The organism is Amycolatopsis sp. NPDC102522 (assembly GCF_055584485.1).
Genome location: NZ_JBVJLY010000034.1, coordinates 1 through 54,895, shown reverse-complemented (window position 1 = coordinate 54,895; position 54,895 = coordinate 1). Strand labels below are relative to the sequence as shown.

Here is a 54,895-nt window from a genome sequence, read left to right as displayed (position 1 = left end):
CACCGGCAGCAGCGCCGGGACCAGCCGGTCGTCCTCCCGGAAGGCCCGCGCGACCTCGCGCAGCGCGAGGGTGTCCGGATCGCGTCGTGAGGGATCGGTCACCCTGGCGCCGGAGACGTTGTGGAACGCCAGTATCCCGCCGGGCCGGAGCAGCGCGACGGCCTTCTCGTAGCAACTCGGGTACTCGACCGGCGCCGAATCGACGAACACCAGGTCGTAGCCGCCGGGGGTGAGCCGGGGGAGGACGTCGAGCGCGCGGCCCATGATCAGTCGGGTCCGCCCCGGCGGGTAGCCGGCCTCCCGGAACGCCGACCGGGCCGCCCGGTGGTACTCGGGCTCGATGTCGATCGAAGTGAGGATCCCGTCGTCGACCATGCCCCTGAGCAGGCACAATCCGCTCACGCCTGCCCCGGTCCCGACCTCGACGACGGCCTTCGCCCGCAGCGTCGTGGTGAGAAAACGCAGAGTCGCACCCGCGCCCGCGCTCAGCGGACCGCATCCCAGATCGGCCGACCGCGCCCGCGCGGTGGCCAGAACCTCGTCGTCGGGGAGGTACCCGTCGACGAGGTCGGCGTCGGCGGCCTCGGCAGGGGAGCCCGCATGCGTCCCGGAATTCACACGCGGAGGTTAGCGCTGCCTATCACCAAAAGAGCAGAAGACTCCCTGGTACCGACTTCTCAGCCTCTTCTCAGTCCAGTCTCACTAGAAACATAAGCAGGCCGGACAGACTGGGTCTCGACAACGGGAACACCGTGCACATCGCCCGCGTTGGGTGGAGTAGTTGGGAGAAGACGCTGATGGAGGTGCCTACTTCCCCGATGCAGGACACGATGCAAGACCAGCACGCGGACCAGGTCACACCGGTGACGGTGGACGAGGCCGCATGGACGCCACCCTCGTGGGACGAGGTCGTGCGTGAGCACGCCGACCGCGTCTACCGGCTGGCGTACCGCCTGACCGGTAACGCCCACGACGCCGAGGACCTGACGCAGGAGACCTTCATCCGGGTCTTCCGCTCCCTCGCGTCCTACAAGCCCGGCACGTTCGAGGGCTGGCTGCACCGCATCACCACGAACCTCTTCCTCGACATGGCCCGCCGCCGCTCGCGAGTGCGGATGGAAGGCCTCCCCGAGGACACCGACCGCATCGTCGGTGACGACCCGAGCCCCGAGCAGGTCTACACGGACACCCATCTCGACCCGGACCTGCAGGCCGCGCTCGACGAGTTGCCGCCCGAGTTCCGTGCCGCGGTCGTGCTGTGCGACGTCGAAGGCCTCTCGTACGAGGAGATCGGTGCCACTCTCGGTGTCAAGCTCGGCACCGTGCGCAGCCGGATCCACCGCGGTCGCCAGGCACTTCGTGCATCTTTGGAGCGTCGTCGCGCCGAGGCGCGGGAGTCTGCGAAGGTGGGGGTATGACCGCACCGCGAGGCTGGGGACTCCCCGAGTCGCATCTGCTTCCGGACGCCATCGTCGCCTTCGTGGACGGCGAGCTGTCCCTCGGCGCTCAGGACAGGGCCTCGGCGCATATCGCCCGTTGCCGGTCCTGCGCGGGCGACGTCGCCGCGCAGCGTCAGGCCGTCGCGGCCGTGAAGCAGGCCGGAGCCCCGTCGATGTCGGCGGGTTTCCTGGCCAGCCTGTGCTCCATCCCGCAGAACACCGAACTTCCCGGCACGCCGGACAACCTGGCGATGACGGCGGACGGCCAGCTGGTGGCCATCCAGCGGCCCGACAGGGTCGCCGGCCTTCGTGACACCGGAGTGCTGGGCGGCACGACGCCGTTGGGATCGGGGACAACGCCGTTGGGATCATCGGCGCCCCTGGGCCAGTCTCCGAACGTTCTCGGCGGCGGGCGGTTCGGCCTCGCCCGGCGGAAGTACGCGCAGGGCGCCGGAGTCGTCGTTTCGGGTCTGGTGCTGAGCGCCCTGGCCCTGGTGGCGACCTCGGGTGACGGCACCGAAGACCAGCCGAACACGGGTTTCGTGCCGCCGCAGGGCGTCAACGCCGGCCTGCTGCCCGCGCAGCTGGGTGGCGCCAAGCCGGAACCGTCGCCCAGCCCGAGCTTCAGCCCCACCCCGAGCCCGACGAGCACGTCGAGCTTGCCCGTACCCGTGTCGGCCCGCTGATCTGCTTCGTCAGGGTTTGCTTGATCAGGGTTTGACGAAGCAGATCGTCGCGCTCTTGAACTTCGAAGTCCCGTAGCTGGCGTACGAGATGACTTCGGCCGTGCCTTCCTTGCACGGACTGTTCACCACGCTCATCTGCGGAAAGACCTCGCTGATCCTCAGCCGCGCCGAGCCGCAGTCCTTCAGCGGCGGCGGGGTCTTGCTCCCGATGTCGTCGAAGCACAACCCGACCTTGGCGTTGATCGCCAGGCACAGGGCGACGCCCTCCCCGCGCATCGGCGTCGGGACGGCGTACCTGTAGAAGCCCTCTTTGCAGTCCCAATCGCCCTTGTCGATGCCGGTGAGGCTCACCGCGTACGGCGCTTGAGGCGAGTCGCACGGCGTCTTGACCGCGTCGGCCCCTTTGCCGGATCCGGTCAGCACGACGCAGTCGCCCTCGGTCAGCTTCCCGGCCTGCTTCTCCGGCCCCGCGACCGACTTCATCACGACGACCAGGCCGATCCCGCCGCCGACCACGACGAGCGCGGCGACGAGCAGCAGCACCTTCACCTTGGTGGACAGGCCCTTCTTCTTGGGCGGCTGCTGCGGCCAGCCCTGCTGCTGAGGCCACTGCTGTTGGGGTTGAGACCACTGTTGCTGGGGCCATTGCTGGTGAGGGGCGTTCTGGGGCGGGAAAGGGGCTCCCGGGTTCTCCGACATGCCCGTTAGACTGCCAGATGTGAGACATGGTTGCCGCAAGTGTCACATTTCTTGGCGTTCCGGGGAATCAACGCGCACTTCACCGTGGTCACGGCAGAATCCAGGTCAAGGCTTGGCGTACTCTCGCGTCCGGCCAACCTGATCTCAGCCCCGGGGAATGATGACCGAGCAGCCGAACGCGAATCCGCAGCAGCCTGGTGACCCGGCGGGGGATCGGCTGGCGCCGCGCCCGCTGGCCCGGCCCGCCGTCGATCCGGCGCAGGCGGCCACGTTCGGCAGGCCGCGCGGCGTCGACGGAGCCTTCGACAAGCTGTACCAGCCCGGGACGAACGGGCAGGCCGCGCCGGGCCTGAACCTGGCGCCGCCGACACCGGAATCGCTCGCCGAGGCCTTCCGCCGCCCGCCGGGCGCCGAAGGGGTCGTGCTGGAGCGGCCGCACGGGAGCAATGGCTCCGAACTTCCCGCGAACGACGCCGACGGTCCGCTCTGGACCACGACTTCGGACCCGTGGCGCGATCCCGGCTCCGGCGCGGTGCTCGCCGGGCCCGCCGTGCAGCAGGACTCGGACGAACAGAAGGACGCGAAGCGCCCGCAAGGTGCGCTGCTGAGCCTTCCCGAGGTCCTCTTCGGGCGGCGTGTGCAGACGAAGGCGCTGGCGATCCTCGCCGCCGTCGCGCTGGTCATCGGCGCCGCGGGCGGGCTGATCGGCTGGTGGTTCGCCGACACCGGCACCGAACTGACCGGTCAGGCCAGCATCTCCGAGGCCGACGCGGCCAAGGAACGGCCGGCGGGTTCGATCGCCGACATCGCCCACCGGGTGGCGCCCGCCGTGGTCTCGCTCGAGGTGTTCAAGCCCGGCGCCGACTCCGGCCAGCAGGGCTCCGGCGTCGTCATCGACACCCAGGGCTACGTGCTCACGAACGAACACGTGATCTCCGCCGCGGCGACCGACTCGGCCACCAAGGTCACCGCCGTGTTCTTCGACGGCAGGCGCGTCGAGGCGAAGGTCGTCGGCGCCGACGCCAAAACCGACCTGGCCGTGGTCAAGGTCGACGTCAAGAACCTGACCGCGCTGCAGGTCGGGAAGTCGTCCGACCTCGCCGTCGGCGACTCGGTGATCGCCGTCGGTTCGCCGCTGGCGCTGCAGAACTCGGTCACCGCGGGCATCGTGAGCGCGCTCAACCGCCCGGTGACCGCGGGCGGCGACGGCGGCAGTTCGCCGGTGATCTACGAGGCCATCCAGACCGACGCCGCGATCAACCACGGCAACTCGGGCGGCGCGCTCGTCGACGCGACCGGCGCGCTGGTCGGGATCAACTCGGCGATCCGCTCGTCCAGCGCCGAGGGCGGCAGCATCGGCATCGGGTTCGCCATCCCGAGCGACTACGCGGTGAAGATCGCGAAAACCCTGATCAAGGACGGCAAGGTCGTCCACCCCGACATCGGCATCAACGCTTCGTCGACCGTCGCGGGCTCCAGCACCATGGGCGCGCAGGTCCGCAACGTCGCCCCCGGCGGCCCGGCCGCGTCGGCGGGGATCAAGGAAGGCGACGTGATCACCGAGGTCGGCGGGCGGCTCGTGCGCGACTCGGCGGAACTGCTCGTCGCGGTCCGCGCGCGCGAAGTCGGCGAAGTGGTCCCTGTCCGCCTTGTCCGGGATGGGTCTTCACTTGTCGTGGACGTGAAACTGGCCTCGGACTAGCGAGTCCGTGCGGGTACCCTGAACGGGGAAGACGCCGAGGCGGAGGTTCACACAGGTGTTCGAGAGTGTCGGCTGGGGCGAGATCCTCATCATCGTCGTCGCGGGTCTTTTCATCCTCGGGCCGGAACGGCTGCCCGAAGCGGCGGCCTGGCTCGCGAAGAGTGTCCGCAAGGTCCGCGATTTCACGACCGGGGCCAAGACGCAACTGCGCGAAGAGATGGGCCCGGAGTTCGACCAGCTGCGCAAGCCGCTGGAGGATCTGCGCGGCCTGCGGAACTTCGACCCGAAGCGGGTCGTGACCCAGCACCTGTTCGACGGTGACTCCGACCCGCTGGGGCTCAAGGACGTCAACGGCACCAACGGGTCCAACGGCACGAACGGTTCCAACGGGGCCTCGAAGCCCAACGGCTACCCGGCGACGGCTTCGCAGCCCGAGCCGCTGAAGCCGGGCGAGCGCCCCCCGGTCGACCCCGACGCCACCTGACCCAGCTCAAGCCTCGTGAGTGGTAACAACGGTTCTAACCGTCCTTGCCACTCACGAGTCCCTGTACCGCCGCGTCATCGCCGCTCGGCCGTCGGCAGTACGTGAAGGACCCCTTCATTGCGCCTAGCGCAATGAAGGGGTCCTTCACGTACTTGGGGAAGGTGTGAAGGGGGCCTTAAGGTCAGCGGCCCGCGGGGGTGACGTTCAGCATCATCCCGGCCAGCCCGCGCGCCCGGACGGTCAGCTTCTTCGCCGCCTCCTTGAGCACCAGCGACGCCGGCGCGTCCGGCTCGGCCAGCACGATCGGCGTGCCCGCGTCGCCGTGGGAGACCAAGCGCGGGTCCATCGGGACCTGCCCGAGCAGCGGCACGGTCGAGCCGATCGACTTCGACAGCGAGTCGGCCACGGACTGCCCGCCGCCGGACCCGAAGATCTCCATCCGCCCGCCGTCGGGCGTTTCCAGCCACGACATGTTCTCGATGACCCCGGCGACCCGCTGCCGCGTCTGCAGCGCGATCGCGCCCGCGCGTTCGGCCACCTCGGCGGCCGCCTGCTGCGGGGTGGTGACGACCAGGATCTCCGCGTTCGGGATCAGCTGCGCCACCGAGATCGCGATGTCACCGGTGCCCGGCGGCAGGTCCAGCAGCAGGATGTCGAGGTCGCCCCAGAACACGTCGGCGAGGAACTGCTGCAGCGCGCGGTGCAGCATCGGCCCACGCCACACGACGGGCTCGTTGCCGGGGGTGAACATGCCGATCGAGATGACCTTCACGCCGTGCGCCTGCGGCGGCATGATCATGGTGTCGACCTTGGTCGGCTTCTCCCGCGCGCCGAGCATCCGCGGCACCGAGTGCCCGTAGATGTCCGCGTCGACCACGCCGACGGAAAGCCCGCGCTCGGCCATCGCGGCCGCGAGGTTCACCGTCACCGAGGACTTGCCGACGCCGCCCTTGCCGGACGCGACGCAGTAGACCCGCGTCAGCGAGCCCGGCTGCGCGAAGGGGATCACCGGTTCCGTGGCGTCGCCGCGCAGGGATTTTCGCAGTTCCGTGCGTTGCTCGTCGTTCATCACGTCGAGCTCGACCCGGACGTCGCTGACGCCGGGGAGCTTCTTGACGGCTTCGGTGGTGTCGTTGGTCAGTGTCGCCTTCAACGGACAGCCGGCGACCGTCAGGTAGATCCCGACGGTGACCACACCGTCCGAGCCCACCTCCACGCCCTTGACCATGCCGAGTTCGGTGATCGGTTTCTTGATCTCCGGGTCGTACACGGCCTTCAGCGCGGTGCGGACGTCGTCGACGCTGGGGAGTTGCTGCGTACTGGTCACACGTCCATGTTACGTACCGGTAGGCGTGCGGTCGGGTTTGCCCTTGCGCGGCTTGACGTCAAGATCTTCGCGGAGACGGTCGAGTTCGCTCCGCAGGAAGTCGCGTGTGGCGACCTCGCCGACCGCGATCCGCAGTGACGCGAGCTCCCTGGCGAGGTATTCGGTGTCCGCCTTGGTCTGTTCGGCCCGGTTCCGGTCTTCCTTCAGCGAGATGCTGTCGCGGTCGTCCTGCCGGTTCTGCGCCAGCAGGATGAGCGGCGCGGCGTAGGCGGCCTGCGTCGAGAACGCCAGGTTCAACAGGATGAACGGGTACGGGTCCCACCGCAGCGAGACCGCCACCAGGTTCAGCACGATCCAGATGATGACGATCAGCGTCTGCCAGAACAGGTACTTGCCGGTGCCGAGGAACCGCGCGACCCGTTCGGTGAGCCTGCCGAAGGCGTCCGGATCGATGTTCAGCCTGAACCGGCCTTGGCCGCGGGGCTGGTCGAGCCGCCGCCCGGAAGTCAGTTCAGGCACGCTCGGCCTCCTCGGTGTCGACAGTGCTATCGCCGGTGATGTCGTGCAGCCCGGTTTCGCGCCAGTCCTCCGGGAGCAGATGGTCGAGCACGTCGTCGACGGTGACCGCGCCGAGCAGGTGGTCCTCGGCGTCCACCACGGGCCCGCAGGTGAGGTTGTAGGCGGCGAAGTAGCGGGTGACCTCGGACAACGTGGCGTTCGGCCGCAGCGCGGGCAACTGCGTGTCGACGGCGCTCGCCACCATCTCCGCGGGTGGTTCGCGCAGCAGGCGCTGGAAGTGGACGACGCCGACGAAACGCCCCGTCGGCGTTTCCGTCGGCGGACGGCAGACGAACACCATGCTCGCCAGCGCCACCGGGAGATCGGCGTTGCGGATGTGCGCGAGTGCCTCCGCGACCGTCGCGTCCGGCGTCAGCACCACCGGTTCGGGCGTCATCAGCCCGCCCGCGGTGTCGGAGGAGTACTTCAGCAGCCGCTTCACCGGCGCCGACTCCTCGGGTTCCATCAGCTCCAGGAAGCGGCTCTGTTCGGCGGGCGCCAGTTCGGCCAGCAGGTCGGCGGCGTCGTCGGGGTCCATCGCTTCGAGGATGTCGGCGGCCCGTTCCTCGGCGAGGTAGGACAGCAGTTCCTTCTGGTCGTCTTCGGGAAGCTCCTCGATGACGTCGGCGAGGTGCTCGTCGTCCATCGCGTCGGCGACCTCGTGCCGCCGTTTCAGCGGCAGGTCGCGGATGGTGGCGGCGACGTCGGCCGCGCGCATGGTGTCGAACAGCATCAGCAGCTGCGCCGCGCCCTGGGTCTGGCCGGTCAGGTCGGTGAGCCCGAGCCCGGACACCTCCGACCACGGCAGGACCTGCATCGGCGCGCGCCGCCTGCCGAGCCCGAGCCTGCTCGACCGCTCGCGGATCGCGAGTTTCGCGAGGACCCAGTCCCGGGTCCTCGTCGGCTCCATGCCGGCGTCGACGACGGTGACGCGGGTGTCCGAGCCCGTGAGCGTGGCGTACGCGTCGAACAGCTGCCCGACCACCAGCACCTCGTTGGGCCGCTGGTGGAAACGCCGCATGTTCACCGATCCGGTGGCGAGCGTGACGGCGGTGGGCTCGATCGAGGTCACGCGCAACATCGGCACGAACACGCGGCGCCTCGTCGTCAGCTCGACCACGATGCCCAGGATCCGCGGCGGTTGCTGGTCCAGGCGCAGGCCCGCCACCAGGTCACGCACCTTGCCGATCGATTCACCATCGGGCCCGAATACCGGCAAACCGGCCAGCTGGGCTGCGAATACCCTGTTCACGGCTGCCATGCCCGAAGGCTATCGGCTCCCGGGGCCCGCGACGATTCGTGTGATCACCGCAATGCCCAGGCGGCGATTCCCGGGACGGCGGCGTAGGCCGGATCTTCGGCGAGGGTCTCGTACGAGGCGCCCTCGGCGAGGTCTTCGTACAGCCAGGTCCAGTTCTGCACGGCGCGCACGAGCGTCCACGCACGGGCTCGTTCGACATCGACTCCGGCCGCCGCGGCGAACCACGCGATCTTCTCGTCCATTGTGGACTCTTCCGCGCGGTTCCAGAGGATCGAGATCGCGCCGAACTCGAGGTCACCCGAAAGCGGCTTCGGATCGATCACCAGCCACGGTTCCCGTTCCCCGGCGAGGACGTTCTCGAAGTGCAGGTCCTCGTTCACCATCAGCTCGCCGGCTTCCGGCCCGAGGTTCACGCAGATCTCCACGGCCGCGTCGACGTACTTGCGATCGAACGGCTCGCCCAGTTCGCTCCAGGTCTCCGGCAGTTCGGTGACCAGCTCCGCGGCTTCCTCGCGAAGGGATCGCTGCAGTGCTTCGGGAGCGGGAACGGCCAGCCGTCGCGCCAACGCGCCGACCGTCTCGACGGCTAGCTGGATCGGCTCGGTTTCGAGCGAGCGGGTGGCGTCGAGCCGCTCCAGGAGCAGCACGCCGTCCTGGGGCACGTTGTCATACAGCAAGACCGCGCCCTGACCGGCCCAAGTGGACAGTGCGAGCGGTTCGTCGTCGGATTCCTCGTGCGGCCAGCCGAGTTTGAGGATCGCGGGGGAGCCGTCCGCGCGGCGGACGGGCTGGGCGACACCGACGAAGCCGTGCATGGCCTCGCCGTCGTACTCGAGCTGCCATTTGGCGGTGTACTTCTCGGCGAGGAACGGGAGGGAGTCGAGCCATTCGGCGGCTCCGGGGCCGAGTTCGGCGGCGCGGTCGAGGAACTTGGGCGGGATCTTGAAACCGGTCACGAACCCACCTTGGCAGGCCTGTCCACCGTGTTTCTCCCGTGACCCGCCGGGCGTACCGTGAACAGTGAGAACAACCCCGGGGAGCAGCCATGGTGGTCGAGATTCTCAGTGTGGTCGTCGTCGCGGGCGGAGCTTGGGTCGCGGCCAGCCTTCGCGTGGTGAAGCAGTACGAACGCGGTCTCGTGTTCCGGTTCGGGCGGGTGCGCCCGGCCATCCGGGAGCCAGGGCTCGCGATGCTGGTGCCGTTCGCGGACAGGCTGCAGAAGGTCAACATGCAGATCGTCACGATGCCGATCCCCGCGCAGGACGGCATCACCCGCGACAACGTCACCGTGCGGGTGGACGCGGTCGTGTACTTCAAGGTGATCGACCCGGTGCTGGCCGCGGTCAACGTGCAGGACTACCGCTCGGCCGTCGGCCAGGTCGCGCAGACCTCGCTGCGGTCCATCATCGGCAAGAGCGACCTGGACGATCTGCTGTCCAACCGCGAACGGCTCAACGAGGGCCTGGAGCTGATGATCGACAGCCCGGCGCTGGACTGGGGCATCCACATCGACCGGGTCGAGATCAAGGACGTCGCGCTGCCGGAGTCGATGAAACGCTCGATGTCACGCCAGGCCGAAGCCGAACGCGAACGGCGGGCGCGGGTCATCTCGGCCGACGGGGAACTGCAGGCGTCGTACAAGCTCTCGCAGGCGGCCGCGACCATGGCCGACACCCCGGCGGCGCTGCAGTTGCGGCTGCTGGAGACGGTCGTGCAGGTCTCGGCGGAGAAGAACTCGACGCTGGTCCTGCCGTTCCCGGTGGAGTTGCTGCGCTTCCTCGACGCGGCCACGCCGAAGGGTGAGCCGCCTTCAGCGGCCTCCGGTGCTTCGGAGAGCAACGGCCAGGTGGCCCCAGCACCCCGCGAACCGGACTCGTCCCCGGGTGCGAGCTGAGCAGTGTCCCCGTGACGTGAAGAAGCCCCAGGCGCTTGAATCAGAGGCGACACTGGGGCGTTCGTCACTGACGGTAGCAGCTTCGGGTGCCATCCGTCGAGACCGAAGAATCCATGGTCTGGAACCTGCTGTCCGAACCCCGGATGGCCCCCTGCCTCGAGGGCGCCTCGGGAGACAAGGTCGCGGCCCTGCGGCTGTACGAGTGGAGTGCTCGAACGTCCTCCGCCGCTTTCGAGGTCGTCGGCCATCTCGAGGTGCTGCTTCGTAACGCTCTGCGCCCCCAGAGGAAGGAAACTCGGCACCAGATCATCGCTGGATTGAGCTTCGGCTTCTGGTCTGGATTGCTTGGTCCTAAGTACGAGGAGCTCTGGCGCGACTGTCTTCATCGTGCAAGTTCCGGAACCGGCTCGCGCACCACGACTCGACGATCAACGTCGACATACCCTTCGAGCTACGTCAGATCTTCGACCTGGCCGCGTACATCGACACGGATGCCGTGCGATGGCTGAAGCGGTGCAGTGGATTGATGACTGTCTATGCGCAACGGCCGGTCACGATCGATGACACCGTCGTCGTGGCGGCGAAGCACGTTTGGCCGCTCTATGAGAGCTGCGCCGCTTACGTGTGCCAATCCGGGCGGGCGTTTCGGCCGATCGGTTCGATCGCAAGATCGCCAAGGTCATCGAAGCATCAGGAGCGACCTGGACGGATGGTCGCTATCAGGTCTTCTTGCTGACCGGTCCGGGACATCCCGACCACCGGCAGTTGCGTGCGGCGCTGCCTCATCAAGGCACCGGAAGAGGCTCGGCTTTCGTGCAGCGGCAGCGCTATGTCTCGCTGCACTCGTTGGAGAACGCAATGACCACGGCAGACCTTTAGGACCTGGTACCTGATTGCGGTACTTGCACGCTCACCTACCGCAATCAGGTGCCGAACTCCGCTAATCAAGCTCGCCGTTGACGCCCAAAACGATCAACGTCCCGAAGAACCCGACGTACAGCGCGAGCACGACATAGCCGATGATCACCGCCGCGAGCGCCATGCTGCGCCCGCCGGCCTCGCCCCGGTTCGCCTTCGCCAGCCCGATGTGCCCCAGGATCAGCCCGACGACCACGGTCACGCACGAGCAGATCCCGACGAGCGAACAGACCAGCCCGGCGACCGCCATCCCGTTGTCCTGTGAACGCGGCGCCGCCGTCGCCCCGTACGGGTTGTACGGCTGGCCGTACGGCTGCGCGGGGTACGCGACAGGCAGAGGCGCGGGCGCGTACATCGGAGGAGCCAATGGGTCCGGAGCCGCGAAGGACGGCTCGGGCGGCGGAACGGGCTCGGCGGTCAGCGGGTCGATGGCCTGCGCGAACGGCTCTGAAGGAGCAGGCGGGACCTCGGCCGAAGGCACCTCGAACGGAGCGGGCGGCGAGAACGGCGGAGGCGGCGAGAACGGCGCCGGCGGCTGGAACTGCTGCGGTTCCGCGGGCGACGGGCTCGACACAGTCTCGGACGACGCCGACGACGACGAAGTCGGGTCCGAGAAAGTGTTCGAGTCGGTGTAGGACGACGTCGACGGTGTGTCCTGCGGGTCGGAACTGCTCATCCGGTGGGCCCCCTGGTTCGTGCGGGACCCCACCGTATCTCCGAACGGGTCAAGAGACGCCCGCGGCACCGATCGCGAACACCACGAAAACGAACCACAGGATGACCGGGATCAGCCACAGCCCGGTGACCACGTAGCCGATGATCATCCCGGCCTGTGCCATGCCCTGGCCACCCGCTTCGCCGCGTTTGGCCTTCGAGAGCGCGATGTGCCCGAAGACGATCCCCAGGATCGCCGGGAAACACATGATCAGCCCGATCAGCGAGCACACCAGCGACGCCACCGCCATGCCCTGGTCCGGCGGCCGCACGTAGGGCTGCTGGACGTAGTACTGCTGCGGCGGTTGGTACGGCTGGAGACCGTAGGGCTGCTGGAACTGCCCGGAGGGCTGTTGCTGCCCGTACGGGTCGTGCGGATTCGTCATGTGGGGTCCCCTCGTCGGCCTTGGACCGTAGTCGTCAGCGGAAAGCCCCGTGTTTCGCGGCGACGTTCAGCAGGACCGGGATCGCGATGGCGTACAGGACGATCATCAGGTATCCGACGATGAAGGCGGCCAGCGCCATGCCCTTGCCGCCCGCCTCGCCGCGCCGGGCCTTCGCGAAGGCGACGTGGCCCAGGACGATCCCCGGGATCACGGACACCAGCCCGATCAGCCCGAAGAGTGAAAAGATCAGGGCGGCGATCGCCAGGCCTGAGTCCTTGTTCCGCGCCGGAGCCTGGTTCGGAAAGCCGTACTGCTGTTGCGGCGGGAATCCGCCAAAGGGCTGCTGAGCCATGTTCGTCCCCCTCGGACTGTGATCGGCCTGTCACTGTAGTGCCATGGTCTCGGATGGCGTACGCGTGACTGCGCTCATAGCGAGGTCCCCGGTCAGGCGTCATACTCACCGGTAACCCAGCGCCGGGAGCCCGGTGCGCGCGAATTTAGGGAGCAGCGATGGCTCGCCTCGCCCAGACCGCCGGCTTGACCGACGTGCAGTCCGAAATCCTGGCCACGGTCCGCCAGTTCGTGGACAAGGAGGTCATCCCGCGCGCGCAGGAGCTCGAGCACTCCGACAGCTATCCCACCGACATCGTCGAGGGGATGAAGGAGATGGGCCTGTTCGGGCTCACCATCCCGGAGGAGTACGGCGGCCTCGGCGAATCGCTGCTGACCTACGCGCTCGTGGTCGAGGAGATCGCGCGCGGCTGGATGAGCGTCTCCGGCGTGATCAACACGCACTTCATCGTGGCGCACATGATCTCCCGGCACGGGACGCCGGAGCAGAAGCAGCACTTCCTGCCCAGGATGGCGACCGGCGAGGTGCGCGGCTCCTTCTCGATGTCCGAGCCGGACCTCGGCTCCGACGTCGCCGCGATCAAGACCCGCGCCCGCAAGACCGACGACGGTTACGTCATCGACGGCTCGAAGATGTGGCTGACCAACGGCGGCAGCTCCAACCTGATCGCGCTGCTCGTCAAGACCGACGAAGGCGCCGAGAAGGCCCACCAGAACCTGACCACGTTCCTGGTCGAGAAGCCCGAGGGCTTCGGCGAGGTCGCGCCCGGCCTCACCATCCCCGGCAAGATCGACAAGATGGGCTACAAGGGCGTCGACACCACCGAAGCCGTTTTCGACGGCTACGAGATCGGTGCCGACAAGGTCCTCGGCGAGGCTCCGGGCAAGGGCTTCGCGTACATGATGGACGGTGTCGAGGTCGGCCGGGTCAACGTCGCCGCGCGCGCCTGCGGCATCGCGATCCGCGCTTTCGAGCTGGCGGTGGAGTACGCCCAGCAGCGCAAGACCTTCGGCAAGGCGATCGCCGAGCACCAGGCGGTGGCGTTCAAACTCGCCGAGATGGCCACCAAGGTCGAGGCCGCGCACCTGATGATGGTCAACGCCGCCCGCCTCAAGGACTCCGGCGAGCGCAACGACGTCGAGGCAGGCATGGCGAAGCTGATCGCGAGCGAGTACTGCGCCGAGGTCACCCAGGACTCGTTCCGCATCCACGGCGGCTACGGCTACTCCAAGGAGTACGAGATCGAGCGCCTGATGCGCGAGGCGCCGTTCCTGCTCATCGGCGAGGGCACCAGCGAGATCCAGAAGACCATCATCAGCCGCGGTCTGCTCCGCGAGTACAAGTCCCGCTCCTGAACGTTCGCGCCTTTCGCCCGTCCTTGAGAAGATGGACCGGGACGGGCGAGAGGTGATTACGTGAGTGCTCCCTTTGGTGGAGGCGGCCGGGCCGCGGGCGGGCTGCCCAGGCTGCCGACCCCGCCTTCCGGCTGGCCGATCGGCTCCTACGCGACGTACGGCGAAGCGCAGCACGCCGTCGATTTTCTCGCGGAGAAGGAATTCGGGGTCGCCGACGTGACCATCGTCGGCGTCGACCTGGTGCTCGTCGAGCGCATCCTCGGCAGGCTGAGCTGGGGCCGAGTGCTGGGCACCGGCGCGGTGTCGGGCGCGTGGTTCGGCCTGATCATCGGGTTGCTGCTGGGCATGTTCAACAACCAGGGTTTCGCCTGGCAGCCCATGATCGGCGGGCTCCTGCTCGGCATCCTGGCGTGGACGGTCTTCGCGGCGATCAGCTACAGCATGTCGCGCCGCGACTTCTCCTCCGCCAGCCAGCTGGTCGCCGGGCGTTACGACGTGCTCTGCCAGCCGCGTTCGGCCGAACAGGGCCGGGAGCTCCTCGCCCAGCTCGCGCTGGGCGGCCGTCCCGCAGGATGACGCGGTGACATTCGGCGGTACTCGTTCACCTGTTCGTCGTGCAGTCCGCTGAATCGTTACCGATACTGCTTGCGGGCGGTGATCGCCCGGAATAGGTTGCACAACACCAGTCGGGCGGTCATGTACTCCAGCGTGTCCGCCCGAGCACTAGCACGTCGGGGTGCTGGCGCGCGGGCTTCTTCAACGCGTCCTAGTGCTTGCGTATCCCAGCGTGCGCGGGTGAGGAGGCCTCATGGGGAAGAGGATGAGCGCGAGCCGGAGGGGCCGCTCACCAGGCCGCACCGGCTCGCTACTCGGCGCGACAGCGCTGACGGTCGGCCTGCTGGCGGGCTGCGGTTCGGATGCCGGCCTGAAGATCAACGTCTACTACGCGCCCGAAGACAACTTCCAGTCCGTTGTGGACGATTGCACCAAGGCCTCGGGCGGGCGGTACGAGGTCGTCTACAACAAGCTCCCGCGTCCGGCCGACGGCCAGCGGGAACAGATGGTGCGCCGCCTGGCCGCCGGGGACGATTCGCTCGACGTCCTGGGGCTGGACGTCACCTGGGTCGCCGAGTTCGCCGAGGCGGGCTGGGCCGACGAATGGACGGGTGAAGCGAAGGCCGAGGCGACCGCGGGCGTCCTGCCCGGGCCGCTCGAAACCGCCACGTGGAACGGAAAACTCTACGCGGCGACCAAGAACACCAACGTCCAGCTGCTCTGGTACGACGACAGGCTGACCCCGGCGCCGCCGAAGACCTGGGACGAGATGATCGACCAGGCCAAGGCGCTCAAGGCACAGGGCAAACCGGCGAACGTCGTGTTCACCGGCGCGCAGTACGAAGGTCTCGTCGTCATCTACAACACGCTCGTCGAATCGGCGGGCGGCAAGATCCTCTCCGACGACGGCAAGTCCGTGGTGATGGACGAGGGCGCGATCAAGGCGCTGGAGATGCTCAAGAAGGTCACCACGGCCGGGATCACCGACCCGTCGCTGACCAACTCCAAGGAGGACGAGGTCCGCCAGGCCTTCCAGCGTGGCAACGCCGCCTTCGAATTGAACTGGCCGTTCGTCTACGCCTCCTACGCCAAGGAGAAGAAGGCCGAACTGCAGCACTTCAAGTGGACCACCTATCCGCGGTTCGAAGCGGACAAGCCCGCCAAGACCACGATCGGTGGCTACAACCTGGCGGTCAGCTCGACTTCGAAGCACAAGGCCGAGGCCTACGAGGTCGCGCTGTGCCTGCGCAACGAGAAGAACCAGAAGTTCTCCGCGCTCAAGGACGGCGTCCCGCCGACGCTCGAATCGCTCTACACCGACACGGTCCCCCTCGACGCGACGGCGGGCGTGAGCGACGACAACCCGAGCATGGACACGAAGTACCCGATGCGGGAAACGATTCTGGACGCGCTCAAGGACGCCGCGGTGCGCCCGCTGACCCCGGCGTACCAGAACGCTTCGACCGTGTTGTCGAAGGTGCTTTCCCCGCCTTCCGAAATCGATCCGCGGAAAACAGCTGAGAAGCTGAAGAAAGAACTCGCCGACGCGCTCGAGTCGAAGGGGGTGATCCCGTGACCGTGCAGGAAACCGCCGGTTCGGCGACCGAAAGCAAGCCGGGCAAGAAGGCGAAACCCGTTCTCAGTGAAGGAAAGAAGGCCGAGCGCAGACTCGGGCTCTGGCTCTGTGCCCCGGCGGCGTTCGTGATGATCGCCGTCACCGGGTATCCGATCATCTACTCGATCTGGCTTTCGCTGCAGCGCTACGACCTCAGGTTCCCGGCGCAGCAGGAGTTCGTCGGTCTCGACAACTACGTTTCGGTGCTGACCAACGGCTATTGGTGGACGGCGTTCGGGACGACGATGGGGTTGACCATCGTTTCGGTGGTGATCGAGTTCGTCCTGGGCATGGGCCTGGCGCTGATCATGCACCGGACCCTTGTCGGACGGGGCCTCGTGCGGACGGTCGCCCTGATCCCGTACGGCATCGTGACGGTGGTCGCGGCGTTCTCCTGGTACTACGCCTGGACGCCGGACACGGGCTACCTGGCCAACCTGTTCTTCCCCGACAGCGCGCCGCTGACCCAGTACGGATCCTCGCTGGTGATCATCGTGCTGGCCGAGGTGTGGAAGACGACGCCGTTCATGGCGCTGCTGCTGATGGCGGGGCTGGCGCTGGTGCCGGACGACCTGCTGAAGGCCGCGGCGATGGACGGCGCGACGGCGTGGCAGCGGTTCACCAAGGTGATGCTGCCGGTGATGAAACCGGCGATCCTGGTGGCGTTGCTGTTCCGGACCTTGGACGCGTTCCGCATCTTCGACAACATCTTCGTGCTCACCAACGGCGCGCAGGACACGTCTTCGGTGTCGATGCAGACCTACAACAACCTGGTCAAGGGGTTGAACCTCGGGATCGGGTCGACGATGGCCGTGCTGATCTTCATCACGGTGGCGATCATCGCGTTCCTCTTCATCAAGGTGTTCGGCACGGCCGCACCCGGCAGTGACAATGGGGGTAAGCGCTGATGGCCATCGGTGGAGCGGTCACTACCGGCCGCAAAGTCAAATGGGGCCTCGTCGACATCCTGGTCCTGGTGTTCGCGCTGTTCCCGGTGCTCTGGGTGGTCTCGCTTTCGTTCAAGACCAAGGAAACCCTGAACGACGGCAACTTCATCCCGTCGGAATGGACGTGGCAGAACTACGCCGACATCTTCAAGACCACGGAGTTCATCCGGGCGCTGGTGAACTCGATCGGGATCGCGATCATCGCGACGGTGATCGCGGTCGTCCTCGGCACGATGGCGGCGTACGCGATCGCGCGGCTGGACTTCCCCGGCAAGCAGGTACTGGTCGGGATGTCGCTGCTGATCGCGATGTTCCCGCAGGTTTCGCTGGTGACGCCGTTGTTCAACATCGAACGTGAGCTGGGGTTGTTCGACACCTGGCCGGGGCTGATCCTGCCCTACATCACGTTCGCGCTGCCGCTGTCGATCTACACGCTTTCCGCGTTCTTCCGGGAAATCCCGTGGGAGCTGGAAAAAGCGGCGAAGATGGACGGCGCGACCCCGGCGCAGGCGTTCCGGAAGGTGATCGCGCCCCTGGCGGCACCGGGGGTGTTCACCACCGCGATCCTGGTGTTCATCTTCTGCTGGAACGACTTCCTGTTCGCGATCTCGCTGACCTCGACCGAGGCCTCGCGCACGGTCCCGGCGGCGCTGTCGTTCTTCACGGGGTCCTCGCAGTTCGAAGATCCCACCGGGACGATCTCCGCGGCCGCCGTGGTGATCACCGTCCCGATCATCTTGTTCGTGTTGTTCTTCCAGCGTCGCATCGTGGCGGGGCTGACGTCCGGTGCGGTGAAGGGCTGACCCATGGCTGAAATCGTTCTCGAAAAGGTGTCCAAGAAGTACCCCGACGGCGCCCTCGCGGTGTCCGAAGTGGACATCACGATCGCCGACGGCGAGTTCATCATCCTGGTCGGCCCGTCCGGCTGCGGTAAGTCCACGACCCTGAACATGGTCGCGGGACTGGAGGACATCTCCTCCGGCGAACTGCGCATCGACGGCAAGCGCGTCAACGAGAAGGCGCCAAAGGACCGTGATATCGCGATGGTGTTCCAGTCCTACGCGCTGTATCCGCACATGAGCGTGCGGGAGAACATGGCGTTCCCGTTGCGGCTGGCGAAGGTCGACGACCGTATCGTGCGGGCCAAGGTCGACGAGGCCGCGCAGATCCTCGATCTGACGGGGCATCTGGACCGCAAGCCGGCGAACCTCTCCGGCGGGCAGCGGCAGCGCGTCGCGATGGGGCGCGCGATCGTCCGCAACCCCAAGGCGTTCCTGATGGACGAACCACTGTCCAACCTGGACGCGAAGCTACGCGGCCAGATGCGGACCTCGGTGTCGAAGATCCAGAAACAGCTGGGCACGACGACGCTCTACGTCACGCACGACCAGACCGAGGCGATGACCCTCGGCGACAGGGTCGTCGTGCTCCGGGCGGGCTACGTGCAGCAGATCGGGTCGCCGCAGTTCCTTTACGACAACCCGGCGAACCTGTTCGTGGCCGGGTTCATCGGCAGCCCGTCGATGAACTTCGTGCCCGCCACGCTGGAGAACGGCACCGCCCGCAGCGCGCTGGGCGACATCCCGCTCACCGACCGGGTGCGGCAGCTGGCCGAGGCCGCCGACGCCCCGCGTGAGGTCATCGTCGGCATCCGGCCGGAGCACTTCGAGGACGCCGCACTGGTGGACGCGTCCGCGCGTCAGGGCGGGGCGACGTTCACCGCCCACGTGGACGTCCTCGAGTCGATGGGTTCGGAGAAGTTCGCGCACTTCACGGTCGAGGGGGAGGCCGCGTCGTCGTCCGACCTCGCGGATCTCGCCGCCGACAGCGGATCCTCCGACGTTCCGGGCGCCGAGTCGCAGATCGTTGCCAGGCTCTCGGCGGCGTCTTCGGCCGCGGAGAACCAGAACATCGACCTCTGGTTCGACGCGGACAAGATCAAGCTGTTCGACGGGGCCAGCGGCAAGAACCTGACCTACACCGCGTGAGGCGGGCTCGTCCTGCCCGGGATCAGTATTCGCTCTCGGGCAGGGCGAGCCACAGCACGAGATAGACGATGAACTGCGGGCCGGGCAGCAGGCAGGACAGCACGGCCAGCAGGCGGACCTTGCCCGGCGTGGTGCCGAAACGCTTGGCGATACCGGCGCAGACGCCGCCGATCATGCGGCCCTGGCGCGGTCGGGTCAGGCGGGCGGCGATGGGATGGCTCACGGGTTCGTCCCTCTCTCGTCTTCACGTTGTGTGAAACCCATTTTCGTCGGGTGACGGCCCGGCCGCATCCCACTGCGGAACGAAACACACCCCTAGTGGACGTGAAGCCGGGGTAAAGAACCCACCTGGGAAAACGTGGCGGACCCTGTGTTCTTCGCCCGTAGGGGGTGGTGTTCCGGGATCTTTTGACGATACTTCTCCGGTGCCCCCGAAGAGACTGATCGCAGGACTCTGTGGCCTGTTCCTCGCCGCGGCCTGCGGCACGCCGGAACCGGCGGCGACACCGTCACCGACCACGGCGGACGAGGCCCTGACTGCTTCCGAAGCGCTCGGCGAGTACCCGTCGCTCGACTACTGCAGCCTTGTCGACCAGCGAAAAGTGATCGCCGGCGGAAACGCGGTCAAACCGCCCTTGAGCTCTTTCGAGTTCTGCCGCCTGGAATTCGTCGAGGGCGCCACCCGCTACACCGTGACCACCGGCCCGATCACCTCCGGGCAGGACCCGAACAACCAGCCCTACGACTACGGCGGGCCGTTGCCGGAGGGGGTCAGCGTCCAGCAGTCGACGTTCAACGAGGACACCGCTTGCACGCGGCTGCTGACCTTCGCCGAGGGAATCAGGCTGTCCATCGTCGTCACCTCCGACAACACGGCGCCCGCCGACCAGACCGGCCGCTGCCGGATCGCCGACGCGGGCGTCGGCAGCGCGGCGGAGGCGATCACCGCGGGCAAGGTCGGGAGGTTGAACCTCGACCAGCGCTCGTGGGGCCGCGTCGCCCCGTGCGCACCCCTCGACCAGCACGAACTCGACACCGCCGCCGGTCCGGAGACCAAACCCGCCCCGGCGCTGTCCGGGCACAGCTGTATCCGCGGGAAGGTCAGCTTTTCGCTGTCGGTGGGGGCGGACACCTCGCCGGGCGCGACGGAGGCGCTGGGCGGGCGGCAGGTCCAGGTCGCCATGTCGGGCGCGTTCTGCCAGGTGACCACGCACCGGCCGATCCCGGGCACCCCGGAGCGGGTCGAGCAGGCGGTGCTCTCCGTGGTCGGCGTCGACGGGGCGCCGGAAGAGGCCACGTGCGCCTCGGCTCGGGAAGTCGCGGTGGCGGTGTTCCCGAAGCTCCCCTGAGCCCTCCACGCCCGGATCCCGCTTCACCTCACGTGACCGAAGGCGGAACTCGCGTGCTTGGACACGGAACTCGCGTGTCTGGGGGCGGGACTCGCGTGATTGAAGGCGGAACACGCCTGACGACGTGAGTCCCGTGTCTGATCACGTGAGTCCCGTGTCCAGACACGCGAGTTTCGTGTCTGGACACGTGGGTCAGCGGAGCTTGGGCAGCCGGAAGGAGCACATGACTTCCTCCAGCGCCTCGACGTCCAGCGGCGGATGCGGCAGCGGGGTGGCGCGGCCGGGTTCGGCGCGCAGGCCGTCCAGCAGCATCGCGAGGCACCGGCGCCACAGGTCGGGCTGGATACCGTGCGTGAACTCGATGACCGAGCCGACCATCTGGTGCAGCAGCGGCATGTCCGTCGGCACGATGTCCGCGCGGAGGGCCCCCGCCGCCTGAGCCCGCTCGACGAGCTGTGTGATCAACGGCACCATGCGTGCTTTCGCCTCGGCGACACGCTCGTGGCCGAAGACGTTCGACAGCATGACTTCTCGTAACCCGCGGTCACCGGCGTGGAGTTCGGCCGCGCGCCAGGTGAAACCGGTGAACCCCTCCCAGGGGTCTTCGGCGCGAAGCGCCTCTTCGGCGAACTCGCGGATCGTCTCGAACTGGTCGACGAACATGGCCTCGACCAGGTGTTCCTTACTCGGGAAACGCCGGTAGACGGTGCCGACGCCGACGCCGGCGTGATGCGCGACGTCGTCGAGAGTCGCTTCGAGCCCGCGCTCGCCGAAGACATCGCGTGCCGCCGCGATGATGCGCTGCCGATTGAGTTCAGCGTCGCGCCGCAGCGGCCGCGCCGGTGCGGCGGGAGCGAGGTCCCGAGCCATTCGTCCAGCTTAACAAATGAAGTAGAGGACAGTTCTCCACTTCTTGTGTACCTTGGGCGGCGAAAGGGGAGATACCTACTCCACATAGCTTCTTCGTCACTATCGGTGAGGAAACCGCCCGTATGCCTGACTCATCCACCGCTGTCGCCGTGCCGCCGGGGGACGCGGCCGCACAGCACACCAACCCGCACCACGCCAGGAGATGGCTGATCCTGGTGATGATCGGCCTCGCCCAGCTGATGGTGGTGCTCGACGCCACCGTCGTGAACATCGCGCTCCCGTCGGCGCAGCAGGACCTCGGCTTCTCGAACGACGCCCGCCAGTGGGTCGTCACCGCCTACGCGCTCGCGTTCGGCAGCCTGCTCCTGCTGGGCGGACGGCTCGCGGACCTCTTCGGCCGCAAACGTGCCTTCCTGGTCGGGCTCGCCGGCTTCGCCATCGTGTCCGCGATCGGCGGCGCCGCGAACAGCATCGAGATGCTGCTCATCGCCCGCGCCGCTCAAGGTGTCTTCGGCGCCCTTCTCGCTCCGGCGGCCCTTTCGCTGCTGACAACGACCTTCACCGACCCGAAGGAGCGCGGTAAGGCCTTCGGTGTCTTCGGCGCGATCGGTGGTGGCGGCGCGGCGATCGGCCTGCTGCTCGGCGGCGTGCTGACCGAATACCTCGACTGGCGCTGGTCGATGTACGTCAACATCGTCTTCGCGGTGATCGCGTTCGCCGGTTCGTTCGTGCTGCTGAAGAACTCCGAGACCGACGGCCCGCGCCCGAAGCTCGACATCCCGGGCACGATCACCGCGTCGGCCGGTCTGTTCGCGCTGGTCTACGGCTTCGCGAACGCCGAGCGCGATTCGTGGTCCGCGGTCTCGGTGTGGGGCTTCCTCGCCGCCGGTGTCGTGCTGCTCGCCGCGTTCGTGGTGATCCAGCAGCGGGCCGAACACCCGCTCCTGCCGCTGCGCGTGCTGCTCGACCGTGACCGCGGCGGCTCGTACCTCGCGATGTTCCTGCTCGCCATCGGGATGTTCTCGATTTTCCTGTTCCTCACCTTCTACATCCAGCTGAACCTCGGGTTCACGCCGGTGCAGAGCGGGGTCGCGTTCCTGCCGATGGTGGCCACCCTGATGGCCAGCGCGACGTCGGCGACGGCGGTGCTACTGCCGAAGTTCGGCGCGAAACCGTTGGTGTCACTGGGAATGCTGATCGCCGGAGCCGGACTGTTCTGGCTCTCGGCCATCGACACCACCAGCACGTACGCCGACGGGGTGCTGTTCCCGCTGATGATCATGGGCATCGGTATCGGCCTCGCGATGGCGCCCGCGATGAGCGTCGCGACCTTCGGCGTCGACACGCACGACGCCGGTGTCGCGTCGGCGGCGGTCAACACCGCGCAGCAGGTCGGCGGTTCGATCGGGACCGCGCTGCTGAGCACGCTGGCCGGTAACGCGGCGACGTCGTTCCTGGTCGGGAAGGTGGCGACGCCGCAGCTCGCGGCCGAAGCGGCCGTGCACAGTTACACGACCGCTTTCGTATGGGGCGGGTGGATCTTCGTCGCGGGTGCGGTGATCTGCGGGCTGCTGCTGCGGTCGGGTGCCCCGGCGAAGGCGCCCGAAGGTGCTTCGGAAGGCGCACCGGTCGCCGTGCACATGTAGCAACCGGGGGATGAGATGAACGGGACTTTCATTGCAAAATTTGCAATGAAAGTCCCGTTCATAACACGTGAAGGGAACGTCACCGGGACTGTGAGCGCACCGCTTCGAAGACCTCGTCGTCCCACCGGTGTGTCCGGATCAACCGGTACCGTTCGCAAGCGACCCACAGGTACGCCTCGGCGTCCGTCCGCGAGCCGATCAGGTCCGCCTGCCGCAGCATCGCCACCACCGGCACGAACTCCTCGTCGAACCACCGCTGCGCCAGCGTCGCGCGGTCCGAGTAGGTCCCTTCGTCCTGCATCAGCCGGAAACCCCACGCCTCCACGTGCTCACCGAGCCGCGCGTAGTCCCACGGATCCGTGAACACCACCGAAGCCCGCGAGTGCCCGGAAAGCGGGACGCGTTCCAGGAAGAGCCGCCGGTAGTCCTTCACGATCAGGTCGCCGCGGTACCGGATCCCGCTCGGGTCCAGTTTGGTCCGCACCTCGGTGACCATCGCCTCTATTGTGGACAGTCGCATCGCGTGCGCCACCGAAACGCGGTGGTGCCCGTCGATGATGAAGTGCAGTTCGCCGACCCGGTACACCTCGATCGGCGGAATCGACTCGCCGCGCCTGGTCGCGAGCGCCAGCCTTTCCCAGCGTTCACGGACCCGGCCCGACGTCGGGCGGAAGCGGCGGTCGAAGTCGCGGCCGCGGTCGACGCTGCCGACGATCGAATCGAGCCGGATCACCCGGGACCCGATCTTCCGCTCGCCGAGATAGCCGAGCGCGTCGACCACTTCGTGGAACGGCAGCATGATGTTGACGTCGTCGGGCTCGCCGCGCAGCCAGTTCGCCAGCCGCGACAGCACCTGACGCCTGCGCGCGCGGAGGAAGTCGTGCTCCGCGTCCGCCCGGGGAAAACCGGTGTCCTTCATACGAACTCCATGATCCGGTGCCCGACCACGTTGCGTACCGTGGTCCCGCCGATCACCCGGTCCGGCACGGGTTCACCGTGCGGGTGGATGTGCCCGTGCAGCAACCATTTCGGCCGCAGCGACTCGATCGTGCGATGGAGACAGTCGAACCCGCGATGCGGCGGATCCTCGCGGTCGCCGCAGTGCCGCGGCGGCGCGTGGGTGAGCAGGACGTCGACGTCCCGCCCGTCCCGCCAGCGGCGGAACCGTGCCCGGCGCACCAGCCGACGGGCACGACGCGCCTGCTGTCGTTGCGTCCACTGGTTCGGGCCGTCGTTGTAGCGGACCGAACCGCCGAGCCCGGCGAACCGGAGCCCGCCGATGTCGACGATCCGGCCGTCCGCGTTCACCCCGCCCGCCGGACCCGGCCACACCGCGGGGAAACCGTCCTTCATGGACAGTCCGCCATAGCGCGTGTAGCCGGACAGGTCGGGATCGTGGTTGCCCGGGACGAACACGCACGGCACGTCGAGCGCGCTCGCCAGGAACTCGAGATAGGCGTACGGCAGGTCGCCGGCACCGATCACGAGGTCGGCCGGGCGATGGTGGACGGCGGACGTCCACAATCGCTCTTCGACCTCGTCCGCGACGACCAGCGCCTTCATGCGCTCCAGCGTAATGCCGGAAGCGCTACTTGGGGCCGTGCGCGAACGCGGGGTCCTTCGCGATGATCACGATCACGATGCCCAGCCAGACGACGCAGAAGGCCAGTGCCCAGAACTTGAGGTTGGTCAGGATCCTTGGCATGAGGGAACTCCAGTACTACCGAAAAGGGAAGAACGGTCAGAGCCAGCGGTTCTTCCGGAATATTCGGTAGAGCAGGATGCAGACGCCGAAGATGATCGTCATCGCCAGCGGATAACCGAAGCGCCAATGCAGCTCCGGCATGTAGTCGAAGTTCATCCCGTAGATACCGGCCAGCGCCGTCGGGACCGCGATGATCGCCGCCCACGCGGTGATCTTGCGCATGTCGGTGTTCTGCTGGAGCGTGATCTTCGCCAGCGTCGCGTCCACCAGGGTGGTGAGCAGTTCGTCGAAGTTCACGACCCGCTCCGACACGGTCGTCAAGTGGTCGGAGACGTCGCGGAAATAGGACCGGACCTCGTCCGGGATCAGCCGCGTGTAGCCCTCGGCCAGCCGCTGCAACGGCGTCGCCAGCGGCATCACCGAACGCCGCAGCTCCAGCACCTCGCGCTTCATGAAGTAGATCTGCTCGGCGCTGACCTTGGATCGCGGCGCGAAGACCTGGGTCTCCATCTCGTCGATGTCCGACTCGATCCGGGTGGTCACGTCCAGGTAGTGGTCGACCACGTGGTCCGCGATCGCGTGCAGCACCGCGGACGGCCCGAGGTCGAGCCGCTCCGGGTCCTGGTCGAGTTCGCGGCGCAGCCTGGCCAGCCCCGAGTGGTTCCCGTGCCGCACGGTGATCACGAAGTCACGGCCGAGGAACGCCATCAGCTCGCCGGTCTCGACGATCTCGTTCGCCGTCGTCGGCGACTCGTGCTCGACGTAGCGGACCGTCTTCAGCACCATGAACAGCGTGTCGTCGTAGCGCTCCAGCTTGGGCCGCTGGTGCGCTTCGAGCGCGTCCTCGACGGCCAGTTCGTGCAGGCCGAAGGTCTCCGCGATGCCCTGGATCTGAACGGCGTCAGGCTCGTGCAGGCCGATCCAGACGAACCCGGCGTGCCGCTTGCGCACCTCTTTGATCGCCTCGGCGTGCGACCAGCGGCCGGGCAGGCGCTTGCCCTCCACGTACACCGCGCAGTCGACGACGTACGCCGAAAGGGGGACGGGCAGCGGGCGTTCGGGGACGCTCTTGGCGCGGCCGTTGCTCCGGCCGCGAAGGCCGCCGAGCGAGGGAATGGCAGGCATGGGATCTCCTGGGCAGACGTCGTGCGTTGGTGCGCGAAGACGACGGGCCAAGCGGTCGGGGGGCCGCTCGGCTAGGCCAGCGTTCCCGGTTCGTCAGCCCTGCCAGGTGGGGATCCGGCGAGATGTGAAGGCGGAAACGCTGCGACTACTAGGAAGCGGACTATCGCCACTGGACATCGGGTTCCTCACCTCCTTCGGCTCGGCGGACGGTTACGCAGTGGTGTGGGTCGCGTTGACGACCCGACACCAATGGTCGAGGGTACTCCTCAACACGAAAGCCTGTCGTCCCAGGCTCACGCCGCGTTACTCGTGCAGGAGGAATGGGTGCAGTTCGGTCGCTATTACGAAGAGTTCGAGGTCGGTGCGGTCTACAAGCACTGGCCGGGCAAAACGGTCACCGAGTACGACGATCATCTGTTCTGCCTCATCACCATGAACCACCATCCGCTGCACCTCGACTCGCATTACGCCGAGGAGACCACCGACTTCGGGAAGAACGTCGTGGTCGGCAACTACATCTACTCGCTGCTGCTGGGGATGTCGGTGCCGGACGTGTCCGGCAAGGCGATCGCGAATCTCGAGGTCGAATCGCTGAAACACGTGAAGCCGACGTTCCACGGTGACACCATTTACGGCGAGACCGAGGTGCTGGACAAGACGCCGTCGAAGTCGAAGGAAGATCGCGGCGTCGTCTATGTCGAGACCCGCGGGTACAAGCAGGACGGCACGATCGTGTGTGTGTTCCGTCGCAAGGTGATGGTGCCGAAGCGGTCCTACGGTGACGCCAGGGGCGGCGAGCAGCCCGGTCGTCCCGTGCCGCACGAATAACGGCTGTCAGGAGAGGGAGCGCTTCGATGCCCATCGGGCTGGATGAGATCAAAAGCCGCCTGCGGAAGTTCGCGACGGTCGAGGCAGCCGGTGTTTCGCCGCTGTACGAGCACTTGGCGGCGAAGGCGTCCGAGGACGACGACGTCGCCGGGCTGCTGACCGACGCTCGCGGCGGTGAAGCGCGCGGAACGCTGCTGATGGCGACCGCGCACCGGCTCATCCAGGCCGACCCGATCCACCCGCTCTCGCGGTACTACCCGTCCGTCGGCGGCTTCGACGGCGTGGACTCGGAGACGTGGCCGCTGTTCCGTTCGTTCCTGCTGGAGCGGGCGGACAGGGCGCGGGCGATCATCGCCTCGCGGTACACGCAGACCAACGAGGTCCGCCGCGCCGCGCTGCTCTACCCCGCGGTGACGGCGGCGGCCAAGGAGGCGGGCGGCAAGATCGCGCTGCTCGAGGTCGGCTGCAGCGCCGGGCTGCTCCTCGGCCTGGACAAGTACGCCTACCGCTACCAGTGCGACGGCGGTGAGCAGCTCACCGCCGGGCCCGCGAAGACCGCCGTCGGCCTGCACTGCGCGCTGGACCTCGCGCTCGGCGCCGTCACGCCGAAGGTGCCGAAGAAGCTGACGATCACCGCCCGCGCCGGCCTCGACCGTGCCCCGGTGGACCTCGCCGACGAAGACGAACTGGCCTGGCTCGAAGCCTGCGTCTGGGCTGATCAGCCGGACCGGATCCGGCTCCTGCGCACGGCCGCGGCCGCGCAGGCCAAGCAGCGGCCGGACCTGATCACCGGCGACGCCGTCGACGACCTCGCCTCGGCTGCCGCCACGCTGCCCGCAGACGTCCCCCTCGTCGTGCTGACCAGCCACGTGCTGGCGTACCTGGGGGAGCGGCGGGCGGGCTTCCTCGAAGCGCTGCGGAAACTCGCCGCGGACAGGCCGCTGTGGTGGGTCAGCGAGGAGTTCTACGCCGCCGCGCTGGAGCCTCTGGTGCCCGGCAGGACCGATCTGGCCGAACCCGCGGACCAGGCCGTGCTCGGGCTGGTCCGCTGGGACGACGGCGTCCCGGACGTGCGCGCCTTGGCCAGGACGGCCCCGCACGGGCAGCGGATGACCTGGCTCCCGGTTTAGCCATTCCGCGCGGAGAACATGTCGGGAAAGCATCGATGAGGATAATTTTCACCTCATGCGCTGCTTTATCCCGGCGGCTTTCGCCAAATCGGACACGGCGGTTGTCAAGCGGGTGAGGCATTCGCGGCGGGCAGCACTCCCCAGTCGCGGAGAGTGACGAACAGGAGTTCGGCCAGCCGGCCGTCTTTGTCGAGTTCGATCAAGGTTTCGGCGTCGATCCACCGGGCGTCCGCGGCGTCGTCCCCGGCACGGAGAGTGCCGCCGGTGACCGAGCAGGCGTAGTCGTGGATGTCGTACGGGCCGCGGCGGGCGTTGCCGACGTATGTGCCCGGCATCACGTCCAGACCGGTCTCTTCGCGCATCTCGCGAATGACGGCCGCTTCGTCCGTTTCGCCTGGTTCCACCCGTCCGCCGGGGACCGACCACAGTCCACGACCGGGTTCATTCGCGCGCTGAATCAGCAGAATCCGCCCGAGTTCGTCGTGGACGATGCCGCCGACACAGCGGACGGTGCTGTCCGAAACGGTGTTCATTCCCGAATGGTAGACGCGGGCTTCCTGACAACGGCTGTCCTGTACACGGAGAGTAGCCATACGGTACACTTCTCCTCGCCGGCTGACCCAAGCGCGGGACTTCCCTCCCGCGCCGGTGGAAGGTGCGGTACAAAATGAATAGCAAGTATCCGCAGTCAGTCACCGTAAGAGACAGGATTGATCGCCGTGAACGCGAAAAAGCTACTCACTTTCGCAGGAATCGCGTTGGTGCTGTTCTTCGTGATCGCGCAGCCGGGTCAGGCCGCGGGCCTCGTGGGAAACATCATCGGCTTCCTGCGTGACTCGGCCGAATCGGTGATCACCTTCGTCAGCAACGTCTTCAGCTAGCGGGGGAGCGGATACTCTATAGGTATGTTCGCCCCACGCGATCCAGACGAGTACCTACTCGACACCGAGCGGCGGGTCATCAGGATTCGCCGTCATTGGGCGGTGCTGCTGTGGGACACCTTCGAGGCGGTGGCCTTGCTGGCCATCTGCGTCCTGGTGTCCTATCTGCTGCCGGCCGCCGCGTGGGTGATCCAGAACATCCTCTGGTACGCCGCGTTGCTCGTCATCCTGCGCTTCGCGTATGTGGTGATGGAGTGGTGGGTCGAGCGGCTGGTCGTCACGGACAAGCGCTTCGTGATGACCACCGGCGTCTACACCACCAAGGTGCTGATGATGCCGATCACCAAGGTCACCGACCTCACCTACGAGCGTTCGGCGACCGGCCGGATCTTCGGCTACGGGACGATGGTGGTCGAGTCGGCCGGTCAGATCCAGGCGCTGAACCGCATCGACTATCTGCCGAAGCCGGAAGAGTTCTACGACACGATCTCCGAGCTCGTCTTCGGCGACAAGCAGAAGCAGGCCGAGCGCTTTTCGATGATCAAGGCGCAGCGCGCGGCGCGCGGCAAGAAGAAGGTCGGTTAGCGCAGGTCCCGGGGTCGCTGTGACCTGGCGCATCGTCGATACTGATTCGCGATGCGCATCGACCTGCACGCCCACTCCACCGCCTCCGACGGTACCGACAGCCCTGCCGGGCTGATCGCAGCCGCCGCGAAGGCGGGCCTCGACGTAGTCGCGATCACCGATCACGACACCACGGCCGGCTGGGCCCCGGCCGCCGAGGCACTCCCGCCCGGGCTTTCCCTGGTGCCCGGTGCCGAGCTGTCCACCATCTCCGTCGATCCGGTGACCGGGCGGCACGTCAGTGTCCACCTGCTCGCGTACCTCTTCGACCCGGCTTCGCCGGCGGTCGTCGCCGAGCAGACCCGGCTGCGGTCGGAGCGACGCTGGCGGCTGCGGGTGATGGCCGAGCGGATGGCCGCAGACGGCCTGCCTGTCGATCCAGACGAGATCATGTCGCTGTTGCCCGCGGACGGTTCGGCCGGTCGGCCGCATCTCGCGCAAGCCTTGGTGCGGGCCGGTGTCGTCTCGTCGGTGAACGAGGCCTTCGGGAGCTATCTCGGCAACGGCAGCGGGTATTTCGTGGCGCGGCAGGACACGCTCGTCGAGGACGCGATCGACATGATCGCGGAAGCGGGCGGGGTCACCGTGATCGCGCATCCCTTCGCCTACACGCGGGGCGCGACCATCACCGTCGACGTGCTCGCCGGGCTGGCCGGGCACGGGCTCACCGGTGTCGAGGTCGACCACCCGAACCACGACGAGGAGACCCGCGTCCAGCTGCACGGGCTGGCGGGGGAGCTGGGGCTCGTGCGTACCGGGTCCAGCGACTACCACGGCACGAACAAGACCATCGATCTCGGCGACGAGACCACCGACCCGCTCGCGCTCGAAGAACTCGTCGCGCGGTCGACCGGGTACCGGGTCGTGACCCGGTGACGATCACGGACTTCTTCGACGCGCGCCTGTTCATGAGCGCGACGATCACGCTGATCGTCATCATGGACCCGCCCGGCACGGTGCCGGTGTTCTTGAGCCTGACCGGCCGCAAACCGGTGGCGTTCCGCGCCAAGGCCGCGCGGCAGGCGGTGCTGGTCTCCCTGCTGGTGATCTCGCTGTTCGCCGTCGCGGGACAAGCGATCCTGTCGTACCTCGGCATCGGGATCCCGGCGCTGCAGGGCGCCGGTGGGCTGTTGCTGCTGCTCATCGCGCTGCAGTTGCTGACCGGGAAGACCGGCGGCGAGTCCGAGGCGGCGGGCGACGACGTCAACGTCGCGCTCGTGCCGCTCGGGACGCCGCTGCTCGCCGGTCCGGGCGCGATCGCCGCGACCATCGTCTTCGTGCGGCAGGCAGACGGGCATCCCGGCGCGTACGTGGCTCTCGCGCTTTCGATCGTGACGGTGCACTTCGTGCTGTACCTGTGCATGCGGTACTCGGGCGTGGTCATCCGGCTGATCAAGGAAAGCGGGATCACGCTGCTGGCGAAGATCGCCGGTCTGCTGCTGGCCGCCATCGCGGTCGAGCTAGTGGCGAACTCGGTGAAGGGCTTCATCGCGGGCACCTGACCCCTTCAGCCTTCGCTGGTCCCGGGCGATAGCAAAGGTCCCTTGCTCTCTTCGGCGGGGATGCCCTCGAAAAGTGTCGGTGGGGGTGCGTAGCGTTGCGGGCGGGGTGATCCGATGGAGCAGATTGGTTTCGACTTCGGCGTCGAAGCGCCGCGCAAGCTGACGAAGGTCTCGCCCGCGCGCCTCGCGACCTTCGAAGATTGCCCGCGCCGCTACCGCATGTCGTATCTCGACCGCCCGTCCCCGACACGCACCGGGGCCTGGGCGCACAGCACACTCGGCGCGGTGGTGCACAACGCTTTGCGGGCGTTGTTCGACCTGCCGGTGATCAAGCGCGTTCCGCAGCGGGCGATGGCGCTCGTCGCCGAGCACTGGAAGGACGCCGGGTTCGAAGACTCCGACCAGGCCGCCCGGTATCGCGCCCGCGCCAAGGGATGGGTCGCGGAGTACGTCGAGGACAACGACGTCAGTGTCGACCCGGTCGGGCTGGAGCGCTGGGTTTCGGCGCCCGTCACGCTCGAACCGGGCAGTGGGCCCAGCCTCATCATCGAGGGCCGCGCCGACCGCATCGACCAGCGCGGCCGGGAACTGGTGATCATCGACTACAAGACCGGCCGTCGCGCGCCGGACGAATACGAGGCGCGCTCGTCGCAGGCCTTGGCGCTGTACGCGGTCGCGGCCGCCAGGACGCTGCGGACGCCGTGCTACCAGGTCGAGCTGCACCACGTGCCCACCGGCACCATCGCGGCCGCCGAGCACACCGAGCAGAGCCTCAAACGGCATCTCCAGCGCGCCGACGAGACCGCCGGGGACCTGCGGCTGGCAACGGATACGCTGAAGGCCGGCGGCGACGAGGACGTGCTGTTCCCCGCGCGCCCGAGCCGCCGGTGCTCTTGGTGCGACTTCCGGCCCAGTTGCGCGGCCGGTCAAGAGGCCGGTCCCGCGGCCCAGCCGTGGGAGTTGCTGGCGCCCTAGCTTCCCGAGACCCGACGATTGGACAGGCGAGGACGTGTCGTCACCGGACACCGAAGAGCTCGCGACCACGCCGCCGACCGAGACGCTCGAAGGCGGCCGGTTCTGGCGCGGGCTGACCGGTTCGCTCGCGGCCGGGATGGTCGTGCTCGCGGTGCTCGTCCTCGCGATCGCCGGGATCTGCCTGTTCTCCGGCGCGCCGGGGCCGGGGCCGCTGATGCTGATCGGACATCCTGTCGCGGCGGTGGTCGCTTCGCTGGCCCAACGGGTCGTCGATGCGCGTAATGGCCGCCCCGCGGGCTTCGCCGGCCTCGCCGTCGTGGTGAGCGTGACGGCCGCGTTGAGCCTGTTCTGGTGGAGCTGACGGCAGGAAACTGCCACCGGACCGGAAAAGTGGCCTGACACGACGAAACTTTGAACTCACTGGGCGCGTCGTAGACGAACACGCCGCCGCACAGCGAGGACGAAGGGCACCGTTATGACCTACCCACCCCAGCCAGGACAGCCCCAGTACGGCCATGACGGGCAGCAGTACCCAGAACAGCAGCAGTACCCAGGGCAGCAGTACCAGCAGGGCGGGTACGCCCAGAGCGGCGCGTATCCGCAGCAGCAGTATCCCGGTCAGAACCAGCAGTACGGACAGGGCTTCGGCGGGCCGCCCGCGCCCCCGAAGAACGGCAAGACCGGTCTGATCGTGGGCATCGCCGCCGCTGCCGTGGTGGTGGTCACGCTGGGTATCACCGGCTTCGTCGCTCCCGGGTTCTTCCTCGGCGACGACAAGGCCGACAAGGCGGCAAGCCCGGAGGCGACCGCGCAGGCGGTCGTCGACGGCATCAACGCCCACGACAGGCCCGCGTTGACCGCGCTCAAGTGCGTGAATGCGGAAAAGGACGTCGATCAGTCCATCGAACGAGTCGACGACGTCTCAAGCGCCACGCTCGGCGGGGTCACGAAGGTCTCCGAAACCGAGTACACCGTGGACGTCACGGTGAGCGTCGAAGGCCGAACCCGCACCGGTACCGGCACGCTCGCCCGCGAGGGCGAGAAATGGTGCTGGAAGGAAATCGGCCGGCTTCGGACCAAGACCTCGACCACGCGATGACGGCAGGCGGGAGCAAGGGACCTTTGCTATCGCCCGCCGGTCACTTGAGGGCGACCAGCGTGGGGCCGCGCTGCTCCAGCAGCACCGGCCCGACCGAAGAGAGCTGCACCGGGCCGTTGTAGCCGCGACGATCGACGCCGACGGTGCGGACCGTGGTTCCGGTCAGCTCGTCGAGTACGGCGAGGCCGCCCTGGATCGGCACGACCAGCTGGTCCCCGAAGGTCACGCCGGGACCGACGGCGCTGTTCAGTGTCCAGCGCGGCGTGAGGTCGTCCCGCGAGAACGCCATGGTCTTCGAGCCGGTGAACCAGTAGACGCCCTGCGCGGTCCACGCGGTCGTCATGATGCCGCCCACCGGATCCTGTGCGAGGTCCGAAGCGGGCACGTCGAGCGGGTACGCCGACTTCTGCTGGCCGTCGCCACCGTAGATGACCAGCAGTTTCTGTTCGGGGAGCACGATCAGCGCGAGATCGCCGGACATCGCGACGACTTTCGCGTTCTTGCCGGCGAGCACGGTGCTGTAGTCGACCTTGGGGTCGTCGGCTTCGTCGTTGGTCGCGCGGTAGACGGTGAGGCGGTCGGCAGGGTCGCCGGGGCAGCGTTCGATCACGCCGATCTTGCCCGCCGCGGCGGCCACCGTGCCGTAGGTGCAGCCCGTCCTCGGCTGCTTGTTCGCGTTCACGATGGCGGGGACCTGGCCGTACTCCATGCTCTTGACCAGGTCGTCGCGCCAGGTGTTGAGCAGTTTCTTGCCGGTCGTGGTGATGTGCGAGCCGTCGACGACCAGCCGGGTGCCGAGTTCCGCGTCGCCGTTGCGCTGCGCGGTGCGGCGCCCCGTCCCCGTGTCGAGCTGGGTGACCTCGCTGCAGCCGGTGTCCTTGCGGTACACCGCGTCCACCTTGATCCCGGCGAGCGCGACGGTGCACAGCTCGAGATCCCGGGAGTAGCGCCAGCGGACGTCGCCGGTGTACGGGTCCCGGCCGAGTACCTCGCCCTTGTCGGCGGTGACGACGCTGTTGGCCTCGCCGATCGGGACGGGCGTCGACGAACTCGGCGCCTGCCAAAGTTCGCTCAGTGAGCCGGGGACTTCCGACGGCGCGGGCGGGAGCCCGGGCGGCAGGGTGGCGGCGACCTGCGCGACAGTCGCCGCGTTGTCGCTGGTCACGCCGACGACCACGCCGGTGACCGCGACGGCCACCACGATCGCCGCGGCGAACACGCGATCCCGCTTGCGGTTCCACGGCGAGCGCCGGGCGCGTTTCCCGGCCAGTGGCGGCTCGGAGGCCTCCACCAGCGCGGGGTCGGCGTCCAGTACGTCTTCAGTGCCGATCGCGGCCGTGGCGCCCGGCTCTTCGCCTGTCGACGTCTGTTCGGGATCGGAGGGCACGGGCCGCGCCGGATCATCGTCCGGCGCGGCGTCCCAGCGTTCGCTCACGTGCCCCTAGCTCCCCACGTCCGCGGTCTGAAAGCTCAGTCTGCCGACGCAGGTGTATCAGAAGTCGCCGAGGGACGGCGACGGCGGCGTCGGCGAGCAGGACGCTCGGCGCTGTCGCCTGCCTCCTTCTCGACGGCCGGACCGCTGACCTCAGGGCTCGGCTTCGCGGCGCCACGGCTGCGACGACGGGACCTCGTCCGGCCCTCCGACGAGCCTTCGCCCTCGGTGCCTTCCGCGGAAGCCGCGGCGGCGTCCGCCGCCTCGATCTTGGCGGCCGAGTCGGCACCGCCGCGGGTCCGCTTGCGCGGCGCGCGGTTGCGCTTGCGGGGAGCCTCTTCGTCCTTCGGGCCCTGGCTCTGACCCTGGCCGCGGCCACGGCGCTTGCCGCCCAGGTCCTCTTCGACCTCGGCCGAGAGGCCGGCGCGGGTCCGCTTCGACAGCGGGAGACGGCCGGTGGTGCCCTCGGGGATGCCCAGGTCGCTGAACAGGTGCTTGGACGACGAGTACGTCTCGGCGGGCTCGGGCATGTCGAGCCCGAGGGTGTCGGAGATCATCTTCCAGCGCGGCTCCTCGTCCCAGTCGACGAGGGTGATCGCGACACCGGTGCGCCCGGCGCGGCCGGTGCGGCCGATCCGGTGGACGTAGGTCTTCTCGTCCTCCGGCGTCTGGTAGTTGATCACGTGCGTGACGTCGTCGATGTCGATACCGCGGGCGGCGACATCGGTGGCGACCAGCACGTCGACCTTGCCGGAGCGGAACGCGCGCAGCGCCTGCTCGCGGGCGCCCTGGCCCAGGTCACCGTGCACGGCGGCGGCCGCGAAGCCGCGCTCGACGAGCTCGTCGGCGACCTTCTGCGCGGTGCGCTTGGTGCGGGTGAAGATCATCGTCAGGCCGCGGCCCTCGGCCTGCAGCGCGCGGGCGATCAGCTCGGGCTTGTCCATCGAGTGCGCCCGGTAGACGAACTGGGTGGTGCGCTCGTGGATCGCGCCGGCGTCGTTCTCCTCGGCGCGGATGTGCGTCGGCTGGGTCAGGAACGTGCGGGCCAGGGTGATGATCGGGCCCGGCATGGTCGCCGAGAACAGCATCGTCTGGCGCTTGTCCGGGACCATCCGCAGGATGCGCTCGATGTCCGGCAGGAAGCCGAGGTCGAGCATCTCGTCGGCCTCGTCCAGCACCAGACCGCGGACCTTGCCCAGCACCAGGTGCTTCTGCTCGGCCAGGTCCAGCAGACGGCCGGGGGTGCCGATCACGACGTCGACGCCGCTGCGCAGCGCCGCGATCTGCGGCTCGTACGGACGGCCGCCGTAGATGGCCAGCGTGCGGATGCCGAGGTGCTTGCCGGCGCCCTTCAGGTCGTTCGCGACCTGGATGCACAGCTCGCGGGTCGGCACGACGACCAGCACCTGCGGGGTGCCGTCGCCGGGGACCTCGACGCGGTGCAGCAGCGGGACGCCGAAGCCCAGCGTCTTGCCCATGCCCGTGCGGGCCTGTCCGATCAGGTCGTCGCCGGCCATGGCCAGCGGCAGCGTCAGCGCCTGGATGGCGAAGGTGCGCTCGATCCCGGCCTCGCCGAGTGCCTTCACGATCTCCGGCTTGACGCCGAAGGAAGCGAAGGTGGGGGATTCGGGTTCCACCGGTGCGCCCGCCTGCAGCGGGTGCGACGTGTCGAGTGCGGCCGGGCCGGTCTCGCTGTGCTCCAGCGCGACGGCCTCCGGGACGCTCGTGGTGGTGTTCTCTTCGGTGGTGATTTCGTTCGTTGTCAGGGTGCTCGCCTCTCTCGTGACCAGCGCGCACTGCCCTGGTCACCGATCGACACTCGACCACGAAAATTCGCTCGGCTCCGCGCTACTGGCGCTGAAGCGGCCCTTCGTGGGAATGCCGCAGGATGGCGTGCACGCACATCATTCTTGTGCTGACCGGGGCCACACCGGCTGTCCTTCAGCCGCAGCGGCGTCCCGATCCGGGACGGAAGATCCGTCGTATCCGGCCGTCAGTGTACCTGGTCTGCGGTTTTAGGAAAGTCCCCGCCGCGCCGGTGAGGGTGGGATCGGTCTCTTCCCCTCCGGGTGGGTGTGTTCGGCGATACTCTTTCCGCCGTGACGGAGGCAAAGCAGATCAGTGAAGGCGTAGTCGATTTGCTCGGCGTACTCGCCTATGGGGAATTGTCCGCATTCGATCGCATGGCCGAGGACGCGCGCACCGCGCCGACGCTGTCCGGCCGGGCCGCGCTGGCGTCCATGGCGGCCGCCGAGATCGGGCACTACGACCTGCTCACCAAGCATCTGGCGGGGCACGGCGTCGCGATCGAAGACGCGATGCGGCCCTTCGTCGGGCACATCGACGCGTGGCACGCCTCCACGGCGCCGCGCTCCTGGCTCGAGTCCCTGGTGAAGGCCTACGTCGGCGACGGGCTCGCCGCGGACCTCTACCGCGAGATGGCCAGCTGGCTCGACCCCGAGACCAAGGATCTGGTGCTCACCGTGCTCGCCGACACGGGGCATTCGGCCTTCGCCGAGCGCGAGGTCGCGGCCGGGATCCTGGCCGACCCGAAGGCGCGCGACAAGCTCGCGCTGTGGGGCCGCCGCCTGCTGGGCGAGGCGCTGACGCAGGCCCAGTACGTCGTCGCCGAGCGGGACGGGCTCGCCGAACTGATCGTCGAAGGCTCGGGCGACCTTTCGGGAATCGCCGCGCTGTTCCGCCGGTTGCAGCAGGGGCACACCAAGCGCATGCAGGTGCTGGGGCTCGGCTGAGCCCTTCGGCTAGCCTTGGCGAACCAGTGAATTTCGAACTTTCAAGCGGAGGTCCCACGTGGAGGTCAAGATCGGCATCAAGGACACGCCGCGAGAGCTCGTGGTGTCCAGCAGCCAGTCGCCCGACGAGGTCGAGGAACTGGTCGCGAACGCCTTGAGGGCCGGCGACGGGATCTTCCGCCTCGACGACGAAAAGGGCCGCAAGTACATCGTGCCCACCGACCGGATCGCCTACGTGGAGATCGCGCCGTCGGACGTCCGCAAGGTCGGTTTCGCCGTCGGAGGCTGACCCGATCGGGTCATAGTCACATGTCACAGTGGCGTCACCGCTGCGTCTCAGCTCGCTCTCAGATTTGATCGTCACGCTAAGGCGGGGACGGCAGGGGGCTAGCCGAGAAATGAGGTGGACGGCGTCACTGTGATGGACCGCGCGCTGGTCGACAGCGCGCGAACTGTTCCCGGACAAGGCAAACGGGCCGCGGGGCGGCTGACCGGTATCGACGTCGCCCGCGGCCTGGCCGTACTCGGCATGTACGCGGTGCATGTCGGCCCCGAACCCGCCAAAGGCGGCATCGGGGTGCTGTTCAAACCTTTCGAAGGCCACTCCGCGGCGCTGTTCGCGGTGCTGGCCGGGGTCTCGGTCGCGCTGATGTCCGGCGGTCGCCGCCCGAAGCTGGGCCGCGACCGGACGCGCGTCGCGCTCAAGCTGGCGACCCGCGCACCGCTCCTGGTGGCGCTGGGGCTGTGGCTGACCAGCCTCGAAACCGGCTACATGGTGATCCTGGCCTACTACGGGGCCTGTTTCCTCTTCGCGATCCCGTGGCTTCGCGCGGGCGCCAAGACGCTGGCGATCGCGGCGGTCGCCGTCGCCGTGGCCGGCCCGGTGCTCTCGCATCTGATCAGGGTGCAGCTGCTGCCCCGCGATCTCCTCTTCTTCGCGCCGGACCTGACCGCGGACGACGTCACGTCGACGGGGCTGCTGAAGGCCGCGACCGTTCTCGTCCTGACCGGGACCTTCCCCGCGCTGACGCTGATGGCGTACGTGTTCGCCGGGATGTCGCTCGGGCGGATGGACCTGACCTCGCGCAGTGTGTGCCGTCGGCTGTTCTTCGGCGGGTCGGCGCTCGCGGTGGGCGGGTACCTCGTGTCCTGGATCGCGACCGGGCCGCTCGGCGGCATGCAGGCCGTCTACCGCTCGCTGGAACCCGCGGCCGCGCAGATGGGGATGACGCCGCAGGAATTCTTCCGGCTGCACCAGACCTGGATCCACGGCACGCCGCCGACCACCAGCTGGGCCTGGGAACTGCTGCCGACGGGTACTTCGTACACGCCGTTCGACCTGCTGATCTCGATCGGGATCGCAGCGGCGGTGATCGGCGGCTGCCAGCTGCTGATGCCGAGGTTCGAGCGCGTGCTGCGGCCGCTTTCGGACCTGGGCGGTCGGGTGCTGAGCGCGTACGTGCTGCATTTCGTGGCGATCGCGCTGCTGTGGGACGAGAGCGACGGCGACTCGATCTTCAGCGTGGTGCACTTCGTGGAGTTTTCGGTGGTCGCGCTGACCGCCGCGGTGCTGTGGCGGAAGTTCGTCGGGCGCGGGCCGCTGGAATGGGCGATGAACAAGCTGTCGAGCTGGCCGAAGCACCTGTTCACCGATGCCCGGGTGCCGGCTCAACGGCGTGGCTGAAGTACGTGAAGGCCCCCTTCATTGCGCCTAGCGCAATGAAGGGGGCCTTCACGTACTTGGAACGGTGTCGGGGTCTCTTCGGCTGAGCAGGGGACCTTTGGTATCGCCTTCGGCCGCGGTCGTCAGGCGTTGAGTTCGTTCAGTTCTTCCAGGCTGGTCGGCACGTGGAAGGGCGGCGTGCTGGTGCCCATGATGCGGTAGCGGTCCCACGGGTCCGGGTCGGAGAGTTCGCCCTTCGCGCTGTACTCGCCCGCGCGGATCTCGACGGCGGTCTTCTTGCCGCCGGCGGCCGCGGACACCTGCTCGTTGGTGGCCACGCGGCCGTACCAGCGGTAGTACCCGTCGATGGGCTGGAAGTAGCCCCGCAGGTCGACCGTCGCCGCGACCTCGGTCCCGTTGATCACGAGGACCGCTTCACCGGCGTAGCCGTCTTCGTCGTGCTCGCTCATTGCCCCTCCACCTGCTTTTCGTCGGTCTTCCGCATCTGGACGACCTTGTTCTCTTCGAGCGGCAGGTTCGGGTCGATGACGATGCCCTGCTGCCGGGAGAGGCCGTCGATCGCGGCCCAGATGATCTGCGTCAGGTACTCGACGACGCTGTCGCGGCCCATCGAGCGCCGGTCCAGCCACCATTCGCCGGTGCTCTGCACCATGCCGACGATGCCGTGCGCCCACGGTTCGGCGGCGCCGGAGTCCATGTTGAACATCCGCATGTAGTCGCCGAGCAGCGCGGTGAGCGCGGTGGCGATCAGTTCCTTGTCCTCGGCGACGACGTCGGACTTGACGAGCACCTTCTCCTGCAGGCCGCCGCGTGCGAGCAAGCGGTACAGGTTGGGGTGCTCCTCGATGACGCTGAAGAACGCGTCGAGCGCCATCCGGATCCGGGGGACCGGGGCCAGTTCGGAGTTGATCGCCGGGATCAGCCGCTGGAAGAGGATCTCCGTGCCGCGCTGTCCGAGCGCGACGTACAGATCCGCCTTGTCGTCGAAGTGCCTGTACAGCACGGGTTTCGTGACGCCCGCTTCGGCGGCGACGTCCTCCATGCCGAGGTCCGGACCATGCGTGTCGAGGGCGCGGAGGGCGGCCTCGACGAACTCCGCGCGACGCGCGATCCGGTGCTTGCGCCAGCGGTCGCGACGGGCGTCGCCCGTGTCGGCCTCACCCGCCGTGGGGTGCTTGCTCGACTGCTTGCTGTTGCGCTTGACACGTTCGATCACCCAAGTCATGCTACCAGAGGTAACTGTTACCGCGAGTTACAGATAGGGGTGTGTCGGCAATGACGCGGGCGCTGAAGGAAACCGACCGGGAGAAGACAGCCGAGCGGCTGCTCAAGTCCTCCGCAAACAAGTTCTACGACCCCGACGTCGACATCGACTGGAACGCTCCGCTCGTGGACGGGAAGCGCTACATCCCGGCACACCGTTCCTCGCTCTACGGCACCAAGCTGTGGGACTCACTGTCCGAAGAGCAGCGCATCGAACTCGGCAAGCACGAGGTCGCGAGCGTCGCCACGACCGGGCTGTGGTTCGAAATCCTCCTGATGCAGATGCTGCTCAAGGAGGTCTACGACGAAGACCCGACCAGCTCGCACGCGCAGTACGCGCTGACCGAGATCGCGGACGAATGCCGTCACTCGACGATGTTCGCGCGGATGGCGTCGCGGATCGGCTGCCCGTCCTACGGGCCCGTGCCGTGGCTGCGGCGGCTGGCGAAACTGATGCCGTCGATCAGCTACGGCCCCGCGCGCTACGGCGCGATCCTCGTCGCCGAAGAGGTCCTCGACCGGCTTCAGCGCGAGCAGATGAACGACCCGGACATCCAGCCGTTGGTGCGCATGGTCAACCGGATCCACGTCCTCGAAGAAGCCCGGCACGTCACCTTCGCCCGCGAAGAGGTCACTCGCGGGATGGCGAAGCTGACGAAGAAGGAAATCGTCTATCAGCAGTTCATCATCGCGCTGATCTCGTACTTCGTGACGCGGGCCTTCATCAACCCGAACGTCTACAAGGCCGTCGGCATCCGGCCGCGTGACGGCGTCGAGGCCGCGCTGAACAACCCGAACTGGCAGGGAAGCGTCCAGTGGGCGGGCGAGAAGATCATGCCGTTCCTGCAGGAATCCGGTCTGGTCGGCAAGCCCGGCATGTACTTCTGGCGCAAGTCCTTCCTGCTGCCGGGGAAGCGATGAGGAGCGTCAAACAGCGCGGCACCGTCTCCTGGGATCCGTCGCGGGAGCACCGGTTCGTGACCGGCGACGGCACCGCTCTGCACGTCGAGCAGAGCGGCCCCGCCGACTCCGAACTCACGCTGGTGCTCGTGCACGGCTGGACCCAGGACCACCGAACCTGGGACGGCGTGGCGTCGCGGCTCGGCGACTCCGTCCGGATCCTGCGCTACGACCTGCGCGGCCACGGCGGCTCGGCGCCGGCGAAACCGGGGACGGCCACGATCGCGACCCTCGCCGACGATCTCGCCGAGCTGATCCAGGACCGCGTCCCGAACGGACCGATCGTGCTCGCCGGGCACTCCATGGGCGGCATGACGATCATGGAACTGTCCCGCAGGCATCCCGACCTCGTGGCCCGGCGCGTCGCCGGGGTCGCGTTCGTCGCCACTTCGTCCGGTGAGATGGACCGGATCACCCTCGGCCTGCCGGGGATCGCGGGCAGCGGCGCGGCGAGGTTCGAACGGAGGCTCGCGAAGCTGCTCGCGAAGAACCGCCGGGACGCCTTGCCGTTGCCGCTGTCCGTGGTGCGCCCCGGCGCGCGGCTGCTCGTCTTCGGACGGCGTCCTCAGCGGGCCGACGTGGACTCGGTCGCCGAACAGCTGCTGTGCGCGCATCCGGCGAGTGTCGCCGGATTCCAGGACGCGATTTCGCGGCACGACTGCCGGGTCACGCTGGCCGCGCTGCAGGGAAAACCGGTGATCGTGCTGTCGGGGGAGCGGGACAGGCTGTGCCCGACCCCGCACGCCAAGGTCATCGCCGACGCGCTGCCGGACGCTGAATTCGTGCGTTACCCCGGCGCGGGGCACATGCTTCCGCAGGAGCGAGCGCAAGAGGTCTCGGCCCGCATCGCGGTGCTGGTCCGTCGCGCCGCGAGGGTCTGAAGAGGAGCAAGGTCGGGGGCAGGGTGGCTTCGCGACGGTGAAGGATTTAGGACGTTGAACGCCCCAAATCCTTCACCGTCGATCTGGGCGTCCGCCGGGTCGCCACCTTCGCGCAGATCGGCGGTAGGGCCGACCAAACGGCAGCAAAGGTCCCTTGGTCCCGCTCAGAGGCGGGTGTAGCCGTTCTCGAGCAGGCGGATGCCCGTGGCTTTGTAGGCGTCCTGGTCGTCCGGGGCGACGGTCGCCAGCCCGTCGACATAGCGGTTGAACATGCAGAACGCGGCCGCGATCAGCACCGTGTCGTGGATTTCGACGTCTGTCGCGCCCTCCGCGCGGGCTGCCGCGATCAGGTCTTCGCTCACGGATTTCCCGCCTTCGCGGACGGCGAGCGCGACGTGTAGAAGCGCCTTCACCTTCGCCGACACAGGCGCTCCGTCGACGTCTTCCCAAGCCGCTTCGACGACCGGCATGCCGCCTTCGAGCGCTTCGGCGGCGACGGCGGCGTGACTGCGTGAGCAGAACGTGCAGTCGTTGCCGCGTGAGACGACCGCGCCGATCAGCTCGCGTTCACCCACGCTGAGGCTGCTCGGGCCGCGAAGCAGCACTTCGGCGAGTTGCCCGAGCGGCGCCGCCGTCTCCGGCCGGTAGGCGAACAGGGCGGTGATACCGGGCAGGTTCTCGTCGAGCGCGATGTGGGGCATGGGTGACTGACTCCTCGCGGATCGGCAACGCGGTCGCTGGAGTCCTATCCGAAACCCGGCCCAGCGCGGTTCCGCCGGACGGACCAATAGCGACAGTAAAGGTCCCTTGCTCCCGGCCGCTCGTGGTTGAGTCGGGTCGGCAACTCACGAGGGGGACACCGTGATCGTCAGAATCCGAGGCCGCGCGCTGCCCGACGGCGAGTACGTCGACCTCTACGCCGACGGCGACCGCTGGACGGCCGATCCGGTCCCCGGCGCGGAGCTGGCCGCCGAAGGCTGGCTGCTGCCGGGGCTCGTCGACGCCCACACCCATCCCGGCGCCGAGGCGCCCGGCGACCCGATGGACGAGGAGATCCTGCGCGCCGATCTGCATCGGCACGTCGACGCCGGGGTCACGATGATCCGCTCGCCCGGCCTGCCCGGCGAGCCGCCCGAGTGGTTCGGCACCGAACCTGGGTTGCCCCGCGCGGTGCACGCCGGGCCGTGGATCGCCCAGCACGGCCAGTTCTTCGACGGCTGGGGCCGCCGCGCCACCCACGCCGAACTCCCCGCGCTCGCCGCGGCGCAGGCGGAACGCACCGGCTGGGCCAAGATCATCGCGGACTGGACCGTCGGGGACGAGGCCGTGCCGTCCGACGTCATGACCGCGGTCGTCGAGGCGGTGCACGCGGTGGGCGGGCGGGTCGCGGTGCACTCCCAGCATGCCGCCGGCGGCGAAGCCGCGGTGGCCGCGGGAGTCGACTCGGTCGAGCACGGGATGTGGCTCGACCCGGGATACCTACCGGACATGGCAGCCCGCGGAACCGCCCTCACACCAACGCTTTCGGTGTTCCAGTCGGCTTTGGGGACCGTGCGGAACCGGGAAGACTCGCCGCGGAAGCGCTGGTTCGTCGATGGCGCGGAGGCACATCCCGCGCTGGTCGTGGCGGCGGCGGAGGCCGGGGTGAAGATCCTCGCCGGAACGGATTCCCGGCCACACGGCCGCGTCGGCGTCGAGATCCGCGCCCTCGCGGAGGCGGGGCTGCGGCCGCACGACGCCCTCGCCGCCGGCTCGTGGGCCGCGCGCGAGTACCTGGGCTTGCCCGGGCTGGTGCCCGGCGCGCCCGCCGACGCCGTCGTCTACGCCGAAGATCCGCGCGAAGACCTGGCACAGCTGGAGCATCCCGTCGCGGTCGTCTTGCGGGGTGTCCGCGTCAGGTGAGCTAGCTTGATCTTTTCGACTGGGGAGTTGAAACCATGAAACAACGCAGATCCGTCCTGTCGGTCTTCAGCCTCACGCTCGCCGTCGCCCTCGGCGCCGCTCTGCTCGGCGGTCTCGGCGGCGGAACCACCGAAACCGGGAGTGACGCGGAATTCACCGGCGCCGGCCGCGTCGTCATCCGTGACGCGTCGATGGTGCTCACGATGGACCCGAGCCTCGGCGAAGGACCGCTCGGCGCCCTCGCCGACGCCGACGTCGTCCTCGAAGGCACCAAGATCAAGCAGGTGGGCAAGGACCTCGACGCGGGCGCCGCGAAGGTCGTCGACGGTCGCGGCAAGATCGTCCTGCCCGGGTTCGTCGACCTGCACAACCACCTGTGGCAGTCGCTCATCCGCGGCTGCGCGGCCGACAAGGAACTCGTCGGCTGGCTCGGCAAATGTGTCATCCCGCTGTACCGCGCGCCGGTGACCGACGCGGACGCGTACGCGGGAACGAAGCTCGCGGCCGCCGACGTCGTCTCGACCGGCATCACGACGGTCACCGACTGGTCGCACGCGTTCAACGCCGACTTCGCGAAGGGCGGCCTCCGCGCTCTCGGCGAGTCGAAGCTGCGTTTCCTCTACTCCTACAACGGAACCACCGATCCCGCGCTGCAGAACGAGATCCGCCGCGTGAAGCGCGAGGTCATCGACCCGAACCCGTTGGCCCGCCTGCAGATCGGCACGCATCCGTCCACCGGGAACTTCCCGAGTGTCGACGCGTCGGAGAAGCTCGCGCGCGAACTCGGTGTCTCGCTGAACGTGCACCTGCTCGAAGCCAAGGCCGATCTGACCGCGGGGCAGATGGACGCGCTCCGGCGGGCGAACGCGCTGCACCCCGGGCTGGTGGCGAACCACGTCATCCAGGCCACTGACGCCGACCTCGACGAACTCGCGGCCGCGGGCGTCAGCGTGGCGCACAACCCGCTGTCGAACATGCGGCTCGCGTCGGGCGTCATCCGGCTGCCGGAGATGAAGAAGCGGGCCATGAAGGTCGGGCTCGGCCTCGACGGCGGCACCAACGACACGAGCGACATGTTCAACGTGATGCGCGCGGCCGTCGGCCTCCAGCGGGCGATCGCGACGGATCCGGCGGTCTATCCGACCACGACGGACGTCCTGCGCATGGCGACGCTCGGCGGCGCGGAAGCGCTCGGGATGGACAAGGAGATCGGGTCGCTGACGCCGGGCAAGCGGGCGGACCTTCAGCTGGTCGACGCCCAGGCGGTCAACTTCGCGCCGAAGGTGGACTGGGTCAATCAGCTGGTCTTCAACACCCAGCCCGCGAACGTCTCGTGGGTGTTCGTCGACGGCCGCGCCCTCAAGCGCGAAGGCCGCGTTGCCGGCATCGACACCGCGAAGGTCGTCGCCGACGCCCAGGCCGCCGCGGACCGCATCAAGAAGCTGCTGCCCCAGTAGCCCACGCAATTCGGCACCTACTTGCGATCAGGGCGATCGCAAGTAGGTGCCGAAACGCGGGTCAGTGCTGCAGCGGGAAGCCACCACCGATGCCTCGCCAGGCGAGGTTGGCGGTGAGGGCGACGGCTTCTTCGCGGCTCATCGACTTGTGGTGCGCCAGCCAGAACCGTGCGCTGACCTGCGAGAGGCCCACGAGGCCGACGGCGAGCAGCCGCGCCTTGTCCTCGTCGAGGCCCGCGTCGGCCGTGATGGTCTCCGTGATCGCGTCGACGCTGGCCGACGTCGCCCGGTCCACCGCCTCCTGCACGGCGGGCTCGCCGCGCAGATCGGATTCGAAGACCATGCGGAACGCGCCGGCGTCGTTGTTGACGAAGTCGAAGAACGCGCCGACCGTCGCCGGGACACGCTGCTTGTTGTCCGTCGTGGAGTCGAGCGCGTCCTTGACGCGTCGCACCAGTTCGTCGACGTGGCTCTCCAGCAACGCGATGTAGAGGTCGAGCTTGCCGGGGAAGTGCTGGTAGAGGACCGGCTTGCTGACTCCGGCCTCTTCGGCGATCTCGTCCATCGCGGCGGCGTGGTAGCCGTTCGCGGCGAACACCCGCTGCGCGGCGGCCAGCAGCTGGGCGCGGCGTTCGGTTCTGGGCAGGCGGACACCTCGGGCCTGCAGTCGCGCCATTTCTGTCATCGTGCCTCCAGTCGAGCGGGGCTCCGCAGGGCGGGGTCACCGCCGCGTGAAGTGAGCTCGAGATTACTCGCCGGTACGGCCGGACCGCCAAGGGTCGGGCATCCTTGTGCTGTGTCTTCTCCAGTTTCCCGTGCCGCCGGGGGTCGTCCGCCGCTGACCCACGTACCGCTGTCGCGCAGGTCATTGCCGTCATTGGACCCCGCGCCGCCGCCTTGGCCCGGAGAAACAATAGGTGTCGGCGGGGTGAAATTGCACATCCGCCGGACGCCGGGCGGCCCCGGGACGGCGGTCTACGTCCACGGACTCGGCGGTTCGTCCACGAACTGGACCGACCTCGCCGCGCTGCTGGCACCCCAGGCGGGGGGAACTTCGGTCGATTTGCCGGGTTTCGGCTATTCGGAGCCACCTGACGACTTCGACTTCAGCCTCGACTCGCACGCCGAGGTCGTCGCGAACCATATCGAGAGCCTCGAAACCGGGCCGGTGCACCTGTTCGGCAACTCGATGGGCGGCGCGGTCGCGCTGCTCGTCGCGGCCCGCCGCCCGGAACTGGTGAAGACGCTGACGCTGATCTCGCCCGCGATGCCGGACCTCCGCCCCAGCATGAAGCGGCTGTCCGACCCGCGGATGGCGTTCGCGTACCTGCCGGTGGTCGGCCCGCGAGTACGTCGTCAGCTGGCCGCGCTCGGCCCGCGCGAACGCGCCATGCAGGTCATCAAGCTGTGCTTCGCCGACCCGGGCCGCTTCGCCGAAAGCAGGCTGGACGAACTCGAACAGGAGCACAGCGCTCGCGCCGCCTTCGCCTGGGCCGCTCCCGCGCTGGCCCGCAGCACGTTCGGCATCTTCCGGACGTGGTCCGCGCGCGGACCCGCGTCGCTGTGGGCGGTCGCGCCGACGGTCGCCACGCCGACTCTCGTCGTGTGGGGGCAGCACGACCGGGTGATCTCCGTCCGGCGCGCGGAGCGCACCGCTCGGCTACTTCCGCACGCCCGGTTGCTCGTTCTGCCCCGAACCGGCCATGTGGCGCAGATGGAACGCCCGAATGTCGTAGCGAAGGCCGTTTTGGGGATGTGGGAATCGGTCGAATCGGGCACCTGGTAGCCCATTCGGGTGGGCGAGACACGCCGCACGAAGCGGCGGTCGCTCACAACATCACAGTTCGGTTATGGCACCCTGGTCCCCGTGGATCGGGTTAAGCAAGGCGCGCAGGGCGAAGGTCGGCGGTCTCAGTACTCCGCGTCCGCCCGGCGTTCGTCGCGCGCCCAGCCCCGGACCTCGGAAGTTCCGCGCACCGGTCAGTACCGGCCGACGCCGCCGCCGTCGCAGCGGCTCGACGAAGACCGTTACCGCCCGGGCAGTCGCCGGACCAGCGCCCAGCCGCTCAGCGCGTCCTGGAAGCCGCACGAGTCCGACGCCGCCAAGACCAAGGCCCGCAAGAGCAAGGGCGGCATCGGCCACTTCGCCAAGACCTACGGCTGGCGTGTGTACGCGCTGCCGATCCTCGTGGTGATCACCGCGCTGGTCGTGTTCAACACCGCCACCGGCCCGGCCGAGCCGATCGCCTCCGACGGGACGAGCCTCGCTTCGGCCGACGGTTCCGCCGGCAACGGCGGCGAGCCGGGCGCGGGTGTCGACGGCGGCGGCGACGTCCTCCCCGAGAACCCGGCCAAACCGGTCGACCTCAAGATCCCGACCGCCGACCTGCCCAAGGGTGAACCCTTCACCGAGTCCGGCCAGGGCACCTATCACGTGGTGCCGGGCAAGGGCGAGAAGGTCGGGAAGGGACAGCTGTACACGTACACCGTCGAGGTCGAGGACGGCATCGATCCGACCAGCTACATGGGCGACGACAGCTTCGCCAGGTCGGTCGAGCAGACCCTGTCCAATGCCAAGAGCTGGACGTGGGACGGGAAGAAGGCACTCCAGCGCGTCGACGCGAGTTTCCCGAACCCCAGCTTCCGGGTGAGTCTCACCACTCCGAACACGACGCATCGCGCGGACGTCTGCATGTTCCAGATCACCTACGAGACCTCGTGCTACCGGTCGAGCTTCGACAAGCGCGTGGTGATCAATCTCGCCCGCTGGGTGCGCGGAGCGATGGCGTTCCAGGGCGACATGGTGTCGTACCGTCAGTACGCCATCAACCACGAGGTCGGGCACGCCCTGGGTGGAAAGCACCTGGGCTGTCAGGAAAACGGCGCGATCGCGCCGGTCATGATGCAGCAGACCTTCGGCGTCTCCAACGACTTCGTGGCGCAGCTGAACGACCTGCCGGGTGGCGACAGGGGCAGGGTTCCCGCCGACGGCAAGGTCTGCAAGCCGGGCTCCTGGCCGAATCCGACACCTTAGTCTCCGCCGTCTCACTTGCTGGAATTTCCCAGGATATGAAACAGGGGAAGTCGTTTCCGCCTGTCGGTGTTGTAGATACTGGGATGCGACCCGCGATCCACGCGAGATGGAGGACCCGATGTCAGGCACGCTGCCGCCGCTCGTCGAGCCGGCCGCCGAGCTCACCAAGGAAGAGGTGGCCCGGTACAGCCGTCACCTGATCATCCCGGACGTCGGGGTGACCGGGCAGAAGCGGCTGAAGAACGCCAAGGTGCTGGTCATCGGCGCCGGTGGCCTCGGCAGCCCGGCGCTGCTGTACCTGGCCGCGGCCGGGGTCGGCACGCTCGGCATCGTCGACTTCGACGAGGTCGACGAATCGAATCTGCACCGCCAGGTCATCCACGGCCAGTCCGACATCGGCAAGCTCAAGGCCGCGTCGGCGCAGGAGTCGATCGCCGAGATCAACCCCTTCGTGAAGGTGCACCTGCACACCGAGCGGCTCGAGTCGTCGAACGCGCTGGAACTGTTCGAGCGCTACGACCTGATCCTCGACGGCACCGACAACTTCGCGACGCGGTACCTGGTGAACGACGCCGCCGTGCTCACCGGCAAGCCCTACGTGTGGGGCTCGATCTTCCGGTTCGAGGGACAGGCCAGCGTGTTCTGGGAGGACGCGCCGAACGGCAAGGGCCTCAACTACCGCGACCTCTACCCCGAGCCGCCGCCGCCCGGCATGGTCCCGTCGTGCGCCGAGGGCGGTGTGCTGGGCGTGCTGTGCGCGTCGATCGGTTCGATCATGGTCAACGAAGCGATCAAGCTGATCACCGGCATCGGTGAGCCGCTGCTGGGCAGGCTCGTCAGCTACGACGCGCTGGAGATGAAGTACCGCGAGGTCAAGATCCGCAAGGATCCCGAGACCCCGAAGATCACCGGGCTCATCGACTACGAAGCCTTCTGTGGCGTTGTGTCCGACGAAGCCGCTTCGGCCGCTTCGGGACACACGATCACTCCGGCGGAGCTCAAGGCCAAGTTCGACAACGGCGACAACTTCGCCCTCATCGACGTCCGCGAGCCGCACGAGTACGAGATCGTCAACATCAAGGGCGCGACGCTGATCCCGAAGGACCGGATCCTCTCGGGCGAGGCGCTGGCGGAACTGCCGCAGGACAAGCCGATCGTGCTGCACTGCAAGTCGGGCGCGCGTTCGGCGGAGGCGCTGGCCGCACTGCACCAGGCCGGGTTCAAGGACGCGACCCACCTCGGTGGCGGCGTGCTGGCCTGGGCGCGGCAGATCGACCAGAGCCTGCCGACGTACTGACGCTCTTGTGCCGCTGACCAGCGGAAAGAGAGCAAGGGACCTTTGCTGTCGTTAGTTAGTGCGCTAACGAACGCTAGCAAAGGTCCCTTGCTCCCTGCCGGGCATCAGTAGCCGAGGGACCCGCCCGTGAAGATCGCGCGCACGAAGGTCGCGAAGCCGGCGAAGACGTCCGTCCGGTTCCCGCCGGAAGCTTTCGGCAGGGCGGCGATGATCTCGGCGTCGGTCAGCGGATGGGTCTTCCCCGCCAGCTCGCGCAGTTCCTCGGGCTTCCAGTTGTGGTTGCCCGCGACATGCACCGACAGCCCTCCGCGCCGCTGGACGAACTCGATCTTGTCCGCGTTCTGCCGAACGAACTCGCCGTCGCCGACCGAAGCGCACGTAGGGTTCGCAAGCCGCCAGTCAGTCTTCACCGGCGTCTCGCAGCTCTCGACGGCGTCGGTCGCGAAGGTCCAGACAGGCGAGATCCACAGCTGTGGTGCGTACTCGACGATGAGCGACCCGGAGTCTTCGGTCGCCTTCGTCGGGAGTCGCTGGGGACCGAGGTCGGCCGCGAGGGTGCGATCGCGCGGGACGTCGACAGCGGCCAGCCGCCGGGCGGCGCTGTCTTCGGGCAGGGCCGAGGGGACGGCGATCCCGCCGGCGATCAGCGCGATCAAGAGCAGGCCCGCGCCGGCCCGCACCCCGAGGCCCGGCGCGAACAGTCCGGCGGCGAGCGCCACCGGCACTCCGAGGAACGGCACCGCAAACCAGGGGTCGAACGCCTCCGCCACCTCCAGTACGAAGATCGCGCCGAAAACGCCGAAAGTCCCGACCGTGGTGGCCCAGGCCAGCCGGGGCCACGGTTTCGCGAGAGTCGGAAAAGCCAAGTAGCCGACGAGATAGACCGTCCCGATCGCCACGAGCGGAACCGGCAACGCGACCCAGGGAACGTGCAGGAACGCGGCGAGCGGGAGCAGCAGGCCCACGGTGACCGGGCCCAGCGTGCCGAGCAGCCACAGGGAGCCGAGCGCGAGGGCGACGAGCTGCCCGTCGGTGAAGCGGCGCTGAGCCGTTCGGGGGATCACAGCGGAAGAATGGCAGGTCAGGAGTGATTGTGTCTTGAGTATCGCTACTCAAGACCAGCGCGTCTTCTCGTTCGTGGCGCGGAAGACGGAGTAACGTGCCGAGCCGTGCGTGCCACCCTAGAAAGCCCTCCGGAACACGTCTGTTCGGCGTTCGGCGGACGTGACGGTGACGCGGAGCCGCTGCCGGGCACCACCGCCTGGCGCTACGCCGATCTCGTGCTCAAGCCGGTCGTGGACAAGTCGCGGACCCTGTGGACGGCCCGGGCGCTGGAGGCCGTCGACGAGCCGGGGCTGAGGGTCGCGAAGCCCGTCCGGTCCAGCGACGGCCGCTGGGTGGTCGGCGGCTGGTCGGCGAACCGGTTCGTCTCCGGCACGGCCGAGCACCGCTACGACGAGGTCGTGCACGTGGCGGTCAAACTGCATCGTGCGACGGCGGGGTTGCCGCGGCCGGACTTCCTGGGGCGGCGCACCGATCTCGAGGCGCTGGCCGACAAACTCGCCTGGGGCGAGGCGGACATGTCCCTCGACGAGAACAAGGGCGGCCGCTGGTTCGAGGTGCTGGCAGGTTCCCGAAGACCGGTCAAACTGCCGGACCAGGTCGTCCACGGCGAACTGCTCGCCGGTGTGCTGTTCGACGGCGACGCGGCCCCCGGCATCGTCGATTTCGTGCCGTACTACCGGCCCGGCGAATGGGGCGCCGCGATCGTCGCGGTCGACGCGCTGGTCTGGGGCGGCGCCACCATCGACCTGCTCGAACGCTGGGCGCATCTGCCCGAATGGCCTCAGCTCCTGCTGCGCGCGGTCCTTTTCCGCCTGGCCGCCAACGCACTCGACCCCCGGTCGACGCGAGCGGCGCACGACGGGCTCCGCGCCGCCGCCCGCGACGTCAGCGCCGTGCTGTGAATCCGTGAAGGCCCCCTGAGAAGGAGGCCTTCACGGACGGCTCACTCGGTGCGCAGGCTCTCCGCCTTCGCCGCCGAGCGCACGAACGGCCACGTCGACGCCGTCACCAGCAGCACCACGGCGATCGTCGCCACGGCGAGCACCCCGACCGCGGCCCAGTCGATGTACAGCGCACTCCAGAACATCCGCTTGCCCACCGCGGCGATGCCGATCCCGGTCGCCGTCGCGATCACGATCCCCAGCAGCAGCGGAATCCCGTTCTGCCACAGCAAGGACCGCAGGATCACGCGCACCGGGACCCCGGTGGCGGACAGCGCGCCGAGCGCCCGCCGCCGCTCCCGGACCTGTTCCTGGGCGAGCACCAGCAGGCTCACCCCGGCCAGCAACAGGACGAACAGCGCGCCGCCGAGCAGGATGCTCCGCATGTCACCGAACATCTGGACCTCGTCGGTGATCCGCTTCTGGTTGTACGCCGTCACGGAGGCTTGCCAGCCGAACGGGGCGACCGAATTCCGCACCAGTTCGACGAAGTCCGGGTTCGTGGTCCCGTCACGCAGGCTCACCGAGACCGAGGCGGCGGCCAGGTCGACGCCCGCCATCGCGGCCGGTGTCGCGAGCACGTGCACCCCGAGATAGACGGCGAGTCCCGACGGCTTCAGATCGAGCGGCCGAGGCGTGACCGGAACGGTCCAGGACTGTGTCCGCTTGGCCATGTCGGTGAGCGTCACCGACTGTCCTTTGTGGAACAACGAGGCTTCGGCGAACACGTCTCCGTCGTGGCAGCCCGTCGCCCCCGTCGACGCTTCGATCGTGGCGCAGTCGGCGACACCGAACGAGACGAGAGCGCCGCTCTGGTCGAAGTACATCGACCGCATGGCCTGGAAGTCGGCCGCCCCCGGCACCGCTCGCGCCGCGGCCACCGCCTGATCGGCCGTCGGGCCCTCCGCGTGGACGATCATCCGGCCGGCCATCGTGTCCCGGTAGTCGCCCTGGTGCACCGCCTGGCCCGCGATCAGGCTCTGCAACCCGATCGCCCCGGCGAGCACCACGCAGACGCCCGCGACCACCCGCGACGGGGTCCCGCTGTCGCTCTGCAGACGGCGGATCGCGAGCTGGAACGACGGCGACCCGCCCTTGACCCGGGACACGGCGCGCTCCAGCAGCCATGGCAGCAGCGCCGGGATCCCGAGCATCAGCAGTACCGACCCGGCGATCGGCGCCGTGCGGCCCACTTCGCTCGCCATCCCGAAATCCGGTATCACCAAAGCGATTCCGGCGAGGACCGGCAGCAGTCGCCACCACAGCCGCCGCTTCGGCGGCGCGGTCTCGCGGACGACGCCGAGCGGTTCGACGATCAGGTGCCGCTGGGCGAACCACGCCGTCAGCACGGCCAGCGCGGGGACGACGAGCACGATCAGCACCACCAGCGGCCACGGTGGTGTGAGGTCCTTCGGGTAGAGCCCGAAGCGGAGCACCTGGAAGTTCGTCACCGCACCGCGGAAGAGCAGGAACAACGCGGCGCCGACGACGAGCCCGGCCGCGGCGGCGACGAGCGATTCCGCCGCGGTGATCCGGCGCAGCTGCCGGACCGACGAGCCCGCCAGGCGCAGCGCGGCGAGCCGCCGGTCCCGGGTGGCGCCGCCGAGCCGGGAGAGCGTGCCGATGAAGATGAACACCGGCGTGAGCAGGACGACGAGCCCGATCAGCAGGAGCATCAGGATCCCGTTTTCGAGCACGTCGTGGTAGCCGGGGTCGGCGCCGAACCCGTAGATCGTGATCCCGTTCTGCAGTGTGTCCGTGCCGACGTAGGCGATCAGGTCGTTCGGATTGAGCGTGGTCCCCGCGGCGATGAGCCCGGCAGGCTTGCCGGGCAGACGAGGCCGCAGCAGGCCGCTGGTGTCGGACGCGACGAGTTCGTCCAGCTTCGGCGAAAGGAAGACCTCACCCGGTGCCGGCAGCCGGTCCACGCCCGGCGGGATCGGCGAATTCGGGCCGGTCGGCCGCAGATGGACGAGCGAGATCGCCTGACCGCGGAAGTCGGTCGTCGTCGCGTTGTAGAACAGCGGGGCGACGCCCGGGATCTGTTCGCTCCGCACGTAAGCGTCGAACGTCCGCTGGTCCCGGTGGTCCTTGATGGTGCCCGCGGAGGCGCCGGTCAGGAGGATCGCCACCGCCAGCCCGATGCCGGCGGCGCTCAGGACGAGCCTGACGATCGAGCCCCGGCCGCCCCCGACGGCCAGCCGGAATCCCAGCATCAGGTCTTCGCGTCCGGTCACCGGGTCACCGCCGGTTCCCGTGTCCGGCCGTCCCGCACGATGACCTCCCGGTCGGAGTAGGCGGCCACCCGCGGTTCGTGGGTGACCAGGACGACGGCGGCGTTGGTCTCCTTCGCCGTCTTGGAAAGCAGGCGCATGACGAGTTCGCCGCTGAGCGTGTCCAGCGCGCCTGTCGGTTCGTCGGCGAAGATCACCGACGGTTCGGTGATCAGCGCCCTGGCCATGGCGACCCGCTGGCTCTGCCCGCCCGAGATCCGGCCGGGTGTGCTGTCGTCCACGTCGCCGACTTCCAGTTGATCGAGCCAGTTCCGCGCGATCCGCTCGGCGGGGCGGCGTTTCATCCCGCCCAAACGCAGCGGCAGCGCGACGTTCTCCAGGCAGGTCAGTTCCGGCACGAGCTGCCCGAACTGGAAGACGAAGCCGAATTCGGTACGGCGCAGGGCACTGCGTTCGGCGTCGGGCATGGCCGCGAGGTCGTGCCCGCGGAACAGCACGTGTCCTCCGTCGGGGCGCACGATGCCGGACAGGCAGTGCAGCAACGTCGACTTCCCCGAGCCCGACGGGCCCATGATCGCGACGATCTCGCCGGCTTCGAGTGTCAGCCCGGCCCCGGCCAGCGCCTGATCAGGGCCGAAAGCCTTGTGCAGGCCCAAGCCTTGTAACAACGGTGTTTCCACTTTGTGGTCCCCAGGTCAGCGCGCCAGCTGGCGCGCGAGATCGTCGAGGCGGGCGGCGGTGAGTTCCAGCCACCGCAGATCCGCTTCCAGGTGGAAGAGCGCGTGGTCGCAGATCAGCTGGTCGGCGAGGTCGCCGCCGGTCTTGCGGGCGGTGAGCTCGCGCATGGCGCGGAGGTGGGAGCCGCGCTGGGTGTCGAGCAGATCCTGGGCGCCACGGTCGGACAGGAGCGCGAGCACGACCTTGGTGTAGAGCGTGTTCTGCAGGTAGACCGAGGGACTTTCCGGACTTTTCAGCCAATCCTCGACATTGGTGACGCCGGCGTCGGTGATCGCGTACCGCTTCCGGTCCGGACCGCCGCCCGCTTCGACGCCGTTCTCCTCGACGAGTCCGTTCTTCAGCAGCCGGTTCAGCGTCGAGTAGACCTGCCCGTAGTGCAGGGGGCGGTCTTGGCGGAACTGCTTGTCGTAGAGCTGTTTGAGGTCGTAACCGTGCTTGGGGCCGGCTTCGAGCAGGCCGAGCAAGGTGTTCCCGATGGACATGCGAGGGACTATACACACGATCTATACACACGGTGAATAGTTCCCTCGTGAGTGGTGAGGACGGGTAACTAGTCAGGTCCCGGGTCATGTGGTGATCGTCGTTCTGCGATGATCACTGGGTGTCCGGGGGTGAGCGTCCGTCGTATGACGAGTTGGCT

At 68.3% G+C, this 54,895-nt stretch carries 59 protein-coding genes (1 of these 59 cut by a window edge); 34 read left to right on the top strand and 25 right to left on the bottom strand.

The features are described from left to right. On the bottom strand, positions 1–618 hold the 5' portion of the coding sequence (locus ACZ6YV_RS41695; RefSeq protein WP_465514910.1) for an O-methyltransferase. 33 nt of this gene lie to the left of the window's left edge; 618 of the gene's 651 nt are visible here — the first part of the coding sequence; the start codon lies at positions 616–618; its stop codon lies beyond the left edge, outside the window. Between the two features lie 179 nt (positions 619–797). On the opposite strand from ACZ6YV_RS41695, the gene sigE reads away from it, so the two are divergent. Both sigE and ACZ6YV_RS41685 read left to right on the top strand, forming a co-directional pair. Continuing rightward, complete coding sequence (sigE, locus tag ACZ6YV_RS41690) at positions 798–1,418, top strand: RNA polymerase sigma factor SigE (protein ID WP_378240684.1); 621 nt, start codon at positions 798–800, stop codon at positions 1,416–1,418. Continuing rightward, positions 1,415–2,125 (top strand): zf-HC2 domain-containing protein, encoded by a 711-nt coding sequence (locus ACZ6YV_RS41685; RefSeq protein ID WP_465514909.1) that lies wholly within the window; start codon positions 1,415–1,417, stop codon positions 2,123–2,125. Before sigE ends, ACZ6YV_RS41685 begins: the two co-directional genes overlap by 4 nt. A gap of 24 nt (positions 2,126–2,149) precedes the next feature. On the opposite strand, the gene ACZ6YV_RS41680 is transcribed toward ACZ6YV_RS41685, so the two are convergent. Then, entirely contained in the window at positions 2,150–2,824 is a 675-nt protein-coding gene (locus ACZ6YV_RS41680) for an LppU/SCO3897 family protein (protein ID WP_465514908.1), read from the bottom strand. A gap of 160 nt (positions 2,825–2,984) precedes the next feature. Between ACZ6YV_RS41680 and ACZ6YV_RS41675 the strand changes: the two genes are divergently transcribed. Both ACZ6YV_RS41675 and tatB read left to right on the top strand, forming a co-directional pair. Further along, positions 2,985–4,526: a S1C family serine protease gene (locus ACZ6YV_RS41675; protein WP_465514907.1), complete on the top strand. Its 1,542-nt coding sequence runs from the start codon at positions 2,985–2,987 to the stop codon at positions 4,524–4,526. Between the two features lie 55 nt (positions 4,527–4,581). After that, positions 4,582–5,010 (top strand): Sec-independent protein translocase protein TatB, encoded by a 429-nt coding sequence (gene tatB, locus ACZ6YV_RS41670; RefSeq protein WP_465514906.1) that lies wholly within the window; start codon positions 4,582–4,584, stop codon positions 5,008–5,010. Positions 5,011–5,191: 181 nt separating this feature from the next. Here the strand turns inward: tatB and ACZ6YV_RS41665 are convergent, their stop codons facing one another. Genes ACZ6YV_RS41665 through ACZ6YV_RS41650 form a run of 4 tightly spaced genes read right to left on the bottom strand, consistent with a single transcriptional unit; the run spans position 5,192 to position 9,112 of the window. After that, positions 5,192–6,337: an Mrp/NBP35 family ATP-binding protein gene (locus ACZ6YV_RS41665; RefSeq protein ID WP_465514905.1), complete on the bottom strand. Its 1,146-nt coding sequence runs from the start codon at positions 6,335–6,337 to the stop codon at positions 5,192–5,194. Between the two features lie 9 nt (positions 6,338–6,346). Continuing rightward, positions 6,347–6,856, bottom strand: a complete 510-nt coding sequence (locus tag ACZ6YV_RS41660; protein ID WP_465514904.1) for a DUF1003 domain-containing protein — start codon at positions 6,854–6,856, stop codon at positions 6,347–6,349. Then, entirely contained in the window at positions 6,849–8,156 is a 1,308-nt protein-coding gene (locus ACZ6YV_RS41655) for a magnesium transporter MgtE N-terminal domain-containing protein (RefSeq protein ID WP_465514903.1), read from the bottom strand. Before ACZ6YV_RS41655 ends, ACZ6YV_RS41660 begins: the two co-directional genes overlap by 8 nt. 44 nt (positions 8,157–8,200) lie before the next feature. Further along, entirely contained in the window at positions 8,201–9,112 is a 912-nt protein-coding gene (locus tag ACZ6YV_RS41650; RefSeq protein ID WP_465514902.1) for an aminoglycoside phosphotransferase family protein, read from the bottom strand. An 89-nt stretch (positions 9,113–9,201) separates the two neighbouring features. Here ACZ6YV_RS41650 and ACZ6YV_RS41645 point away from each other — a divergent pair, with 89 nt between their 5' ends. Continuing rightward, on the top strand, positions 9,202–10,050 hold the full coding sequence (locus tag ACZ6YV_RS41645; RefSeq protein ID WP_465514901.1) for a slipin family protein: 849 nt from the start codon (positions 9,202–9,204) through the stop codon (positions 10,048–10,050). A gap of 624 nt (positions 10,051–10,674) precedes the next feature. Continuing rightward, positions 10,675–10,929, top strand: a complete 255-nt coding sequence (locus ACZ6YV_RS41640) for a hypothetical protein (protein ID WP_465514900.1) — start codon at positions 10,675–10,677, stop codon at positions 10,927–10,929. Positions 10,930–10,990: 61 nt separating this feature from the next. On the opposite strand, the gene ACZ6YV_RS41635 is transcribed toward ACZ6YV_RS41640, so the two are convergent. From ACZ6YV_RS41635 to ACZ6YV_RS41625, 3 genes are read right to left on the bottom strand one after another with little or no spacing between them, the layout of a single operon-like run. Next, positions 10,991–11,644, bottom strand: coding sequence for a DUF4190 domain-containing protein (locus ACZ6YV_RS41635; protein WP_465514899.1), 654 nt, complete (start codon positions 11,642–11,644; stop codon positions 10,991–10,993). A 49-nt stretch (positions 11,645–11,693) separates the two neighbouring features. Further along, complete coding sequence (locus ACZ6YV_RS41630) at positions 11,694–12,068, bottom strand: DUF4190 domain-containing protein (RefSeq protein WP_465514898.1); 375 nt, start codon at positions 12,066–12,068, stop codon at positions 11,694–11,696. Between the two features lie 34 nt (positions 12,069–12,102). Further along, a complete protein-coding gene (locus ACZ6YV_RS41625) occupies positions 12,103–12,420 on the bottom strand; it encodes a DUF4190 domain-containing protein (protein ID WP_465514897.1) in 318 nt (105 codons plus the stop codon). Between the two features lie 158 nt (positions 12,421–12,578). On the opposite strand from ACZ6YV_RS41625, the gene ACZ6YV_RS41620 reads away from it, so the two are divergent. The 6 genes from ACZ6YV_RS41620 (at position 12,579) to ACZ6YV_RS41595 (ending at position 18,880) form a co-directional block, all read left to right on the top strand. Beyond that, positions 12,579–13,775 carry an acyl-CoA dehydrogenase family protein gene (locus ACZ6YV_RS41620; RefSeq protein WP_378240698.1) on the top strand — a complete coding sequence of 399 codons (1,197 nt, stop codon included), beginning with the start codon at positions 12,579–12,581 and terminating at the stop codon, positions 13,773–13,775. A 60-nt stretch (positions 13,776–13,835) separates the two neighbouring features. Continuing rightward, a complete protein-coding gene (locus ACZ6YV_RS41615) occupies positions 13,836–14,351 on the top strand; it encodes a YflT domain-containing protein (protein WP_465514896.1) in 516 nt (171 codons plus the stop codon). A 232-nt stretch (positions 14,352–14,583) separates the two neighbouring features. Continuing rightward, on the top strand, positions 14,584–15,906 hold the full coding sequence (locus ACZ6YV_RS41610) for an ABC transporter substrate-binding protein (protein WP_465514895.1): 1,323 nt from the start codon (positions 14,584–14,586) through the stop codon (positions 15,904–15,906). Then, a complete protein-coding gene (locus tag ACZ6YV_RS41605) occupies positions 15,903–16,853 on the top strand; it encodes a carbohydrate ABC transporter permease (RefSeq protein WP_378240701.1) in 951 nt (316 codons plus the stop codon). Before ACZ6YV_RS41610 ends, ACZ6YV_RS41605 begins: the two co-directional genes overlap by 4 nt. Beyond that, the gene (locus ACZ6YV_RS41600) at positions 16,853–17,695 is read left to right on the top strand and encodes a carbohydrate ABC transporter permease (protein WP_465514894.1); all 843 of its coding nucleotides are present in this window, start codon (positions 16,853–16,855) and stop codon (positions 17,693–17,695) included. The genes ACZ6YV_RS41605 and ACZ6YV_RS41600 overlap by 1 nt, the downstream gene beginning before the upstream one ends. A gap of 3 nt (positions 17,696–17,698) precedes the next feature. Continuing rightward, entirely contained in the window at positions 17,699–18,880 is a 1,182-nt protein-coding gene (locus ACZ6YV_RS41595; protein ID WP_465514893.1) for an ABC transporter ATP-binding protein, read from the top strand. 22 nt (positions 18,881–18,902) lie between these two features. Here the strand turns inward: ACZ6YV_RS41595 and ACZ6YV_RS41590 are convergent, their stop codons facing one another. After that, positions 18,903–19,103 (bottom strand): PspC domain-containing protein, encoded by a 201-nt coding sequence (locus tag ACZ6YV_RS41590; RefSeq protein WP_465514892.1) that lies wholly within the window; start codon positions 19,101–19,103, stop codon positions 18,903–18,905. Between the two features lie 202 nt (positions 19,104–19,305). Between ACZ6YV_RS41590 and ACZ6YV_RS41585 the strand changes: the two genes are divergently transcribed. Further along, positions 19,306–20,229, top strand: a complete 924-nt coding sequence (locus ACZ6YV_RS41585) for a hypothetical protein (protein WP_465514891.1) — start codon at positions 19,306–19,308, stop codon at positions 20,227–20,229. A gap of 192 nt (positions 20,230–20,421) precedes the next feature. Here ACZ6YV_RS41585 and ACZ6YV_RS41580 read toward each other — a convergent pair whose 3' ends face one another. Next, positions 20,422–21,099, bottom strand: coding sequence for a TetR/AcrR family transcriptional regulator (locus tag ACZ6YV_RS41580; protein WP_465514890.1), 678 nt, complete (start codon positions 21,097–21,099; stop codon positions 20,422–20,424). Between the two features lie 122 nt (positions 21,100–21,221). Here ACZ6YV_RS41580 and ACZ6YV_RS41575 point away from each other — a divergent pair, with 122 nt between their 5' ends. Beyond that, positions 21,222–22,745, top strand: coding sequence for an MFS transporter (locus tag ACZ6YV_RS41575; RefSeq protein WP_465514889.1), 1,524 nt, complete (start codon positions 21,222–21,224; stop codon positions 22,743–22,745). Positions 22,746–22,824: 79 nt separating this feature from the next. Here the strand turns inward: ACZ6YV_RS41575 and ACZ6YV_RS41570 are convergent, their stop codons facing one another. From ACZ6YV_RS41570 to corA, 3 genes are all read right to left on the bottom strand, one after another. Beyond that, a complete protein-coding gene (locus ACZ6YV_RS41570; RefSeq protein ID WP_465514888.1) occupies positions 22,825–23,664 on the bottom strand; it encodes a chromosome partitioning protein ParB in 840 nt (279 codons plus the stop codon). Beyond that, positions 23,661–24,308 carry a metallophosphoesterase family protein gene (locus ACZ6YV_RS41565; RefSeq protein WP_465514887.1) on the bottom strand — a complete coding sequence of 216 codons (648 nt, stop codon included), beginning with the start codon at positions 24,306–24,308 and terminating at the stop codon, positions 23,661–23,663. The genes ACZ6YV_RS41570 and ACZ6YV_RS41565 overlap by 4 nt, the downstream gene beginning before the upstream one ends. Positions 24,309–24,486: 178 nt before the next feature. Continuing rightward, entirely contained in the window at positions 24,487–25,575 is a 1,089-nt protein-coding gene (gene corA / locus ACZ6YV_RS41560; RefSeq protein ID WP_378240710.1) for a magnesium/cobalt transporter CorA, read from the bottom strand. Positions 25,576–25,824: 249 nt separating this feature from the next. Here corA and ACZ6YV_RS41555 point away from each other — a divergent pair, with 249 nt between their 5' ends. Both ACZ6YV_RS41555 and ACZ6YV_RS41550 read left to right on the top strand, forming a co-directional pair. After that, positions 25,825–26,403, top strand: a complete 579-nt coding sequence (locus ACZ6YV_RS41555; RefSeq protein ID WP_465514886.1) for a MaoC family dehydratase — start codon at positions 25,825–25,827, stop codon at positions 26,401–26,403. 26 nt (positions 26,404–26,429) lie between these two features. After that, the gene (locus tag ACZ6YV_RS41550) at positions 26,430–27,533 is read left to right on the top strand and encodes a DUF2332 domain-containing protein (RefSeq protein ID WP_465514885.1); all 1,104 of its coding nucleotides are present in this window, start codon (positions 26,430–26,432) and stop codon (positions 27,531–27,533) included. Positions 27,534–27,637: 104 nt separating this feature from the next. On the opposite strand, the gene ACZ6YV_RS41545 is transcribed toward ACZ6YV_RS41550, so the two are convergent. Next, positions 27,638–28,066: an NUDIX hydrolase gene (locus tag ACZ6YV_RS41545; protein WP_465514884.1), complete on the bottom strand. Its 429-nt coding sequence runs from the start codon at positions 28,064–28,066 to the stop codon at positions 27,638–27,640. A 186-nt stretch (positions 28,067–28,252) separates the two neighbouring features. On the opposite strand from ACZ6YV_RS41545, the gene ACZ6YV_RS41540 reads away from it, so the two are divergent. From ACZ6YV_RS41540 to ACZ6YV_RS41510, 7 genes are all read left to right on the top strand, one after another. Then, positions 28,253–28,414, top strand: a complete 162-nt coding sequence (locus tag ACZ6YV_RS41540) for a hypothetical protein (protein WP_005167589.1) — start codon at positions 28,253–28,255, stop codon at positions 28,412–28,414. Between the two features lie 24 nt (positions 28,415–28,438). Continuing rightward, a complete protein-coding gene (locus ACZ6YV_RS41535; protein ID WP_364208026.1) occupies positions 28,439–28,999 on the top strand; it encodes a PH domain-containing protein in 561 nt (186 codons plus the stop codon). A 51-nt stretch (positions 29,000–29,050) separates the two neighbouring features. Further along, positions 29,051–29,914, top strand: coding sequence for a PHP domain-containing protein (locus ACZ6YV_RS41530; RefSeq protein WP_465514883.1), 864 nt, complete (start codon positions 29,051–29,053; stop codon positions 29,912–29,914). After that, positions 29,911–30,540, top strand: coding sequence for a MarC family protein (locus ACZ6YV_RS41525; protein ID WP_378240715.1), 630 nt, complete (start codon positions 29,911–29,913; stop codon positions 30,538–30,540). The genes ACZ6YV_RS41530 and ACZ6YV_RS41525 overlap by 4 nt, the downstream gene beginning before the upstream one ends. Positions 30,541–30,654: 114 nt before the next feature. Beyond that, positions 30,655–31,515, top strand: a complete 861-nt coding sequence (locus tag ACZ6YV_RS41520) for a RecB family exonuclease (protein WP_378240716.1) — start codon at positions 30,655–30,657, stop codon at positions 31,513–31,515. A gap of 34 nt (positions 31,516–31,549) precedes the next feature. After that, positions 31,550–31,876 (top strand): hypothetical protein, encoded by a 327-nt coding sequence (locus tag ACZ6YV_RS41515; RefSeq protein WP_465514882.1) that lies wholly within the window; start codon positions 31,550–31,552, stop codon positions 31,874–31,876. A gap of 114 nt (positions 31,877–31,990) precedes the next feature. Next, on the top strand, positions 31,991–32,614 hold the full coding sequence (locus ACZ6YV_RS41510) for a hypothetical protein (RefSeq protein ID WP_465514881.1): 624 nt from the start codon (positions 31,991–31,993) through the stop codon (positions 32,612–32,614). A gap of 40 nt (positions 32,615–32,654) precedes the next feature. Here ACZ6YV_RS41510 and ACZ6YV_RS41505 read toward each other — a convergent pair whose 3' ends face one another. Together ACZ6YV_RS41505 and ACZ6YV_RS41500 are read right to left on the bottom strand one after the other, a co-directional pair. Beyond that, complete coding sequence (locus ACZ6YV_RS41505) at positions 32,655–34,049, bottom strand: Rv3212 family protein (protein WP_465514880.1); 1,395 nt, start codon at positions 34,047–34,049, stop codon at positions 32,655–32,657. Positions 34,050–34,084: 35 nt separating this feature from the next. Next, complete coding sequence (locus tag ACZ6YV_RS41500; RefSeq protein ID WP_465514879.1) at positions 34,085–35,683, bottom strand: DEAD/DEAH box helicase; 1,599 nt, start codon at positions 35,681–35,683, stop codon at positions 34,085–34,087. 462 nt (positions 35,684–36,145) lie between these two features. Between ACZ6YV_RS41500 and ACZ6YV_RS41495 the strand changes: the two genes are divergently transcribed. The 3 genes from ACZ6YV_RS41495 to ACZ6YV_RS41485 all read left to right on the top strand — a co-directional run bounded on the left by ACZ6YV_RS41495 (position 36,146) and on the right by ACZ6YV_RS41485 (position 38,483). Continuing rightward, on the top strand, positions 36,146–36,799 hold the full coding sequence (locus ACZ6YV_RS41495) for a ferritin-like fold-containing protein (protein ID WP_378240721.1): 654 nt from the start codon (positions 36,146–36,148) through the stop codon (positions 36,797–36,799). A gap of 58 nt (positions 36,800–36,857) precedes the next feature. After that, positions 36,858–37,088, top strand: a complete 231-nt coding sequence (locus ACZ6YV_RS41490; protein ID WP_005167610.1) for a DUF3107 domain-containing protein — start codon at positions 36,858–36,860, stop codon at positions 37,086–37,088. Positions 37,089–37,202: 114 nt separating this feature from the next. Further along, complete coding sequence (locus ACZ6YV_RS41485) at positions 37,203–38,483, top strand: heparan-alpha-glucosaminide N-acetyltransferase domain-containing protein (protein WP_465514878.1); 1,281 nt, start codon at positions 37,203–37,205, stop codon at positions 38,481–38,483. Between the two features lie 122 nt (positions 38,484–38,605). Here ACZ6YV_RS41485 and ACZ6YV_RS41480 read toward each other — a convergent pair whose 3' ends face one another. Together ACZ6YV_RS41480 and ACZ6YV_RS41475 are read right to left on the bottom strand one after the other, a co-directional pair. Further along, positions 38,606–38,932 carry a DUF4873 domain-containing protein gene (locus tag ACZ6YV_RS41480; protein ID WP_378240674.1) on the bottom strand — a complete coding sequence of 109 codons (327 nt, stop codon included), beginning with the start codon at positions 38,930–38,932 and terminating at the stop codon, positions 38,606–38,608. Beyond that, positions 38,929–39,708, bottom strand: a complete 780-nt coding sequence (locus tag ACZ6YV_RS41475; RefSeq protein WP_378240673.1) for a TetR/AcrR family transcriptional regulator — start codon at positions 39,706–39,708, stop codon at positions 38,929–38,931. Before ACZ6YV_RS41475 ends, ACZ6YV_RS41480 begins: the two co-directional genes overlap by 4 nt. 50 nt (positions 39,709–39,758) lie before the next feature. Between ACZ6YV_RS41475 and ACZ6YV_RS41470 the strand changes: the two genes are divergently transcribed. Together ACZ6YV_RS41470 and ACZ6YV_RS41465 are read left to right on the top strand one after the other, a co-directional pair. Further along, positions 39,759–40,667, top strand: a complete 909-nt coding sequence (locus ACZ6YV_RS41470) for an AurF N-oxygenase family protein (RefSeq protein WP_378240672.1) — start codon at positions 39,759–39,761, stop codon at positions 40,665–40,667. Further along, positions 40,664–41,587, top strand: coding sequence for an alpha/beta fold hydrolase (locus ACZ6YV_RS41465; RefSeq protein WP_465514877.1), 924 nt, complete (start codon positions 40,664–40,666; stop codon positions 41,585–41,587). Before ACZ6YV_RS41470 ends, ACZ6YV_RS41465 begins: the two co-directional genes overlap by 4 nt. Before the next feature lie 164 nt (positions 41,588–41,751). Here ACZ6YV_RS41465 and ACZ6YV_RS41460 read toward each other — a convergent pair whose 3' ends face one another. Then, positions 41,752–42,288 (bottom strand): carboxymuconolactone decarboxylase family protein, encoded by a 537-nt coding sequence (locus tag ACZ6YV_RS41460; RefSeq protein WP_465514876.1) that lies wholly within the window; start codon positions 42,286–42,288, stop codon positions 41,752–41,754. 160 nt (positions 42,289–42,448) lie between these two features. On the opposite strand from ACZ6YV_RS41460, the gene ACZ6YV_RS41455 reads away from it, so the two are divergent. Both ACZ6YV_RS41455 and ACZ6YV_RS41450 read left to right on the top strand, forming a co-directional pair. Further along, a complete protein-coding gene (locus tag ACZ6YV_RS41455) occupies positions 42,449–43,489 on the top strand; it encodes an amidohydrolase family protein (RefSeq protein ID WP_465514875.1) in 1,041 nt (346 codons plus the stop codon). Between the two features lie 35 nt (positions 43,490–43,524). Next, on the top strand, positions 43,525–44,946 hold the full coding sequence (locus tag ACZ6YV_RS41450; RefSeq protein ID WP_465514874.1) for an amidohydrolase family protein: 1,422 nt from the start codon (positions 43,525–43,527) through the stop codon (positions 44,944–44,946). Positions 44,947–45,007: 61 nt separating this feature from the next. Here the strand turns inward: ACZ6YV_RS41450 and ACZ6YV_RS41445 are convergent, their stop codons facing one another. Continuing rightward, positions 45,008–45,631 (bottom strand): TetR/AcrR family transcriptional regulator, encoded by a 624-nt coding sequence (locus tag ACZ6YV_RS41445; RefSeq protein ID WP_039922912.1) that lies wholly within the window; start codon positions 45,629–45,631, stop codon positions 45,008–45,010. A 243-nt stretch (positions 45,632–45,874) separates the two neighbouring features. Between ACZ6YV_RS41445 and ACZ6YV_RS41440 the strand changes: the two genes are divergently transcribed. From ACZ6YV_RS41440 to moeZ, 3 genes are all read left to right on the top strand, one after another. Continuing rightward, positions 45,875–46,732 carry an alpha/beta fold hydrolase gene (locus ACZ6YV_RS41440; RefSeq protein WP_465514873.1) on the top strand — a complete coding sequence of 286 codons (858 nt, stop codon included), beginning with the start codon at positions 45,875–45,877 and terminating at the stop codon, positions 46,730–46,732. Between the two features lie 81 nt (positions 46,733–46,813). Next, complete coding sequence (locus ACZ6YV_RS41435) at positions 46,814–47,980, top strand: DUF3152 domain-containing protein (protein ID WP_465514872.1); 1,167 nt, start codon at positions 46,814–46,816, stop codon at positions 47,978–47,980. A gap of 118 nt (positions 47,981–48,098) precedes the next feature. Next, positions 48,099–49,277 carry an adenylyltransferase/sulfurtransferase MoeZ gene (gene moeZ / locus ACZ6YV_RS41430; protein WP_378240664.1) on the top strand — a complete coding sequence of 393 codons (1,179 nt, stop codon included), beginning with the start codon at positions 48,099–48,101 and terminating at the stop codon, positions 49,275–49,277. A gap of 104 nt (positions 49,278–49,381) precedes the next feature. Here moeZ and ACZ6YV_RS41425 read toward each other — a convergent pair whose 3' ends face one another. Further along, positions 49,382–50,341: a hypothetical protein gene (locus ACZ6YV_RS41425; RefSeq protein WP_465514871.1), complete on the bottom strand. Its 960-nt coding sequence runs from the start codon at positions 50,339–50,341 to the stop codon at positions 49,382–49,384. 105 nt (positions 50,342–50,446) lie between these two features. Between ACZ6YV_RS41425 and ACZ6YV_RS41420 the strand changes: the two genes are divergently transcribed. Continuing rightward, complete coding sequence (locus ACZ6YV_RS41420) at positions 50,447–51,244, top strand: TIGR02569 family protein (RefSeq protein WP_465514870.1); 798 nt, start codon at positions 50,447–50,449, stop codon at positions 51,242–51,244. Between the two features lie 41 nt (positions 51,245–51,285). On the opposite strand, the gene ACZ6YV_RS41415 is transcribed toward ACZ6YV_RS41420, so the two are convergent. Genes ACZ6YV_RS41415 through ACZ6YV_RS41405 form a run of 3 tightly spaced genes read right to left on the bottom strand, consistent with a single transcriptional unit; the run spans position 51,286 to position 54,737 of the window. Then, complete coding sequence (locus ACZ6YV_RS41415) at positions 51,286–53,520, bottom strand: FtsX-like permease family protein (protein ID WP_465514869.1); 2,235 nt, start codon at positions 53,518–53,520, stop codon at positions 51,286–51,288. Further along, a complete protein-coding gene (locus ACZ6YV_RS41410; RefSeq protein ID WP_465514868.1) occupies positions 53,517–54,197 on the bottom strand; it encodes an ABC transporter ATP-binding protein in 681 nt (226 codons plus the stop codon). The genes ACZ6YV_RS41415 and ACZ6YV_RS41410 overlap by 4 nt, the downstream gene beginning before the upstream one ends. Positions 54,198–54,212: 15 nt before the next feature. Next, entirely contained in the window at positions 54,213–54,737 is a 525-nt protein-coding gene (locus ACZ6YV_RS41405; protein ID WP_465514867.1) for a PadR family transcriptional regulator, read from the bottom strand. Between the last annotated feature and the right edge of the window lie 158 nt (positions 54,738–54,895).

Excerpts from the sequence above, each read along its gene's own strand:
- sigE (WP_378240684.1), top strand. The coding sequence starts at position 798 with ATGGAGGTGCCTACTTCCCCGATGCAGGACACGATGCAAGACCAGCAC.
- ACZ6YV_RS41685 (WP_465514909.1), top strand. The coding sequence starts at position 1,415 with ATGACCGCACCGCGAGGCTGGGGACTCCCCGAGTCGCATCTGCTTCCG.
- ACZ6YV_RS41680 (WP_465514908.1), bottom strand. The coding sequence starts at position 2,824 with ATGTCGGAGAACCCGGGAGCCCCTTTCCCGCCCCAGAACGCCCCTCAC.
- ACZ6YV_RS41675 (WP_465514907.1), top strand. The coding sequence starts at position 2,985 with ATGACCGAGCAGCCGAACGCGAATCCGCAGCAGCCTGGTGACCCGGCG.
- ACZ6YV_RS41655 (WP_465514903.1), bottom strand. The coding sequence starts at position 8,156 with ATGGCAGCCGTGAACAGGGTATTCGCAGCCCAGCTGGCCGGTTTGCCG.
- ACZ6YV_RS41645 (WP_465514901.1), top strand. The coding sequence starts at position 9,202 with ATGGTGGTCGAGATTCTCAGTGTGGTCGTCGTCGCGGGCGGAGCTTGG.
- ACZ6YV_RS41635 (WP_465514899.1), bottom strand. The coding sequence starts at position 11,644 with ATGAGCAGTTCCGACCCGCAGGACACACCGTCGACGTCGTCCTACACC.
- ACZ6YV_RS41630 (WP_465514898.1), bottom strand. The coding sequence starts at position 12,068 with ATGACGAATCCGCACGACCCGTACGGGCAGCAACAGCCCTCCGGGCAG.
- ACZ6YV_RS41625 (WP_465514897.1), bottom strand. The coding sequence starts at position 12,420 with ATGGCTCAGCAGCCCTTTGGCGGATTCCCGCCGCAACAGCAGTACGGC.
- ACZ6YV_RS41620 (WP_378240698.1), top strand. The coding sequence starts at position 12,579 with ATGGCTCGCCTCGCCCAGACCGCCGGCTTGACCGACGTGCAGTCCGAA.
- ACZ6YV_RS41610 (WP_465514895.1), top strand. The coding sequence starts at position 14,584 with ATGGGGAAGAGGATGAGCGCGAGCCGGAGGGGCCGCTCACCAGGCCGC.
- ACZ6YV_RS41600 (WP_465514894.1), top strand. The coding sequence starts at position 16,853 with ATGGCCATCGGTGGAGCGGTCACTACCGGCCGCAAAGTCAAATGGGGC.
- ACZ6YV_RS41595 (WP_465514893.1), top strand. The coding sequence starts at position 17,699 with ATGGCTGAAATCGTTCTCGAAAAGGTGTCCAAGAAGTACCCCGACGGC.
- ACZ6YV_RS41580 (WP_465514890.1), bottom strand. The coding sequence starts at position 21,099 with ATGGCTCGGGACCTCGCTCCCGCCGCACCGGCGCGGCCGCTGCGGCGC.
- ACZ6YV_RS41575 (WP_465514889.1), top strand. The coding sequence starts at position 21,222 with ATGCCTGACTCATCCACCGCTGTCGCCGTGCCGCCGGGGGACGCGGCC.
- ACZ6YV_RS41570 (WP_465514888.1), bottom strand. The coding sequence starts at position 23,664 with ATGAAGGACACCGGTTTTCCCCGGGCGGACGCGGAGCACGACTTCCTC.
- ACZ6YV_RS41565 (WP_465514887.1), bottom strand. The coding sequence starts at position 24,308 with ATGAAGGCGCTGGTCGTCGCGGACGAGGTCGAAGAGCGATTGTGGACG.
- corA (WP_378240710.1), bottom strand. The coding sequence starts at position 25,575 with ATGCCTGCCATTCCCTCGCTCGGCGGCCTTCGCGGCCGGAGCAACGGC.
- ACZ6YV_RS41555 (WP_465514886.1), top strand. The coding sequence starts at position 25,825 with ATGGTCGAGGGTACTCCTCAACACGAAAGCCTGTCGTCCCAGGCTCAC.
- ACZ6YV_RS41550 (WP_465514885.1), top strand. The coding sequence starts at position 26,430 with ATGCCCATCGGGCTGGATGAGATCAAAAGCCGCCTGCGGAAGTTCGCG.
- ACZ6YV_RS41545 (WP_465514884.1), bottom strand. The coding sequence starts at position 28,066 with ATGAACACCGTTTCGGACAGCACCGTCCGCTGTGTCGGCGGCATCGTC.
- ACZ6YV_RS41535 (WP_364208026.1), top strand. The coding sequence starts at position 28,439 with ATGTTCGCCCCACGCGATCCAGACGAGTACCTACTCGACACCGAGCGG.
- ACZ6YV_RS41530 (WP_465514883.1), top strand. The coding sequence starts at position 29,051 with ATGCGCATCGACCTGCACGCCCACTCCACCGCCTCCGACGGTACCGAC.
- ACZ6YV_RS41520 (WP_378240716.1), top strand. The coding sequence starts at position 30,655 with ATGGAGCAGATTGGTTTCGACTTCGGCGTCGAAGCGCCGCGCAAGCTG.
- ACZ6YV_RS41510 (WP_465514881.1), top strand. The coding sequence starts at position 31,991 with ATGACCTACCCACCCCAGCCAGGACAGCCCCAGTACGGCCATGACGGG.
- ACZ6YV_RS41480 (WP_378240674.1), bottom strand. The coding sequence starts at position 38,932 with ATGAGCGAGCACGACGAAGACGGCTACGCCGGTGAAGCGGTCCTCGTG.
- ACZ6YV_RS41475 (WP_378240673.1), bottom strand. The coding sequence starts at position 39,708 with ATGACTTGGGTGATCGAACGTGTCAAGCGCAACAGCAAGCAGTCGAGC.
- ACZ6YV_RS41470 (WP_378240672.1), top strand. The coding sequence starts at position 39,759 with ATGACGCGGGCGCTGAAGGAAACCGACCGGGAGAAGACAGCCGAGCGG.
- ACZ6YV_RS41465 (WP_465514877.1), top strand. The coding sequence starts at position 40,664 with ATGAGGAGCGTCAAACAGCGCGGCACCGTCTCCTGGGATCCGTCGCGG.
- ACZ6YV_RS41460 (WP_465514876.1), bottom strand. The coding sequence starts at position 42,288 with ATGCCCCACATCGCGCTCGACGAGAACCTGCCCGGTATCACCGCCCTG.
- ACZ6YV_RS41450 (WP_465514874.1), top strand. The coding sequence starts at position 43,525 with ATGAAACAACGCAGATCCGTCCTGTCGGTCTTCAGCCTCACGCTCGCC.
- ACZ6YV_RS41445 (WP_039922912.1), bottom strand. The coding sequence starts at position 45,631 with ATGACAGAAATGGCGCGACTGCAGGCCCGAGGTGTCCGCCTGCCCAGA.
- moeZ (WP_378240664.1), top strand. The coding sequence starts at position 48,099 with ATGTCAGGCACGCTGCCGCCGCTCGTCGAGCCGGCCGCCGAGCTCACC.
- ACZ6YV_RS41405 (WP_465514867.1), bottom strand. The coding sequence starts at position 54,737 with ATGTCCATCGGGAACACCTTGCTCGGCCTGCTCGAAGCCGGCCCCAAG.